Source organism: Mesorhizobium sp. W067, from assembly GCF_054719525.1.
In genome coordinates, this window is sequence record NZ_JBTTII010000001.1 from 4,373,934 (window position 1) to 4,429,105 (window position 55,172).

Below are 55,172 nucleotides of genomic sequence, written 5' to 3' on the forward strand. Positions count from 1 at the left end.
GGCGCTGACTGGACGATCCTGCGTTGCGCTTGGTTTTCGCAGAATTTCAGCGAAGGTTTTCTCGTCGAGTCCTTGCGGCAAGGCGAAGTGGCTTTGCCTGTCGGCCCTGTTGGCGAGCCCTTCGTCGATGTCGACGACATCGCCGATGCTGCCTTCGTTGCGCTGACCGAACCGGGTCATGTCGGCCAGCTCTATGAGTTGACCGGGCCGCGGCTGCTGAGCTTCGCCGACGCGGTCGCCGAGATCGCCAAGGCGACCGGCCGCGACATCCGCTATATCAAGAGCTCGCATGACGAATTCACCGCCGCGACGGCGGCATACGAACTGCCGCCCGAAATCGCCTGGCTTCTCAACGAGCTGTTCACCGAAGTGCTTGACGGCCGCAACGAGACGCTGACCGACGGTGTCCAGCGTGTGCTCGGCCGCGCGCCGAAAGACTTTTCCGCCTACGCAAATGAACCCGCCGCAATCGGCATCTGGAGCAACTGAGATGATCAAGCTTCTTCCCACCCTCACCATCATCGCCGCAATCGGCTCGGGCGTCGTCGGCGGCGTGTTTTTCGCCTTTTCCAATTTCGTCATGGCAGCACTTGCCCGGCTGCCGGTCCCCCAAGGCATCTCGGCGATGAATTCGATCAACATCACGGTAATCACGCCCACCTTCATGACGGCGCTGTTCGGCACCGGCCTGCTCTGTCTGGTGCTTATCGCCGCCGCCATCATGGGCTGGAGCCAGTCCGGCTCGCACTGGTTGCTTGCCGGTGCCGTGATCTATTTGATCGGCAACCCGATCGTGACCATGGTCTTCAATGTGCCGCTCAACGATGCGCTCGCCGCCGTCGACCCGGCCAGCGCCAATGGCGCAGCCGTCTGGGCGAACCATCTGAACCAGTGGGTGATGTGGAACCACGTCCGCACCATCACCGCCATCGTGTCGATGGCCTGCTTCATCTTCGCATTGCTGTGAAAGTCGTCAAGCAAGGTAAGCTGTGTTGAGATTCAGGTCAGGTCGAGTCGAAAATGGTGGCTTCCGAGAACCGGAGCGGAGCGTACTCAAGTACGTGTGCACCGGAAGCGCAGGAAGCCGTCATTTGCAGGCCGGCCTCACCTGAATCTCGACGCAGATTAGGCCTTGCGGTCGGAATGGCCGAGATCCCGGTCCGGATCAATGACGTCGCGCACCAGCTGCTTGAGCTTGGCTGCATCGGGAAAGCCGCCGTCGCGCTTGCGGTCCCAGACCAGCACATCGTTGCAGGAAACGGTGAAGATGCCGCCTGTGCCCGGCACCAGCGTCACTTCGCCAAGATCCGTGCCGAAGGTGGAGAGCAGTTCCTGCGCCATCCAGCCGGCCCGCAACAGCCACTGGCACTGCGTGCAATAGATGATGACCACGCGTGGCCTCTCCGGCACACTCATGTCTGGGTCTCCTGTATACGCACCGTGGTCTTTGCAAATCGATCGTGTATCGGGTCGTCGCCCAGAGCTATGGATATCGCGATCCAGACCGGCCAGATCAGCACCAAAACGAGAGCGGCGGATGCAACCACTATTTCCAGGCTGGAGTAATCCTGCACGCCACCGGGAGCGGTGCCCCAAGCCTGAAAAGCATACCAGCTTCCCGTCAGGACGATCGGTAATGCGCCGAGAAACTTGATAAGTTGCCGCCGAACAGCCTTTCTCGCCGGCAGGCCGACCCTATGTCTGTCGTCCTCATCATGCACAGTGAGCTCCGTGAGCCGCTTGCCGATTGATTGGCCGGACTTCAACTCCATAATGAGGAGATAAGACGCCAGAGCGATCAGCTCGAGGAAACCCAGGTCCAATGCTGCAGGCCTGAAATTTCCTTGCGAATCCAGATCGATCGAGATTGAGGAGGTTTCTCCAGGCTTTGAGCCCGGCGCCGTACCCACGCTCCATATGGCGACCGGCAAACCGAGTACTGATGTTCTACACACCTGCCAGTCATAACGGGCAAGTGTCGGGGCACCGTGAACCGTACCCTCCTGGCATAATTTCCAGTTCAGCCAAAAGCTGCCTTTTACGCCACCGTTGGTCAGCAGAAATAGAGCCCCTACGAGCAAATAGAGAGCGATCAGGATTACAAAGTAGTCGATGAGTGCAGCGAGAAACCGTCGCCATATGCCGGGCCGGCGAGGCCAGGCCACCGCATCGGCAAAACTTGCCTCTTTATAGTCGGTCATCGGCCCCCCTGATAACTGACTAATCTATAGGCAGGCCGCCGTCATACAGCAATATTCGCATCCGACTGTATTGCACGGACCTACGCCGCGCTGAGCTTGGCCATGGTCTCGTCGTCGACCTCGAAATTGGCGTAGACGCTCTGCACGTCGTCATCGTCCTCGAGCGTTGCCACCAGTTTCATCAGCGATTGCGCCCGCTCTTCGTCGACCGGGACATTGTTCTGCGGCTGCCAGATCGGCTTCACCGATTCGGCCTCGCCAAGCGAGGCTTCCAGCGCCTTAGACACTTCGCCCATACTCTCGAACGCACAGTAGATGGTGTGGCCTTCCTCGTCGGACTCGACGTCATCGGCGCCGGCCTCGATCGCCGCGTCCATCACCTTGTCGGCGCTGCCGGCGGAGGCCGGATAGTAAATCTCGCCGGCGCGGTTCCACATGAACGACACCGAGCCGGTTTCACCAAGCGCACCCCCGGCTTTGGTGAAGGCGGCGCGCACGTTGGAGGCCGAGCGGTTGCGGTTGTCGGTCAGCGCCTCGACGATCAGCGCCACGCCGCCTGGCCCATAGCCTTCATAGCGCACCGCTTCGTAATTCTCGGCATCGCCCATCGATGCCTTGTTGATGGCGCGCTGGATGTTGTCCTTCGGCATCGACACCGCCTTGGCGTTCTGAATGGCCAGGCGCAAACGCGGGTTCATCGACGGATCCGGTGTTCCGCTCTTGGCGGCGACGGTGATTTCGCGCGCCAGCTTGGAAAACATTTTCGACCGCACCGCGTCCTGCCGGCCCTTGCGGTGCATGATGTTCTTGAACTGTGAATGGCCGGCCATGGCACCCCTGTCGTCTTCGGCTAGAGCATCCCGAAGCGAGGTGGTCTCACCTCGTCCTCCCGGGTACTCGAATTCAAATTTTCAGAGCCGTCCAAGGTGCAACGCGATGGATGCACGGCGTTCTCTGTCGGAATGGCCGGCTTATAGATAAATCGGCTCAATTCGTCCAGCCGCGCCGGTTCAGCCCTCCAGATCGGACTTCAGCCGGTCGATAATGCTGAGCGCATGGCCGGCATACTGGCTGATCCAGCGGTCGTGGATGTGCTTGATCGGCAGGGCGTTGAGATGGTTCCAGCGCTCTCGCCCTTGGCGCTTTGCCACCACCAGTTCGGCTTCTTCCAGCACCTTGAGATGCAGCATGACGGTGCAGCGATCGATGTCGGGAAACGCCTCGCACAACATGCCGGTCGTCTGCGGCGCATCCTTCAGCCGATCCAGCAATTCGCGACGGCGCGGATGCGCCAACGCCTTGAAAACGTGATCGTCCGCGGTTTGGCTTGACATGTTATGTTTCTATAACATATCGTCGAGCCAATCAAGGAAGGAGCTGTGGATATGTCTCTTGGATTCAGAGTTTCCGGACGCATCGGCAAACCGGTCGCAGAAGTCTTCGACGCAGTCGTCAATCCGGAGAAGCTCAGCGGCTATTTCACCACCATCGGCGGCGCCAGCGGCCCGCTGGAAGCCGGCATCGGTGTCGTCTGGTGGGGAAAAGTGCCGGTCGAGGTCGATGAAGTGGTCAAGGACAGCCGCATCGTGTTGCGCTGGGATGCCACAGATGCCGAGGACAGGCCGGCCTACAAGACACGCATCGAGATGAACTTCGAGCCGCTGGACGATGGCGGCACCCTTGTGACCATTGCTGAATCCGGCTGGCCGGAAGGCGTGGTCGGCCTGCAGAAATCCTACCTCAATTGCGAGGGCTGGTCGCAGATGCTGGCTTGCATGAAGGCCTATGTCGAATACGGCATCAACCTGCGCGACGGCTACTACCGCGGCGAGATGAGGGGCGAGCCGGCCAACGAGACAAACAGATGAACCGCGCAACGGAGCCCGCAATGACCGCGAAAATGACAGGTGGAATCAACATCGCCATGAAAGTCCCGTCACATCAGTACGAGGCGACGATCGCCTTCTATCGCGACGTCGTCGGCTTGAATCCATTCACCGCCAAGACGCCGGCCATCGGCTTCGAGCTTGGCCCAAACCGTCTGTGGATCGACGAGGCGCCGATGCTGAGCCAGGCCGAAGTCTGGCTTGAGCTTTTCACCGACAATTCTGCAGCCATTGCGGATCATCTCGCCAAGGCCGGCGTCGTCCGTTGCGACGCGGTCGAGCCCCTGGGCGAAGGCTTTCGCGGCTTCTGGATCGCCAACCCGGCCAGCATCGTTGACATGGTGCGCGAGCCTGACGCCTGGTGAGCGCAAACCGGACAAGGAAAGGAGCATCGATGGAAATTCACAAAACGCCGACTGCCGAAGCCGGCATGCTGATCAGGCGGCCGGTCGCCGAGGTCTTCGAGGCGATCGTCGACCCGGCCATCACCACGAAATTCTGGTTTACCCACAGTAGCGGCCGGCTGGATAGCCGCAAAGAGGTTCACTGGGAGTGGCGCATGTACGGGGCCTCGGCGATGGTCAATGTCAGCGAGATCGTCGAGAACAAGAAGATCGTCATGCAATGGAGCGATCCGCCGACCACTGTGGTCTGGACATTCACGGAGATGCCCGGCGCCGAAACGCCTGACGGTGCGACCTTTCTTGAGGTCAGCAATTTCGGCTTCGCCGGCACCGCCGACGAGCAGGTCAAGCAGGCGGTCGGCTCGACCGACGGCTTCGCACTGGTTCTTGCCGGCGCAAAGGCATGGCTGGAACAGGGCCTGTCGCTTGGCCTGATCGGCGACCGTTATCCGAAGGGCGTGCCGGGGCGCTAGGATCGCCCCGATCGCCCAGCCTCAATGCCCACCGCTGGATTTCTTCCTTCGCCGCGCCAGCATGTTGAGGCCCTCGACCAGGGCGGAAAAGCCCATCGCGGCGTAGATGTAGCCCTTCGGCACATGATAGCCCATGCCGTCGGCGATCAGCGTCATGCCGATCATCAGCAGGAAGCCCAGCGCCAGCATGACGATGCTCGGGTTCTTGGCGATGAAATTGGCCAGCGGCCCGGCCGCCAGCATCATCACGCTCACCGCCACGATCACGGCGATGTACATGATGGCAATCTCGTCGGTCATGCCGACGGCGGTGATGATCGAATCGATCGAAAAGACGAGATCGAGCAGCAGGATCTGGAAGATGGCGCCGGCAAGCGAGATCTGCAGCGTCTCGCCCATCATCGTATCCTTGTGGTCGTCGGGATCGACGGTGTGGTGGATTTCCTTGGTCGCCTTCCAGACCAGGAACAGGCCGCCGGCGATCAGGATCAGGTCGCGCCAGGAAAAGCCATGGCCGAACGCTGTGAACACCGGCGTCGTCAGCTGCACGATGATGGAGATGGTTGCGAGCAGCACCAGCCGCATGATCAGCGCCGCCGAGATGCCGAGACGCCGGGCGCGGGCGCGCTGCGCTTCCGGCAATTTGTTGGTCAGGATCGAGATGAAGATCAGATTATCGATGCCGAGCACGACCTCGAGCACGATCAGCGTCAGCAACGCGACCCACGCGGTTGGATCGGAAACAAATTGAAAATGCGGCGCCAGGAATTCAACGAGCTGCATGGAGGTCGTCCCCTCTACGATCTAGAGCAGTTTCGTCGCCAGTTAGGTACTATATTCCACCATATCAATGTCACGACCAGAAGGATGGCGCGGTTTCTTCAAGCCGAGGCCCGCGGCGAAACGGCGCGATCTTTTCGGCCAGGCCCGTCCGGTCGGAAATGTCGACGCCGACGCCGCACAATGTCGCCGGTCCGGTGGCCGCCTCGAAGCGGCCTTTCGGAACTTTCGACAGGAAGCGGTTGAGCGGCTCTTCCTTGTCCATGCCGAGCGAGGAATCATAGTCTCCGCACATGCCGGCATCGGACATGTAGCCGGTGCCGCCATTGAGGATCTGGTGGTCGGCCGTCGGCTGGTGCGTATGGGTGCCGATGACGAGGCTGGCGCGGCCGTCGACGAAATGCGCGAAGCACATTTTCTCCGAGGTCGCTTCGGCATGGAAGTCGATGACCACGGCATCGGCCTGCTCGCCCAGCGGACAGGCGGCCAGCTCGCGCTCGCCAGCCTGGAACGGATCGTCGAGCTCGGGATGCATGAACACCCGGCCCATGATGTTGGCGACCAGCACGCGCGCACCGTTTTTGGCGATATAGACGCCGGAGCCGCGCCCCGGCGTTCCCTTGGGGAAGTTGGACGGGCGCAAAAAGCGCTCCTCGCGCGGCGCGAAGACCAGTGCGTCGCGCTGATCCCAGACATGGTTGCCGGTGGTGACGACATCCGCACCGGCGGCGATGGTGTCGCGAAAAATGTCTTCGGTGATGCCGAAGCCGCCGGCGGCGTTCTCGCCATTGACGATGACGAAGTCGAGTTTGAAATCCGAGATCAGGCCGGGCAGTTGTTCCCACACCGCCGTACGTCCCGATTTGCCCACCATGTCGCCGAGGAAGAGAAGTCTCATGCCCACTTCTATCCAGAGGCACGGACGCTAGGCAAGCGCTACCCGGGCGATTGGCGCTAACGCCGGCCGAAAGTACCACGCTGCTGTTGAGGCGGCTTGGCGCTCGCGCCCGCAACGCGAACTGCCGAAGGCATCATCGGTGACGCCGGCGGTGCGGTGCGTCCGCGCAGCCAGAAGAACCACACGTAAAAAACAGTGAACCCACCAGTAGCGGCCAGGAGCAACAGCCCGCCGCGCCAGCCCTTCATCGCCGCGGTATCGAGGATCGATGGATTGGCAGGGTTGTAATACAACTTCACCGCGTCGCCTTTGGACGCCGTGTAGAGGCCGATGTCCTTTCCCTTGCCGGACCACGTCATCGGTGCATCGTTCGCGACATAGGTGACAGCGACGTTGATGCCTTTCGCGGTGAGGCCATTACCCTGGGCTTCGCTGTAGGAACTGACATCCGTCACTGTGGCAACCGTCTGATGCCAGGCGAACTGGTGGTGCAGGGCCGTTCCGGAAATGTGCAATGCCATCGCGAACAGCGTTACCGCGATGAGGACGAACGGCATCAGCAGGAAGCGTGCGAAGACAAACATGATGGCCGCCATCGGCTCGGACTGTGTTGCCGGAATACTATCCGGCACGTCTTGGAAACGCGTTAAGCGGGATCGCGGTCTTTTAAGCGATGTCGAAGCGGCGCAAACCGCTCTCGGTCAGTATTTCCGGGATGATGACGTCGTGCGCCTCATCCGGCACCAGACCCACCTCCTGGCAATCGAAAGCGATGCCGATCAGTCGTGGCGGCTGGCCCTTGTCGATCAGCCTGGCGATGGCGCGGTCGTAATAGCCGGCGCCATACCCGATGCGATGACCGCGGCTGTCGAAGGCCGCGAGCGGCACCAGCATCACCGCGGGATCGAGAACCTCGGCCTCCGCATGCGGACCGACCGTGCCAAAACCCATCTCGACCATCGGCGCGCCGCGCACCAGTTCGCGAAAGACGATGGTGGTCTTGTCGAGGATGGCCGGCAGGCAAAGCCTGGCCCCGTTCTCGCGCAAGGCGAACATCAGCGGCCTGACGTCGACTTCCGATCGCATCGGCCAGAAAGCTGAAACGATCTGACCCGGCTCGATGGCGAGGTGGTCGCGTGCCGTCTCGGCCATTTCAAGCGCGATCTCCACCCGCCACAGCGGATCGAGCGCATCGCGACGGCCGAGTGCCTCGAGGCGCAACTGCTTTTTCAGGTCTTTGGGAGATGTCATGCGCGGACGATAGAAAAGGTCGGATCTGGGTGACGTTTCATGAGCGACGTTTTCTACCACATCATCCGCCAAACTGGGCGGATAGAGGTAAGTGACGATCCACACAACCGGTGGAGAGAGCGATCCCGGGAACCTACAAAGTAGGTGGGCGCCGTATGAGAAAACCCACGGGTCTTCCCAGGGACAGCTCCCTAAGGATCGTTAAGGCCCCGGGGAAAATGTTCTCCTGCCGGGAAGCGCAGACCGCCAAGCCCAATATAGGCGGCTGGTCGGTCAAGCGCTAGTGACATGAGGTAGTGTCTCAGTTTGAAATTTGAAATATGCGAAAGCGCCTATCCGGGTTTGCCCGCATAGGCGGAAACGCCTATATGCTTAGCGGAAAGCATGGAGTGGTTGTGTGGCGATCCGTTGCCTTGTTAAAATTGAAAACGAAGCGTCGATGTGGACCTTCGCGTCAACGCCTGTGATAGGCGACTGGGTGCACATGCCATCCGGCGATAGTCTGGCCATCTACGCGGTAACCGAGATAACACATGTGCCGCAGCCGGCGGACGTGGAGAAGGTGCCGCTGGTGTTTGTCACTCTGGAAAGCACATAGGAGTAGCAATGCCAACCGGACCTAAAGGCCAGAAGCGCCCCGCCGACGTGATCGGCAACGCCGTCCGCGTCATGCGCATTGCCACTGGCGATGAAGACGACACCGTGATCGACGACGGCAAAGACCCCGCTGCGAAGGCGCTGGGCGCCAAGGGCGGGAAGAAGCGCGCCGAGAACATGACGCCAGAGCGGCGCGCTGAAATTGCCAAGAAGGCAGCGGAAAAGCGGTGGGCTAAGACTTAATTTCGAGTTTGCGGGCCGCCTTCACTCTCTTTTCGACTACCCTGATCGGCTCGGCAACCGGAAGGTTTTCCGGCATCGTTGAGCCGTTTTCGCGCATCACCTTCCGCACGTCCTGCGCAATCTTCTTATTGCGGTCTATGACCCGGTATTCGCCTTTGATGCCTTCTTTTTTGATGACGTCAGCGGCCATGTTCATCTGAAATTCGTTTGCCGACAATTCCAGCGGCCCGGCGTAGTCGAAGGGGTTGTCTTCCCGCTTCAAACCTTTTCGCGCCATCACATCGCGTCTCGGCATATCATAGAGGCCCTGATACCGGGCATCGTGAAACAGAGCTTGCTTCGAATTGGGGACGCCAGCTTCCTTCGCCACTCCGCTGACAGTGCGGAACGCGGTCGTCACTTTGTCCCGCAGATTCAGCCGCTTCTCATCCTGGGTCAGTGCGTCTTCTGCTTCCATGCGATGGGTCTGGACAACGAAGTAAGCCTGAGCGGCGGCGATCTCGGCTTTGCTCGGGTCGCCGTTCATGGCGATGAGACGGCACGCGGCGCGACTGAGGAAGTAATCCAAGCCTTCTCGTTTTCCGCCCCCTCCGAGTTCCATCATTTTGCTTGCGCGAGCAATATGATGTGACGGATCAATCGTGTTAGCCGTGAATGAGGAGGCGGCACGCTCAATCACTGGCTCGAACTTATCCCATACAGGGTAACCCAACACTGGATGGATATCCCGGGCCATCCAGTATTCCTGCCCGTTCGAGCCTTCCTGTCTGAGCTTTTCCAGTCGGTCGATGGTGGATCGGTAGGCAGGAAGTTCCTCAATCGCTGTTTCCATGTCGAATCCTCTTGCGCGTGATGCGTCCCATCACATACCATCGTCACATACAGGAGTCGATGGCATGACCGAACGGAAGAAGATTGAAGAGCGCCTTCGCAAAAAAGAGCAGGAGGTCGCGTCTCTCGAAGAGAAGACCAAGGTAGCTCGCGTCTATGTTCAGGCGTTGCGGGACATCCTCAAAATGTTGGCCACCGACGGCGACGACAACAATACCGATGCGGAAACCGTGCTGCGCACCGGAAGCGCTGTCGCAGATGCGCGGCATGTGATCCTAAAGAAGCGAGCCCCTGTCCATATCAACGAGATACTGGAAGCGCTTGGCCGGGAAGCCACGCGGGAGGCGAAGGCATCGCTGACAAGCTCGCTCGCCGCATATGTTCGGCGCGGAGAGATTTTTACACGTCCAGCCCCGAACACGTTTGGATTGGCCGAACTAGGCCACGAAACAATCGAGGAGGAAGCGGCCGAGCCACCGCCGAACTTTGGAAGGCCAACGCCGCCTCGGCCATCACGACCACCGGAACCGGAACCGGACGAAGACATTCCGTTTTAAAGTGAACTTTTGATGCTTGACACTAAGCATAAAAGTTCACATATTAGGCGAATGAACAAGCTGCCTCTCAAAACCCGCGTCCAAATCCTCACCATGCTTTGCGAGGGTTCTTCGATGCGCTCTACCTCCCCCGTTGCCGACGTGTCGATCAACACGGTTTCAAAGCTGCTGGTCGATGCCGGCAAGTTCTGCGCCGATCTGCATGACAGTGAAGTCCGAAACGTGGCTTCCAAGCGCGTCCAGTGCGATGAAATCTGGTCGTTCGTCGGCGCGAAGGCCAAGAACGTTTCGGCCATGAAAGCCCCGGTTGAAGGCGCTGGCGACGTGTGGACGTGGACCGCTCTCGACAGCGACAGCAAGCTTATCATTTCCTGGCTCGTGGGCGGTCGCGATGGCGAATATGCACTGGCATTCATGGATGACGTGAAGGACCGTCTTGCAAACCGCGTCCAGCTTACGACCGACGGTCACCGCGCCTATCTCAATGCGGTCGAGGAAGCATTTGGAGCGGACATCGACTATGCGATGCTGATCAAGCAGTACGGCGAACCGGAAGGCAAGAAGACCTCGCCAGAGCGCCGCTATAGCCCCGCCGTCTGCACCGGCGCAACCAAGACGCGGATTGAAGGCAACCCGGACCCGATGCATGTCAGCACGTCGCATATCGAGCGCGCTAATCTCACCATGCGCATGGCAAACCGCCGCTTCACACGCCTGACCAATGCGTTCTCAAAGAAGTTCGAAAACCATGTCCACATGGTCGCGATTTACACGGTCTGGTACAACTTCATAAAAATGCACAAGACGCTGAAAATGACGCCGGCAATGGCGGCTGGCGTGTCACAAACTCTCTGGTCCATGGAAGATCTTTGCGAGAAGATGGACGCTGTTGCTCCGAAGCCGGGGAAACGTGGTCCTTATAAGAAGCGGGAACAGTGAGTTTCATGAAAGCGGAGTATAAGGGTCATAGGATTGTGGAAGCCGATAAACTCGCGTTCGATCTCTCTACATGGCGTCCGTCCGATCCAACTGATTTTTCGGTCACCATTGATTTCTATGCGGGAGAAGAGGGCAAAGAAGGCTCGGATGCTTTCACTGCCACGGTGTGTTCGCCGACATGGTTTCTTCGGTCCCACAAAGAAGCGGTATTTTCTGGTGAAAGCGTGATTTTCATGCGGACGTTCGATCACCTTCAACTGGAAAAATTTCTCATCGCTCGATGTGCTTCGGCTGAGGGCAATAGCTGGCATGAGATAGCCTTTGAGCTTTCGCGGGTCGGGCTATGGGAATTCGAATACAAGCTCTGAATTTCAAACTGAGACACTACCTGACATGAGCCGATGTTTCCATTTCGATCTCACACGCTTTGGTCGCAGCCGGCTCGCCCTTGCACAGGTCAAGCAGCGTCCTTACGCTCGCGCTGACCAACCGAGGAGCAAGTATGCGTTTCGAAGGCACGGCGGCCTATGTCGCCGACAAGGATCTGATGGTGGCGGTGAACGCCGCGATCGCGCTGGAGCGGCCGTTGCTGGTCAAGGGCGAGCCGGGCACCGGCAAGACCGAGCTTGCCCGCCAGGTGGCATCGGCGCTCGGCCTCGACCTGATCGAATGGCACGTCAAGTCGACCACGCGGGCGCAGCAGGGACTTTATGAGTACGACGCCGTCTCGCGGCTGCGCGACAGCCAGCTTGGGGATGCCAGGTTCAACGACATCAAAAACTACATCAAGCGCGGCAAGCTCTGGGACGCCTTCGCGGCCGCCAAGAAGGTCGTGCTGTTGATCGACGAGATCGACAAGGCCGATATCGAATTCCCCAACGACCTGCTGCAGGAACTCGATCGGATGGAGTTCTTCGTCTACGAAACCGGCGAAACGATCCGCGCCGCTGTGCGCCCCATCGTCATCATCACTTCCAACAACGAGAAGGAACTGCCCGACGCCTTCCTGCGCCGCTGCTTCTTCCACTACATCCGCTTTCCCGATGTCGAGACGCTGCACAAAATCGTCGACGTGCACTATCCCGGCATAAAGCAGAATTTGGTGCGTGCTGCCCTGACCCAGTTCTACGAAATCCGCGACGTGCAGGGGTTGAAGAAGAAGCCGTCGACCTCCGAGGTGCTCGACTGGATCCGCCTGCTGGTCGCCGACGACATCGCACCCGAGGATCTGCGCGCCGACCCCAGGAACGCGCTGCCGAAACTGCACGGCGCGCTGCTGAAGAACGAGCAGGACGTGCATCTGTTTGAGCGCCTTGCTTTCATGGCCAGGCGGCAGGGATAAGGATCGGCGGGCGGGCTGAGCGCTATGAGCGGGCTTCGGCCGATCACTCGGCCGCCGCAAGCCCTGTCTCCTGCGGCGCGACGCGCTTCGGCTCGAAGATGACGAAGCCGATGACCGACAGGGCGAGAACGCCGATCCCGCAATAGAGCATGACCCAGCCGAAACCGTTGACCAAGGCGGCATGCACGATGGCGCCGGATGGGTCGAGGGCTGCGAGCTTCGGCGTCCCCTGCGCAAGGCCCTCCAGATTGCCGGTGGCGACCCTTTCCGCCAGTGCCCGCAATTCATCCGGCTCCAAAGCCGCGCCGAGTGTGGCCCGCAGGTGGGAAACGATACCTTGCGTCAGCAGCAGGCCGAGCACCGCGATGTTGATGGCAAGCGTGATCAGGCGTGCGCTGATATCGATGCCGGACGCCATGCCGGCGCGATCCGGCGATACCGCGCCGGTCGTGGTGTTGGTGGTCGGCGAATTGGTGAGACCGATGCCGATGCCGGCAATCAGCGTGCCCGGCAGCATGGTCAGCCAGGTGGCGCCCTCGAGCCTGGAGCCGATCCACATGGCGATGAACCCGATCCCCAATGTCAAAAGGCCGAGCGGGATGGCAGTCCGCGCTTGATAGCGCGCGCGCAGCCGCTCGGCGATCGGCGGCATCACCATGAAGGGCAGCGTGTAGACGAGCAGCAGCAGGCCGGTCGTCGTGCTGTCATAGCCAAGCACGCCCGAATAATAGATCGGCAGATAGATGATGAATGGCCAGTAGCTGAAATTCATGCCGATGGCGCCCATGATCGCGCCGGAAAACTGGCGGATGCGGAACACGGAGAAATCGAACATCGGATAGGGATTGACCCTCTCGGCGACAAGGAAAGCGATGAACGCAGCCACGGAGGCTGATATCACGCCGATGCGGGCGCTGGTCCCGAGATCCGCACCCTGCGTGATCAGATAGGAGAAGCCGAAGACAGAAGCCGACAGCGTCAGCATGCCGGCCCAGTCGAGTTTCTGGGCATTGTGATCGCGCGATTGCGTGACGCCGGCGCCGATAAAGGCGAGCGCCAGGATCGCCAGCGGCACGTGGATGAGGAACAGCCATTGCCAGTTCGACAGCGCCACGATCAAGCCACCGATGGCGGGCCCGAAACCGAGCCCGATGCCTGAGACGACGCTCCAGGCGACGAAAGCCTTGCCGCGTTCGCGGCCGTCCTGGAACTGATGCGACAGCACGGCGACGCTGCAGGTCAGCATCGCGCCGCCGGCGAGACCTTGCAGGAAGCGGGCGGCGATCAGCAGCGCCGCACTCGGCGCTAGGCCGCACAGCAGCGAGGCGAGGCCGAAGGCGACGGTGGTGATCACCATCACGCTCTTGCGGCCGAAACGGTCGGCCAATGTCCCCGTCGCCATAAGCACCGTCGTGCAGGCGATGGTGTAGGCATTCATGATCCACTGCAAATCCCTAAAATTGGCGGCGAGCACGCTTTCCAGTTTCGGCAGGATCAGCGGCACGCTGGAGATTTCGAGCCCGAACAAGAGCGACGCCAAGCACACGCCGGTGAGCGCGATGGTGTTTCGTTGAATTGGCATATCGATCTCTTTCCATCCGAGCAGGAGGCGCTCTTCAAACCGCGACCAGTTTGACATAGAGGAGACTTGACCATGAAAAAAGACTATGCTCGGCTATATCAGAAATGACAAAACGGAATGATTGGCCCAATGGAGTGCTGCGATGACCAGTCTTGATGTGGACGCCGTACGAACCTTCGTGATGGTGGCCGATCTGCAGAGCTTCACCCAGGCGGCATTGGCGCTGGGCAGCACGCAGGCGACGATCAGCGTCAAGCTGCGCCGTCTCGAGGAGAAGCTCGGCGCGCGATTGATCGAAAGAACGCCGCGCCGCGTCAGCCTGTCGGCACGAGGCGCCGTCTTCCTCCCCGCCGCGCGCGACTTCCTTGCCGCGCACGAGCGCGCCATGGCGGAGTTTGCGTCAGCACCATGCCGGCTTGCGCTCGGCTTTGTCGATCATGCCGCCGGTCCGGCGCTGTCCATTCTGATTGCCCAGCTCCATGCGCACGATCCATCGCTGACGCTCAGTTTGAGGATCGACACCAGCACGGTGCTCAAGGAAGCTTTCGATCACGGCGAGCTCGATGCAGTCATCGTGCACCGCGAAGGCGACAGCCGTCCTGGCCGGACCTTGTCGCGCAACCACTATGGCTGGTTCGCAGCACCTTCCTTCGAGTGGCAGCGCGGAACGCCGTTGCGCCTCGCGCTCTTAAGCACCGTGTGCAACTGTCCGGACCGCGTGCGGGCGGTCGAGGCGCTGGACAAAGCAGGCATCGCCTGGGAGGAGGCCTTCGTCGGCGGCGGCGGCGCGGCCGTCAACATTGCGATATCGGCGGGCTTTGCCGTTTCGGCGCTGGCTCACTGCGTCGCTCCGCCCGGCCTGATCGAGGTTGGCCGCAAACTTGGTCTTCCATCGCTTGACCCTTCCGAAGTGGTGCTGCATTCGCACAATCTGGCGCCGCGCGCGCGCGACGCGCTGCAGATGCTGGCGACCGCATTTCGCGAGTACAGTTCGCCGGTGGTATAGGCGAAGCTGCACCTGATCTGATTCCGCCGGAACGGGTCATGCTTTGGAGGAACCGAAATGACCGAGATCACCGTCCGCCCGCTGGCGCTGGCCGACCATGCCGACTGGCGGCGGCTGTGGACTGCCTACCTCACCTTCTACGAGACCAAGCTGCCGGACGAGGTCTACGACATCACCTGGAAACGACTGTTCACGGAAGGTGAATTCGAACCGAAGGGGTTTATCGCCACGCTTGACGGCAAGGCGGTCGGCCTGACCCATTATCTCTATCACCGCTCCGGCTGGTCGGAGAAAAACAACTGCTACCTGCAGGACCTGTTCGCCGACCCTGATGTGCGCGGCAAGGGCATCGGTGCGGCCCTCATTGAAGCGGTCAAGCAGGAAGCCGGCAAGATCGGCGTCAAGAACGTCTATTGGATGACCCACGAAACCAACGCCACAGCGCGCAAGCTCTACGACCATGTCGCGCGGCGGACAGGGTTTATCGAGTATGATCTGCTATGATGCGAGCGCGATCGAAATAACGCGGAAGGAGCCGAATGATCCGCTATGTCGGAATCCTGGATGGCAGTGACGGCGTTTGGGGAGTGCGGATGCCCGATCTCGCCGGCTGCCACGGGGCCGGCGCAAACCCGGCTGAAGCGATAGCCGATGCCGCGTCGGCTATGCGCGAATGGGCGGAAGCCCGCATCGCAAAGCACTTGCCCATGCCCAACCCACGTACTGTGGCAAATCTTCTGCAATCCGGCGAAATCGACAGTGCCCGTGGCGACTCCGCCGTGACCGTTCGGCATAGATAACGGCCAACCATGTTCCTCCCCTTCTTTCTCGAACTAAAGGCCGCGCGGGTTCCCGTTTCGCTCAGGGAATATCTGTCGCTGCTGGAAGGGCTGGAGGCCGGGCTGGTCGACTATGACGTCCAGGGTTTTTATTACCTCGCCCGCGCCGCGCTTGTGAAGGACGAACGCCATATCGACCGCTTCGACCAGGTGTTTGCGCATGTCTTCAATGGGATCGAGGCGCTCGCCGGACCGGATGCCGTCGATGTCGCCAACATCCCTGAGGAATGGCTGCGCCGGCTCGCCGAAAAGCACCTGACCGAGGAAGAGAAGAAACTGATCGAGGCGCTCGGCGGTTTCGACAAGCTGATGGAGACACTGAAGCAGCGGCTGGAGGAGCAGAAAGGCCGCCACCAGGGCGGCTCGAAATGGATTGGTACCGGCGGCACCTCGCCTTTCGGCGCCTATGGCTACAATCCCGAAGGCGTGCGCATCGGCCAGCATGAAAGCCGCAATCGCCGTGCGGTGAAAGTCTGGGACAAGCGCGAGTTCAAAAATTTCGACGACGCCGTCGAGCTCGGCACCCGCAACATCAAGGTGGCGCTGAAGCGCCTGCGCCGCTGGGTGCGCGAGGGTGCGGAGGAAGAGTTCGACCTGCCCGGCACCATCCATGCCACCGCCGAGCACGGCTATCTCGATGTGCAGACGCGACCCGAACGGCGCAACGCCGTGAAGCTCTTGATGTTCTTCGATGTTGGCGGCTCGATGGACGACCACATCAAAAGCGTCGAGGAGCTGTTTTCGGCCGCCCGCGCCGAATTCCGCCGGCTCGAATATTTTTACTTCCACAACTGCCTTTACGAGGGCGTCTGGAAGGACAACCGGCGCAGGCATGCCGAGGCCATCCCGACCTTCGATCTGCTTCACAAATACGGCCCCGACTACAAGGTGATCGTCGTCGGCGATGCCTCGATGAGCCCTTACGAGATCGCGCATCCCGGCGGTTCGGTCGAGCATTGGAACCCGGAAGCCGGCAGCGTCTGGCTTGGCCGCCTCATCCAGCAATGGCCGAATGCGGTCTGGCTGAACCCCGAAAACCAGAAAAACTGGGGCTTCACCCATTCGATCGCGATGATCCGCGATCTCTTCGGCGGCCGCATGTTCCCGCTGACGATGGGCGGGCTGGAAGCCGCGACCAAGCAGCTTTCACGCAAGCATTGATATGAGAGGAAAACCGATGACCTGCTTTCTTTGCCCGCAATGCGGCGTCCAGTTCGCGGCAACGCAGACCCCTCCAGAAAATTGCCCGATCTGCGAGGACGAGCGGCAATATGTGCGCTGGGAAGGCCAGGCCTGGATCACTGGGGAAGAACTCTCTGCCGGGCATAGGCTTGTGATGAAGGACGATGCCGGCGTTCTCGCTTTCGGCATCGAGCCGCGCTTTGCTATCGGCCAGCGGGCGCTGCTGGCGCAGACGCCGCACGGCAATGTGCTGTGGGATTGCATCTCGATGGTGAGCGACGAGGCGGTAGCCGAAATCAACCGTCGCGGCGGCCTGGCCGCGATCGCCATTTCGCACTGCCACTATTATTCGGTGATGGTCGAGTGGAGCGAGGCGTTTGGCGGCGTGCCGATCTATCTCCATGCCGACGACCGCCAGTGGATTATGCGGCCGCACAACGCCATCGTCAGCTGGGCGGGCGAGACGCTGGCCATAAACCCGTCGCTGACACTCGTGCGTTGCGGTGGCCATTTTGCCGGCGGCCAGGTGCTGCATTGGAAACGCGATGACGGTAACGCCCTGCTGTCCGGCGACATATTGCAGGTGACGCCGACGCGTCGCCATGTCAGCTTCATGTACAGCTATCCGAACTACATTCCGCTCAATGCGCCGGCCGTGCGACGCATCGCGGCGGCACTTGAGCCTTTCGAATTCGACGACATCTACGGCGCGTGGTGGCAGCAGAACATCATCGGCGACGCAAGAACGGCATTTCATGCGTCGATCGCCCGCTATCTTCAGGCGATTGGGTAGGAGCTCGGCTGAAAATGCGAGCAAAACACGTAACAAACGCCTATCTCTAAGCGAATATAGCTTGCAACCAACAACAAGCCGCCAAGGCTGAGGAGATCAAATGGACACCCACACCTACCCTGTCACGCGCACCGACGCCGAATGGCGCGCCCGCCTGACGCACGAGCAATATGCGGTCATGCGCGGCCATGGCACCGAACGGCCCGGAAGCTGCGCGCTGCTCTACGAAAAGCGCGCCGGCACCTTTTCCTGTGTCGGCTGCGACCAGCCGCTGTTCGAATCCAAGCTCAAGTTCGAGAGCGGCACCGGCTGGCCGAGCTTCAATGATCCGGTGCCCGGTTCGGTCGAAAACACCGTCGACCGCAGCTACGGCATGGTCCGCACCGAATGCCACTGCGCCCGCTGCGGCAGCCATCTCGGCCATGTCTTCGAGGACGGCCCGCCGCCGACCGGCCTGCGCTATTGCATCAACGGCGTGGCGCTGAAATTCGAGCCGGCGGCTTAAGCCGCGGCTTGACCACCATCTTCAAAGGGCGGCTTCGGCCGCCCTTTTTCGTGTCAATCTTCTCAGACAACCACCACCAGGATCAGCCAAAGCGTAGCCCCGAGCGTCATCAACGAAGCCTTGGCGCCACTGGATTTTTCCGTGGTTCGCCAGACGGCAAAGGTCAGAAAGATGTTGTAGGGCACGGGCGCGAAATGCACCGCCAGGACGACGGCGAGCGGCAGCTTCAAGCCGAGCAGAATGAGCGCGGCCACCGACGAGGTGATGTTGATCGCCGTGCCGACAAGGACCAGATCGCGCCAGAACAACCGCTCGACCGGCACCGCGCCTTGCCAGCGCGAGCCGAAGAAGGATCCGATGCTTTGCACCAACACCTGATAGCTATCCCTCTCCCAGCACGTCGGTGACGGCGCGCTCGAAGCGCGAGCATTCCGTCACCAGCCAGTCGGCCATGGCCGGCCAGTTGTCCTCGGCATAGCAGTTCACCCGCCACATCGAATTGATGCCGAGGCCCTCGCAGCTCTGCTCCGGCCTGAGCTTCAGCCTGTCTTCGATTGCCGGTCGGAACGGCTTCAGCCGCGACCAGACCCCGGTCGCGCCGAACTTCTCGTTACGGCCGAAAAAGACGCCAACTTGGCTTTGCGCCGGCGCGACATACATGGACAGGACCAGAGCGAAGTCGGGCAGCCCGCGCTGCCAGAACCAGGGTCCGCGCCGCGCCATGGAAGCGCGTTCCTCCGGATGCCGTTCGGCGAACAGCGCCCAGAAGCTGCGTTGGCGGAATTCAGAGGCGCGGCGGGCGCCGAAGTCGAATTCGCTCATGGTCGATGCCCGTTCCAGCATCATTCCTTGGCCCGAGACTGTTTCGAAATTCGCTCCGGCGATATCAGCCGGAGTAGAATTTCCAGACAGGCTTACACCATGCCGAGCGCGGCCTTGTAGAGATCGAGGATGGTTTCCTCTTCCTGGCGCTCGGCCTGGTCCTTCTTGCGCAGCCGGATGATCGACCGCATCGCCTTGGTGTCGAAGCCGGTGCCCTTGGCCTCGGCGAACACTTCCTTGATGTCGTCGGCGATGGTCTTCTTTTCTTCCTCGAGCCGCTCGATGCGCTCGATGAAGGCGCGCAACTGGCCGGCGGCAACAGTCTGGCTGGTATCTGTGATGTCGTCGGCCATGTTTTTTCTCCGCTACTTTTTAAGCACCGCGATTCTGGCGCGGTAAATTGGGAGCGGGTTCGATGCCCGAGCAGGCGCGGCGGGTCAAGCCATTATCGATGCTCCATCAACGGCTGCTGCCAGCCGTCCCCAGTGTGATGGATCCGCGCGTCAGCCAAACGCGATCAACAGATCCTTCGCATCGATCTGATCGCCGGCCTTGACCAGCACTTCGGCCACTGTGCCGTCGCGCTCGGCATGCAGGGCCGTCTCCATCTTCATGGCTTCGATCGACAACAGCACGTCGCCGGCCTTGACCGCTTGGCCGGCGGCAACCGAAAGGGCGGAGACCACGCCCGGCATCGGCGCGCCGACATGCGCCTCGTTGCCGGGCTCGGCCTTGCGCCGAGCCTTGGCCGCCGAGGCGCCATGCGCCCTGTCCGGCACCCTGACGCGGCGCGGCTGGCCGTTGAGCTCGAAGAACACGGTGACCATGCCCTTCTCATCGACGTCGCCGATCGCAAGGCAGCGCACTACAAGCGTCTTGCCTTTTTCGATGTCCAGGAAGATCTCGTCTTCGGACTTCATGCCGTAGAAATAGGTCGGCGTCGGCAGCACACTGACCGGCCCGTAGGTTTCCTGCGCGGCGGCGAAGTCGGTAAACACTTTCGGATACATCAGCCAGGAGGCGAATTCGTACTCCGAGAGCTTGCGCTCCAGCTTCTGCTCGATCTCCTTGCGGCTGGCCTTGAGGTCGGCTGGCTTGAGCAGCGAGCCCGGCCGCTCGGTGATCGGCTTGCTTTCCTTCAGTGCCTTCTTCTGCAGCTTCGCAGGCCAGCCGCCGGGCGACTGGCCGAGATCGCCGCGCAGCATCGAGACGACCGAGTCCGGGAAGGCGATGTCCTTGGCCGGGTTTTCGACGTCGGCAACGGTTAGATCCTGGCTCACCATCATCAGCGCCATGTCGCCGACCACCTTGGACGACGGCGTCACCTTGACGATGTCACCGAACATCAAATTGACGTCGTGATAGGCTTGTGCCACCTCGTGCCAACGCGTTTCCAGCCCCAGCGAACGCGCCTGTTCCTTGAGGTTGGTGAACTGGCCGCCCGGCATTTCGTGCAGATAGACTTCCGAGGCTGGCCCCTTGAGGTCGCTTTCGAAGGCGGCATACTGGTTGCGCACCGCTTCCCAGTAGAAGGAGATTTTGCGGATCCATTGCGGATCGAGGCCGGGATCGCGCTCGGTTCCCTTCAGCGCCTCGACGATCGAGCCCAGGCAAGGCTGCGAGGTGTTGCCGGAGAAGGAATCCATCGCCGCGTCGATGGCGTCGACGCCGCTTTCCACGCCGGCCAGCACCGTCGCCGCCGACAGGCCTGACGTGTCGTGGGTGTGGAAATGGATCGGCAGGTCGGTGGCCTCGCGCAGCGCCTTGAACAGCACGCGGGCGGCAGCCGGCTTCAAAAGCCCGGCCATGTCCTTGACGGCGATGATATGGGCGCCGGCGGCCTGCAATTCCTTCGCCAGCCCGACATAGTATTTAAGGTCGTATTTGGCGCGCGCCGGATCGAGGATGTCGCCGGTGTAGCAGATCGCCGCTTCGACCAGCTTGCCCTCGGCGCCCACCGCGTCCATGGCGACGCGCATATTCTCGACCCAGTTCAGGCAGTCGAATACGCGGAACAGGTCGACGCCGCCGGCCGCCGCATGGCTGACGAAATGTTGCACCACATTGTCGGGATAGTTGGTGTAGCCGACGCCGTTGGCGCCGCGCAGAAGCATCTGCAGCAAAAGGTTGGGGGCGGCTTCGCGCACTTTGCTCAGCCGCTCCCACGGATCCTCGGTCAGGAAGCGCATGGCGACGTCGAAAGTGGCGCCGCCCCAGCATTCCAGCGACAGCAGCCGCGGCAGCGCCCGCGCATATGTGCCGGCGATGCCGGCAATGTCATGCGTGCGCATACGGGTGGCGAGCAGCGACTGGTGGCCGTCGCGCATCGTCGTGTCGGTGACAAGCACCTCTTTTTGCTCACGCATCCAGGCAGCGAATTTCTCCGGCCCCAACGCGTCGAGCTTCTGCTTGCTGCCATCAGGCACGTTGCCGTTGAGATAGGGCACGACAGGCGCTGCCGCATCGGCCTTGGGCATCGGACGGCCGCGGGTTTCGGGATGGCCGTTGACGCTGACGTCGGCCAGATAGTTGAGCAGCTTGGTGGCGCGGTCCTGCCGCTTCACCTGCGCGAACAGCTCCGGCGTCGTGTCGATGAACCTGGTCGTATAGGAATTGTCGGCGAAGCGCGGGTGGTTGATGATTGCCTCGAGGAAGGTGAGGTTGGTCGCCACGCCGCGGATGCGGAACTCGCGCAAGGCCCGGTTCATGCGGGCGATCGCCTCGGCCGGTGTCGGCGCCCAGGCAGTCACCTTCTCCAGCAGCGGATCGTAGAAGCGGGTGATGACCGCGCCCGAATAGGCGGTGCCGCCGTCGAGGCGGATGCCGAAACCGGCGGCTTCGCGATAAGCGGTGATGCGGCCGTAGTCCGGAATGAAACTATGCTCCGGATCCTCGGTCGTGATGCGGCACTGCAGCGCATGACCGTTCAGCCTGATGTCGGCCTGCGCCGGCACGCCCGACTCTTTCGTGCCGATGGCAAAGCCGTCCAGTATGTGGATCTGCGCCTTGACGATGTCGATGCCGGTCACCTGCTCGGTCACGGTGTGCTCGACCTGGATGCGCGGATTGACCTCGATGAAGTAGAACTTGCCGGTGTCGGCGTCCTGCAGGAATTCCACCGTGCCGGCGCCGATATAGCTGGTCTCCCGCGCGATCTTGAGCGCATAGCCGCAAAGCTCCTGGCGCAATACCTCGCTGAGATAGGGCGCCGGCGCCCGTTCGACGACCTTCTGGTTGCGGCGCTGGATCGAGCAGTCGCGCTCGAACAGATGTACAGCGTTGCCATGCGTGTCGCCGAGCACCTGGACTTCGACATGGCGGGCGCGCTCGATCAGCTTTTCGAGATAGACCTCGTCCTTGCCGAAGGCGGCCTTGGCCTCGCGCTTGCCTTCCATCACCTCGCGGGCGAGGTCGGCTTCCGTGCGGATGGCGCGCATGCCGCGCCCGCCCCCGCCCCACGATGCCTTGAGCATCACCGGATAGCCGACTGTCTTGGCGAGCTGCTTGACTGCTTCCATGTCGTCCGGCAGCGGTTCGGTTGCCGGCACCACCGGCACGCCGACCTCGATGGCCAGATTGCGCGCGGCGACCTTGTTGCCGAGCCGGCGCATCGTGTCGGGCTTCGGCCCTATGAAAGTGATGCCGGCCTCGGCGCAGGCATCTGCGAATTCAGGGCTTTCCGACAGGAGGCCATAGCCCGGGTGGATGGCGTCGGCGCCGGACAGTCTGGCGACCCGGATCACTTCCTCGATCGACAGATAGCTTTCGATCGGCCCCATGTCCCTGGCCAGATGCGGCCCGCGCCCGACCTGGTAGCTTTCATCGGCCTTGAACCGATGAAGCGAATATTTGTCCTCCTCGGCCCAGATCGCCACGGTTTTGAGGCCGAGCTCGTTGGCCGCGCGAAAGACGCGGATGGCAATTTCGGACCTGTTGGCGACGAGGATCTTCGTGATGGCCAAGGAAGGAGGCTCCGGACAGGGAGGGATGGGGCGGAGGCATGATTAACGCGAAAATGCTGCAGTGCAACCAAAATCGAGGAGAGACTAAACCGATTTAAATGCGATTCTAGCACCACGGCTCGAAAAGCTGCGTGCGATTGGCGCCGCGAGGTGACGCTAATTGTCGTGCCCGCACAAAGTCGACCCCGGCTAACGGCTTGTCCAGCCACCCTCGCTGCCGCCCTGTCACCAACAAAAATGCCCGGCGCGAGCGCCGGGCATTCCATAGAGCTGCGTTCCGAATTACGACTTCGGGAACCAGGAGATCTTGCCGTCCGGACCCTTCTTCCATTCGTACATGATGTAGCCCGGGAGCTTCGGATCGCCCTTCGCGTCATAGGCGAGATCGCCCAGAACGGTCTTGAACGGGCCCTTCTCGTGCAGCGCCTTGGCCACTTCCACGGGGTCGTTCGACTTGGCCACGGCAGCAGCCTCGGCGATCACCTGCATGGCGGCGTAGGAGTAGAGAGTGTAGGCTTCCGGCTCGAAGCCCTGAGCGCGGAACTTCTCGACCAGTGCCTTGTTCTCGGGGATCAGGCGCGGATCGGGACCGAAGGTGTTGAGCGTGCCGATAACCGCATCGCCGGCGATCGCAGCCAGCTCGTCGGTGACGATGCCGTCGCCCGACATCAGGGTAGCCTTGAGGCCCTGGTCCGCCGACTGGCGGATGATCAGGCCGGCTTCGGTATGCAGGCCGCCCCAATAGATCAGGGTAACACCGGCGTCCTTCATCTTGGCAATCAGCGCCGAGAAGTCCTTGTCGCCGACATTGACGCCTTCGTACATGACTTCGGTCAGGCCGGCTGCGTTCATCGCCTTCTTGGTCTCGTCGGCAAGGCCCTGACCATAGGGGGTCTTGTCGTGGATGACGGCAACCTTGGCGTCCTTGAAGTTGGTCGCGATATAGCCGCCGGCGATGCCGCCCTGCTGGTCATCGCGTCCGCAGGTGCGGAACACGTTCCACAGGCCGCGCTCGGTGAATTTCGGGTTGGTCGCCGCAGGCGTCACTTCGACGATGTTGTTGTCGACGTAGACTTCCTGCGAAACCGGGATCGAGACCCCCGAGTTGAAGTGGCCGATCACGAATTTCACGCCGTCGCCGACGAACTTGTTGCCGACCGAAATGCCCTGCTTCGGATCCGAGACGTCGTCGCCGACTTCGAGCTTGATCTGCTCGCCGTTCATGCCGCCTGCTGCGTTGATGTCGGCAACGGCCGCTTCCGCACCCTTCTGCAGCTGCGCACCGAAGGCCGCATTCGGACCGGTGATCGGACCTGCGACGCCGACGATAACGTCAGCCCATGCATTGCCACCGAACGCGACAAGCGCGGTCAGGGCAACGGCGGACAAAAGTGATTTCTTCATTTAAACGCTCCCATTTACGAGGTGGGCGTGGATGAAACTTTCATGCGATGCCCACCCTTATCGCAGAAAGCGTACTTTGCCGATTTTCAGGCCCTTGTCACGCCGATTCATCCCCGGAACGGCGTTAATGATGAACGTCAACCTTTCGGTTTCCAGCTTAAGATCGAAGCCCGTTCGTAAAGCCAATTATACTGCGTCACCATCTGGTTCGTACGCGTGTATTGATAGCCGACAAATCCCAATATCATGAGCACGATTGTGTCCACGACATAGTATTGCAGCGAAAACATCGTGCCGCCGAACAGGGCATGATGGATGAACCTGATGCCGATGCCGAGGCCCAGCAGATAGGCGAACAGCGCCGGCAGGCTGCGCCATGTCTGGGCGCTGGCCTTGCCGGTCATCCATGCCGCCCAGCCGCCGAGCAGACAGGTGACGAAGAAGAACTGCCAGATGGAAGGTTCCTCGTGAAGAATGCCTTGCATGATGAAGACTCCCTAGCATGATCCCGAAAAGTTGCAGACTTTTCGGACAAAGGTCCTGCGACAAACAAACAAGTTGGAGCGGAATACCGTATGCATACATTCCGCTCCAAAATCAGTGATGGCCGCCTTCGAGATAGGCCGCCCGCACTTCCGGATTGGCGAGCAATTCCTTGCCTGTGCCGCTCATGGTTACGTTGCCGTTGACCATGACATAGCCGCGCGTAGCGAGTTTGAGCGCGCCGAAGGCGTTCTGCTCGACCAGGAACACGGTCAGCCCTTGCGTGCGGTTCAGCTCGCGGATGGCATCGAAGATCTGCTTGACGATCAGCGGCGCCAGACCCAGCGACGGCTCGTCGAGCAGCAGCAGCTTCGGCCGCGCCATCAGCGCACGTCCGATCGACAGCATCTGCTGCTCGCCGCCCGACAGCGTGCCGCCGCGCTGGGCAATGCGCTCCTTGAGGCGCGGGAACAACGCGAACACCTTCTCAGCATCTTCGTCATAGTGCTTGAGATTGTCGAGACCGGCGCCCATCTGCAGGTTTTCCATCACCGTCATGCGCGGGAAAATGCGCCTGCCTTCCGGCGACTGCGCAATGCGCATGCGGGCGATCTCGTGCGTCGGCATCTGGGTGATGTCGGTGCCGGCGAAAGTGATTGAGCCGGCACGAGCGCGCGGCGCACCGAAGATGGTCATCATCAGCGTCGACTTGCCGGCGCCGTTGGCGCCGATCAGCGCGACGATCTCGCCCTGGTTGACGTGGACATCGACGCCGTTCAGCGCCTTGATGTTGCCGTAGTAGGTCTCGACGCCCTTGATGTCGAGCAGCGTTGTCTCGGCCATCACTTACGCCCTCCGCGCGGCTTGCCTGTCGGGGATTTGGTGGCCGCCGGCTTGGACTTGGCCGTTAGACGCTCGGACGGTGCTCTTGGCGCGGAGTTGGCTCTTGTATCGTATTGGGTGGCCTTTGAAGCTCCCTTCGACACCGTGACCCGCTCGCCCTGGCTGTGGCCGATCGTGTCGCTTACCGGGCCGGCGAGATAGGAAGACGATGTGCCTGGTCCGTGAGCCGAATCCGGCCCGATGTCCAGCTGCTCGATGACGTCTTCATCGCCAACCTCGGTCAGCACCGTCTCGACCTCCTCGTCGTCGACGCCGAGATAGGCGGCGATGACGCGCGGGTCGGTACGCACCGATTGCGGGCTGCCGTCGGAAATCTTGCGGCCATATTCAAGCACCACGACATGGTCGGAAATCTGCATGACCACCGACATGTCATGTTCGATCAGCAGGATCGAGGTACTGCTCTTGATGTCCATCAGCAGCGAATTCAGCGCAGCCGACTCCTTCGGATTGAGACCGGCCGCAGGCTCGTCGAGGCACAGAAGTTCGGGCCCTGTGCACATGGCGCGCGCAATCTCGAGGCGCCGCTGCGCGCCATAGGGCAGGTCGCCGGCCGGATCGTCGGCGCGATCGACAAGATCGGCCTTCTCCAGCCAGTGCTTGGCAAGCTCCACCGATTCAGCCGAGGCCCTGCGGTAGCCGCCGATCCCGAACAGGCCCAGGATCGTATAGCCGGATGCCTTCATCAGCTTGTTGTGCTGGGCAACCAGCAGATTCTCCAGCAGCGTCATGCCCGAGAACAGGCGGATGTTCTGGAAGGTGCGCGCCACCTTGGCGCGCGCCGGGATCTCATGATTGGGCAGCCGTTCGAGCAGGAAGCTCGAGCCGTCGGCCCGGTTGAGCGTAATCATGCCTTCCGACGGCTTGTAGAAGCCGGTGATGCAATTGAAGACGGTGGTCTTGCCGGCGCCATTGGGTCCGATCAGAGCGGTGATCTCGCCGCGCTTGGCCTGGAACGACAGGTCGCCGATGGCGATCAGGCCGCCGAACTTCATCGAAAGATGCTCGACCTGGAGGATGGCGTCTTTCATACCCGGATTGGTCTTCTGAATGGAGGTCGCGCTCATCAGCCGTGCCCTTCCTTGGTGAAGGAGGAGGAGACCGCTTTTCGTTCACTGAGGAAGGCCGTCGGTTCACGGCTGCCGACAAAGCCGCGCGGCTTCCACAGCATGACGATGACCATCGCCATGCCGAACAAAAGCATGCGGTAAAGCTCCGGGGTGAAATCTTTTCCGAAGACACTTTTCAGGAAATCGAGTTCGCGCAGCGCCTCGGTGCCGCCGATCATCACCAGCGCGGCGACCGCGATGCCGACCAGCGAGCCCATGCCGCCGAGCACCACGATGGCCAGGATGATCGCCGATTCGAGGAAGACGAAGGATTCAGGGCTGACGAAGCCTTGCCGTGCGGCGAAGAAGGCGCCGGCAAAACCGCCGAACATGGCGCCGGTGGCAAAGGCGGTGAGCTTGGTGGTGGTGGTGTTGATGCCAAGCGAGCGGCAGGCAATCTCGTCCTCGCGCAGCGCCTCCCAGGCGCGGCCGACAGGCATGCGCCTGAGCCTGATGGTGACGAAGGCGGTCAGCAGCGCCAGGCCGAGAATGAGATAGTAGAGGAAGATCTTGTAGTAGGCGCTTGACTGGGCGATGTGCAGCATCTTGCCGATGTAGTTCGGGTCCGTCGAATTGAACGTCATCAGGCCGAAGAAGGTGACCTTCGGGATGCCGGAGATGCCGGCCGACCCGTTGGTGACTTCACGCCAGTTGATCAGCACCAGGCGGATGATCTCGCCGAAGGCCAGCGTCACGATCGCCAGGTAATCGCCACGAAGCCTGAGCACCGGAAAGCCGAGCATAACGCCCCAGAAGGCGGCCATGGCGCCGGCGGCGGGCAGCAGGATCCAGAACGACAGGCCGTATTGCGAACCGAGCAACGCATAGGCATAGGCGCCGACCGCGTAAAAGGCGACGTAGCCGAGATCGAGCAGGCCGGCGAGGCCGACGACGATGTTCAGCCCCCAGGCCAGCATCACATAGATCAGGATCTGGATGCCGAAATTGTCGACCCACTTCAACGAGCCCTGCAGGCCGCCGGTTATCGACCACGCGTAGATCGACAGCACCACGACGACGAGGATCGGGTATAGCACCAGCGCCGCAATGCCGAGCTTGGTGAAATTGGCGTGGATGAAGGAGCGGAAATAGAAGATCACGCAAGCGAGCGCGTAAATGACGGCCAATGCGCGCAGGAACTGAAGGTAGCCGGCCAGATCGGGCCCCACCAACGCCGGCAGGGCGCTGCCGAACGCAACTAGGACAACCGCCAACACGACGGCGACGATGAAGGCCGGAAGCAGGAAGAAGCGCGACGCGACGCTCGCCGGCAACAGGCCGGTGGCGACATTGGTGATCTTCTGATTGGCCATGAACGGCTGGCCATAGGCAGTGTAGAAGAAGCGGCCAAGCATGGTCAGCACGACCACGGTGATGAGCAGCAACCAGCGCTGCACCAGGATCAGCTGGTTGCTGATGTTCTGGTCGGTCTTCAGGCCGATGAAGAGAATGAACAACCCCAGCGAGATGGCGCCGGCATAGAACGCTTCGCGCAATGCACGCTGCACGGGGGAGGCGACGGTGTCGCGCTCCGAGGATACGGAAACCGCCATTGTCTCAGACCTTTTCGACTTCTGGCCGGCCCAAAATGCCGGAAGGCAGGAAGATCAGCACGATCGCCAGGATCGAGAACGCCGCGACGTCCTTGTAGTCGATCGAGAAATACGCCGACCACATGCTCTCGATGAAGCCGATCAAAAGCCCGCCAAGCACCGCGCCCGGCAGAGACCCGATGCCGCCGAGAACGGCCGCAGTGAAGGCCTTGACCCCCGGCACAAAGCCGTCGGAAAAGGCGATGACGCCGTAATACATCAGGAATAACGTGCCCGCGACGGCCGCAAGCGCTGCACCCATGATGAAGGTGATCGAGATCGTACGGTCGACATCGACGCCGAGCAGCGCCGCCATCTTGCGGTCCTGCTCGCACGCCCTTTGCGCCCGGCCGAGGGAAGTCCTGTTGACCAGGTACCAGAACAGCGCCAGCAGCAGGGCGGTGACGACGACGATGATGATCTGCTTCAGCGACACGCTGATGCCGTTGATGTTGTAGACTTGGCTGACCATCGGCGGGATCGGCTTGTTGCGCGGGCCTTGCGTCACCTGGATGAAGTTCGACAGCGCGATCGACATGCCGATGGCCGTGATCAGCGGCGCCAGCCGGAACGAACCGCGCAGCGGCCGGTAGGCCACCTTCTCGATCGTCCAGTTGTAGAGGCTGGTGAGCAGCATCGCCACGATCATCATGATCAGCAGCGCCAGGACGACCGGCACTGAATAGAACAAGGAGCCGAGGATGAGGAAGACGACGAGGGCGGCGAATGCCCCGACCATGAAAATGTCGCCGTGGGCGAAGTTGATCATGCCGATGATGCCGTAGACCATCGTGTAGCCGATTGCGATCAGCCCATAGATCGATCCCAGCGTCAGCCCATTGATAAGCTGCTGGACAAAGTACTGCATGTGTACATGGCTCCCCTGGAATGTCGCCCATGCAGACGCATTCCTTTTCGTATTTCCCCTAGTCGTAAAGTTTCGAGCCCGGATTGCAACGTGATTTTTCAAACGTTGAGCGTGTTTTGCCGGCACGCCTTCCGATTGCCCGTTTTTTTGCTCCCGACCCCTGGACTATCGCGGACCCTATCATTGGCATAACGCAATGTCTTTGACGATTCAGCCGGACCAGCGACCTCATTTCGAAGAAATCCCGGTCAAAATTAGGTGATGAGACGAATCTTTGCGTTGTTGGCGGGCTTCGTTTTTTAGCCACATTCCGTACTGACCAGCTGCAACATGGGTTACTTCCGACTATGGCGGTGGATGCCTCGCCCAACGCGCTAACCTTTCGCTGACTGGTTTCGCCAAGAGGTCCCGCCCTGGGCCCAAGTCCTGGTCTCGGTGGATGATCGGCAGCCTACCGTATCACTTAACCACAAAACCGTGCGCGAACGGATCGCGGTCGTCGATGAAGATGGTGTTCAGGCCGGTCATCCGCGCCCAGCCGCCGATCGAGGGAATGATGGCCGGCTTGCCGGCAACAGTGACGTCCTTCTCGACCTTGCCCTTGAACAGCGAGCCGATGATCGATTCGTGGACAAAACTGTCGCCGGCCTTGAGCTTGCCCTTGGCATGGAGCTGCGCCATGCGCGCCGAGGTGCCGGTGCCGCAAGGTGAGCGGTCGATCGCCTTGTCGCCATAGAAGACGGCGTTGCGTGCGTCGGCCCCCTCCACTGTCGGCTCGCCCGTCCACAGCATGTGGGACAGCCGGTTGATGCCGGGGTTTTCCGGATGCACGAACGAGTACTTCTCGTTGAGCCGCTGCCGCACCACGGGGCTCCAGGCGATGAAATCGCTGGCGGAATAATCAGCCATGTCGCGAAAATTCGCCTGCGGCTCGACGATTGCGTAGAAATTGCCGCCATAGGCGACATCGACAGTGATCTCGCCAAGCTGCGGGCAGTCGACCGTCAGTCCCTCGGCATAAAGGAAGGACGGCACATTCGTGATGCGCACCTCCTCGACATAGTCGCCGACTTGTTTGTATTCGGCGATAACCAGCCCGGCCGGTGTGTCGAGCCGGAGCACGCCGGGTGTCTTCGGCTTGATCAGCCCATGTTCGATGGCCATCGTCACCGTGCCGATCGTGCCGTGGCCGCACATCGGCAGGCAGCCCGACGTCTCGATGAACAGGATGGCTATGTCGCAATCCTCGCGCGTCGGCGGATAGAGGATCGAGCCCGACATGACGTCGTGGCCGCGTGGCTCGAACATCAGCCCGGTGCGGATCCAGTCATACTCCGCCAGGAAATGCGCCCGCCGCTCCATCATCGTCGACCCCTCGAGCAAGGGACCGCCGCCGGCCACCAGCCGCACCGGATTGCCGCAGGTATGGCCGTCGATGCAAAAGAAGGATTTTCTGGCCATGATTTCCTCGAACTCAAAACCGTTGCGGGCTGAAGGGGGCAAGATCGATCCGCGAAGTCTGCCCGAGAACAAGATCGCGGATCAAGCGGCCGGTGGCCGCCGCCTGGGTCAGGCCGAGATGGCCATGGCCGAAGGCGTAGACAACGTTGGGCGCGGTTCGCGCCGTGCCGATCGCCGGGAGCGAATCCGGCAGCGACGGGCGATAGCCCATCCATTCGCGGCCACCTGACGCGTCCAGCCCCGGAAGGAACTGTCTGGCTTTTTCCAGCATGGCCTTCGAGCGCGCAAAATTCGGCGGCCGGTCGAGACCGCCCAACTCGACGGCGCCGCCGACGCGCAAGCCCGTGTCGAGTGGCGTGATGACGAAGCCATGGCCGGAAAAGATCAGCATTCGCTGCACGTCGAAAGCGGTCTTCGGCAGTGTGGTGTTGTAGCCGCGCTCGGTTTCGAGCGGGATGGTGTCGCCAAGCGCCTTCGCCAGCAGATGCGACCATGCCCCGGCGGCCACGACAAGATGTCTTGCCTGCCTGGTCGTGCCGTCGGTCAGCGTCAGCGTCGCGCCATCAGGGTTGGCGGCGACGCGCTCTATGCGCGCCTTTTCGAAACGCGCGCCCAGCCTTTCGGCATAGGCCCACACCGCCTTGCCGAGCAGTTTCGGATCGGCGACGGTCTTCCAGCCCGGCACGAAGGTGCCCTTGATGAAGCGCGGCGACAGTCCCGGCTGCAGCCGCGCCAGTTCGTCGCCTTCGACATGGCGAAAGTCGATGCCGAAGCGCTGGCGCGCCGCCCAGCCCGGGAGGCCGGCCTGAAACTCGGCCTCGCTTTCATAAAGTTCCAGCGAACCGTCTTCGCGCAGCATCGGCCGCGTGCCGGAACGGTCGAGCAGTCCCATCCATTCGGCCTCGGCGAGCTTCATCATGTCTGCCTGAGCAGCAAGGCTCGCCTCATATTTTGCCGGTGCGCCGGCGCGCCAGAAGCGCAACAGCCAAGGCAACAGCTTCGGCAGATAGGCTGGCGGGATGCTGAGTGGCCCGAGCGGATCGGCAAGCCATTTCGGCAAGTGCCGCATCATGCCCTTATGCGCCAGCGGCAGCACGTCGGAGAAGGCGAAGGCGGCGGCATTGCCGGAACTTGTCTCCTCGCAGATGCCGGTGCGGTCGAAGACCGTGACGCTGCGCCCGGCCTCGGCCAGCATGGCCGCCGCGCAGATGCCGACAATGCCGCCACCGACAATGGCGATATCTACCCTCTCTCCCCGTTCACGGGGAGAAGGGGCCCGAAGGGCGGATGAGGAGGGGCGGCCCTCCTCTGTGTCCCTGGAATTTCCTTGCACGTCGGCGCTGCCCCTCATCCGGCTGCCGCCATCTTCTCCCCGTGAATGGGGAGAAGAAAGCCTTCAGAACTGCGGCAGCTTCGGCCGTACCGCCAGCGCGTCCTTGACGATCTTCTCGACCGCTTTGCGGCGCTCGCCCGACAGCGGCTGGCGCGGCATGCGCACGCGGTCATTTGTGTCGATCGCGAGCACTTCGGCAAGCTTGATGTTTTGGACCAGATAGGTCGAGACATCGAGATCGAGCAGCGGCCGGAACCAGCGGTAGATCGAAAGCGCCTCCTCGCGGCGGCCCTGCTTCATCAGCTGGTAGATGGCGACGGTCTCGCGCGGGAAGGCGACGACCAGACCCGCCACCCAGCCGATGGCGCCCACCGACAGCGCCTCGAAGGCGAGATTGTCGACGCCGGTGAACAGATCGTAGCGGTCGCCGAAGCGGTTGATGATCTCTGTCGAGCGGCGGATGTCGTCGGAGGACTCCTTGATGGCGACGAAGCGCTTGTCGGCGGCCAGTTCCTCCATCTGGTCGACGGTGACGTCGACGCGGTAGGCGAGGCGGTTGGAGTAGATCATCACCGGCAGGTCGCCGGCCTGAGCGACGGCGCGCAAGGCGGCGACCGTCTCTTCCGGGTTGGTGTGATAGATCGGGCTCGGCACCACCATCAGCCCGTTGGCGCCTTCCTTTGCGGCGCGCCTGGCGATGCTTGCGGCTTCACGGGTGCCCGCCTCGTTGACCGTCAGCAGCACCGGCTTGTTGCCTGCAACTTTCTGCGCCGTCTTCAGCACCTCGATCTTCTCGTCATGCGACAGCATCGGCCCTTCGCCGAGCGAACCGCAGACGATGATACCGTCGCAGCCTGCCTCCATCTGCAACGCAAAGCAGCGCTCCATTTCGGCATGGTCGAGGCGGTCGTCTTCGGTGAATTTGGTCGTGACGGCGGGGAAAACTCCGGTCCACATGATCGTCTCTCCATCTGATATATCAGCCGTATATCTGTTGGAAAACCGGCTGTCAATGAGGAATCCGTTGTGATATATGGAAGATATATCAGGAGCCCACCTTTGATATCCAGTGAGACAGCATACCCCGAGCCGGCCGCCGCCAAGGCCTACCATGTACTCGAGCATATGATCGTGACGCTGGAACTGGCGCCGGCGAGCTTCGTGACGGAAGGCGCGCTGATCGAAAAGCTGGCGCTCGGTCGTACGCCGGTCCGCGAAGCAATCCAGCGCCTCGCTTGGGAAGGACTGCTCGACGTCAGGCCACGCGCCGGAATCGCAATTGCCCCGCTTCATCCCGGCGACTGGCTGCGCGTGCTGGATGCCAGGCGCGGCGTCGAGGTGGTGCTGGCGCGCTCGGCCGCCCGCTTCGTCACCCGTGAGGCCGCCGACCTGTTTCATGAGGCAGCCCTTGCCATGCAGAAGGCCGTCATCTCGGGCAATGTGCTGGCCTTCATCCAGGCCGACAAGGCGCTCGACGAGGCCTTGGCGATGGCCGCCGACAACCCTTTTGCGGCCCGTCTGGCCGCGCCCCTGCAGACCCACAGCCGCCGCTTCTGGTTTCGCTACAAGGCCGACACAGGGCTGGCCGAATCGGCCGAACACCACGTCGCGCTAATCCGCTCGATCCTGGCCGGTGACGAAGAGGCTGCCGCCAAGGACGCCAAACGCCTTATGGCACTGCTGCGCGGCCATGCCGAAGTGGCCGCCACACGCTGAACTCCGTCTCTGCTCCAGACTTCCGACCGGTCTTTATCAGGTGCCCGGCAAGACTGCGGCCATGGTCGCCCCGTCCCAGCCTTCGCCAGCCGTGATGATGCAGCTTTGGCCGTGTGTGTCGGTGGCCAGGATGGTCCAGGTGCCCTGGTCGGAGACGAATATCTCAAGCACCACATTTGGGTTCACCAGGCCACGAGCGGCTTGGTTTTCGTGGAACTTCTCGCCGAGCGCCTTGACCAGGTCGGTCCGCGCCGCGCATTGATCCGCTTTAGCCTGGGCGATGCCGGACATCGCGAACACCGCAAAGAACATCGCCGCCACAAGACGTCGTGTCATCTGACACCTCCTTGCGCCAGACGAGAACCCCGGCTGCTACCGGCGCTATTTTGATGGCCTGCACCACGGCAGGAATGCAATTTAAGGCAGATGACCGGCTCTTGGTTCCATCGCTTGAACGTGATGGCCAATGTCGGTTTCGTACAAAGAAAGGCCCGGAACGTTGAACCCAGGCCTTCTTGCCGATCTTCGAAATCGTCCGGTCAGTTCATCGTCGGGATGACGAACTCGGCACCGTCCTTGATGCCTGAGGGCCAGCGCGAGGTCACCGTCTTGGTCTTGGTGTAGAAGCGGAACGCGTCCGGACCATGCTGGTTGAGGTCGCCGAAGGACGACGCCTTCCAGCCGCCGAACGTGTAGTAAGCGATCGGAACCGGGATCGGCACGTTGATGCCGACCATGCCGACCTGGACGCGCGAAGCAAAATCACGAGCAGCATCCCCGTCACGGGTGAAGATGGCCACGCCATTGCCCATCTCATGATCGTTGGCGAGCTTGATGGCGCTCTCATAGGTCGGCGCACGCACCACCGACAGCACCGGACCAAAGATCTCTTCCTTGTAGATGCGCATGTCAGCGGTCACATTGTCGAACAGGCAGCCGCCCATATAGTAGCCATCCTCGTAGCCCTGCATGGAGAAGCCGCGGCCATCGACGACCAGCTTGGCGCCTTCCTTGACGCCGGTGTCGACATAACCCTTGACGCGTTCCAATGCCTGCGCCGTCACCAGCGGGCCGAAATCGGCGGACGAATCCGTCGACGGGCCGACCTTGAGGCTTTCGACACGCGGGATCAGCTTTTCCATCAGCCGGTTGGCGGTGTCGTTGCCGACGGGAACGGCAACCGAGATCGCCATGCAGCGCTCGCCGGCCGAGCCGTAGCCGGCGCCGATCAGCGCATCGACCGTCTGGTCCATGTCGGCGTCGGGCATGATGATCATGTGGTTCTTGGCGCCGCCAAAGCACTGCACGCGTTTTCCCGCCGCCGTGCCGCGCGAATAGATGTAATGCGCGATCGGCGTCGAGCCGACAAAGCCGATAGCCTTGATATCAGGATCGTCGAGGATGGCGTCGACGACGTCCTTGTCGCCATTGACGACGTTGAGGACGCCAGCCGGCAGGCCAGCCTCGAGGAACAGTTCGGCGATGCGCATCGGCACGCCAGGGTCACGCTCGGAAGGCTTCAGGATAAAGGCGTTGCCGCAGGCCAGCGCCGGGGCAATCTTCCACAGCGGGATCATGGCCGGGAAATTGAACGGGGTGATGCCGGCAACGACGCCAAGCGGCTGGCGCATCGAATAGACATCGATGCCGGGGCCGGCGCCGTCGGTGAACTCGCCCTTCATCATGTGCGGCGCACCGATGCAGACTTCGACCACTTCGAGGCCGCGCTGGATGTCGCCCTTGGCGTCGGCAATGGTCTTGCCGTGCTCGCGCGCCAGGAGATCGGCCAGTTCGTCATAGTCGCGGGCAACCAGTTCCAGAAACTTCATCAGCACGCGCACACGCCGCTGCGGGTTGGTCGCAGCCCATTTGATCTGTGCTTCCTTGGCATTCAGGACAGCCGCACGCAGTTCCGCCGGCGAAGCCAGCGCCACCGTGCCGCGCACCGAGCCATCCATGGGCTGCATGACGTCCTGCTTGCGCCCGCTGGTCCCGGCGACATGCTTGCCGCCGATGAAATGACCGTATTCGATCATGGTTTCTCTCCCTGAGTTTGTGATGAAGCATTCAACGCCTTTGCAGGCGCGAAGGCAACGCGAGGGGAAACGCAACCGTTGTGCAAGAAATAGACAACGAAGGACGAGTGTGCATTAATTGCCGCAAATTACAGATTGCTGAAAGGCCCGAAGGTTGCGCTCCGTCACACCCCCCTCTGTCCTGCCGGACATCTCCCCCGCAAGGGGGGAGATCAGATGTGGCCGCCGCCTTCGCAAATCTTCAACGCAGCAAAAGAGACGCAGGTGGCGGAGCTGCCAATCTCCCTCCTTGCGGGGGAGATGGCCGGCAGGCCAGAGGGGGGTGGGCGGGAACGCCGCGTTCGCCGCTAGCCCGGACCACCCCAATGAACTGGGATGACGTCCGCATCTTCCTCGCCGTGGCCCGCGCCGGGCAGATCCTTGGCGCCGCCAAGCGGCTGGAACTCAATCACGCCACCGTCTCGCGCCGCATCGCAGCGCTTGAGGATGCGTTACGGACAAAACTGTTTCGCCGGCTTACCACCGGCAGCGAGCTGACGCCGGCCGGCCAGCGCTTTCTCGACATTGCCGAGCGCATGGAAGCCGACATGATCGCCGCGCGCTCCGCCGTGTCGGGCGAAGGCGACGATATCTCAGGCACGGTGCGCATCGGCGCGCCCGACGGGTTTGGCGTTGCATTCCTCGCCACGCGTCTTGGCGCGCTGACCGCGCTGCACCGCGAACTCACCATCCAGCTGGTGCCGGTGCCGCGTTCCTTCTCGCTGTCGCGGCGCGAGGCCGACATCGCCATCACCGTCGAGCGGCCGAGCGAAGGCAGGCTGGTGGCGGGAAAGCTGGTCGACTACACCCTCGGCCTGTTTGCCTCGCGGGACTATGCGCAGGCGCACGGCTTACCCGAGACCGCTGCCGAACTCGGCCAGCATACGCTGATCGGCTATGTCCCAGACCTGATCGTCAGCCCGTCGCTCGACTATGCGGCGGAGTTCAGCCCGGACTGGCGCACCAGCTTCGCCATCTCCTCAGCGCTGGGCCAGGCCGAAGCGGTGCGGTCGGGCGCCGGCATCGGCATCTTGCACACCTTTGTCGCCCGCTCGATGCCGGAGCTGATCCCCGTCAACATCGTGACGCCGATCCGCCGCGCCTACTGGCTGGTCTATCATGAATCGGTCCGGCCGCTGCGCCGCGTGCAGATCGTCGCCAACTTCATCACCAAGGCGGTCGAGAGAGAGCGCGGGCTGTTTGTCTGATGGCCGCGCCGCCTTGCCTTCGCCACAAAATCGGCCAGTGTGGCAACAAGCGCGATGTCGCCTATCATTAAGGATTGGCTGCGCCGGGTGGGACACTTTTTTGCAAAGCTGGTGCGGATCAAAATGCGAGCGGTGCTCGCCATCTTGCCGCTTGTCGCGCTTTCCGCCTGCGCCAATCCATGGACCGAAGTTCCGGAAGCCGAACTGCCCAAGCCGGTCCGTATCGCAATGGCCCGCCCGTCGCCTTTCGTCTTCGGCAATTATTGCGGTCCCGGCACCCGCACCGGCGACCTCTCGGCTCGCCCTGTCAATCGCCTCGACAGCGCCTGCCAAATCCATGACGCCTGCTACATCGCGCGCCATAATCATTGCGACTGCGACGGCGCGCTCGTCGCCTCGGCAAAGGTGATCCGTGATGACAAGACAGCGCCGAAAAAGATGCGCGGCGAGGCCGAGCTTTTGATCGCCACTTTCGCGCTTCCCGTCTGCAAGGTGTTTCCGCAAGGCTTCCTGCCGCCGCGCGATCCGGCTGAACTGAAGACGATGAACGGTGCGACCGGATGAACCGCGCCATCTGCCTGGCCTTGGCCGGGCTGGGGCTGGCGGCCCTTGCCGGTTGCGCCGCCCCGATCCGGCACAGCTGCGATTTCTTTCCCGATGCGAAGGATTGCGGCCGGCCGTCGCTATCGGCCGACACGCCGGGACCGCAGACTGCAGCAGCAGCGTTTTTCGGCGATGCCGGCGCCCGCGACTATGAAAGGCAGTTTCTGGCGCTGCTCGCCCACAACCAGATCGGCGCCATCGACAGGGCGAACGGCACCGGTCCGTTCGGCCATGACCGCCACGCCATCGCCAACCGCGATTTCCAGGCCACCTACCGGACGCTGGAACGGCTGGCGAAACCGGTCACCGCCGAACAGATGCCGGCAGAGGGCAAGCCCGGCGAAGGCCATTTCGACGGTCGTTGGCGCGTGTCGCGGCAGACGCTCTATGTCGACGCCGCCGCGCGGCCCTCCGCGCCAAAGACGTTCAGCTTTTCCGGCCTGCAGGCGCGCTCGGTCGAGGTCGTGCTGCACCAGTCGGGCCAGCAGCCAGTCGACATATCAGGCGCCTGCGACGGCGCGCTGGCGATTCGCGCTGGCGGTGGCTCGCGCAGCGTGGCGAGCGGCGCCGCCTTCCGGCTCCGCCTGTCGGCCGGGCAAACCGCCAGCCTGTTCCCCAGCAATGGCCTGAACCGCTGCAGTCTCAAGCTCAGCTCCAGCCTGGCGCCGACAGGCGCCCCGCTCACCATCCTGCGCGAAGAGGTTGCCTATCCGGCGATAGCCGCGCTCGACAGCCGCTACGAGCGTTGTCCAGTGCCCGGTCCATCCGGCCTGGATGAACTCGCCCGCGTCTTCTATGCCGGCCGCTGGCTGTCGCAGACCTGTTCGCTGCCACTCGGGTCACCGCGCCTGTTACGCAAGTCGCGCGACGGCTTCAACGCCAAGGTCGAAGCGCTGCTCGGCGCGCCTTTACCCGACAGCGCCTTCGACAAGGCCGACCCCGAACTGCCGCTCGATTTCTCGCGCGCGCCGAAACTCAAGCTGGTCTATCTGTCGTCGCTGGAGTTCAAGGCCGATTTTTCCGGCCGCGTCATCGAGCGGCTGATCCGCCATCACGCAGCCCTCGGCACCAAAGTGCGCATCATGGTCACAGACGTGCTGGAGCGCGACAAGGACGATGCCCTGCTGCACCGGCTGGCGGCCGATTATCCCAATGTCGAGTTGCAGGAATATCGTTGGCGGGCCGACCACGGCGCGCCGGTCGACGAGCAACTGTCACAGCTGCACAAGACCCATCACGTCAAGATGCTGGCGACACTTGCCGAGGATCCAGCCCGCTCGCGCGTCATCATCGGCGGCCGCAACATTCATGACGGCTTCCTGTTCCACAAGCCGAGCGACCTGTCGCGCTATCCGAACCTCGAGCAATACGGCAAGACCGACGGCCTCTCCCTCAACTACTATTCGAACTGGAGCGATTTCGACATCGAGTTTGCCGACCCGGCCACGGTCGAGACGCTGGCCGCGCATCTCTCGACATTGTGGCTGCGCGACGCCGACACCAACATCGCAAGACCCTTCTCCATTCCGGTGCGCTCCGACAGCCGGCGCCTGCCGGGCACGGTGCGCCATTTCATTTCCGTGCCCTACGAGGACAACCATGCGCTCGAGACCTATTTCGTCGAGCTGATCGACACTGTCCGGCACCATATCGAGATCGTCAATCCCTACCTTAATCTGACGCCGAAGCTCAGCCTGGCCATCGAGCGGGCGCTGGCGCGCGGCGTCAGGATCGACATTGTCGGCCGCATCGACCTCAAGGGCGATATTGGCGGCAAGCTGCTGACCGCGCTCAACAAGCTGTTCGTCGAGAAATATGGCGACCGCATCAACATCCGCGAATTCAAGGCGCCCGATGTCGTGCTGCACTCCAAGATCATGATGATCGACGAAAGGCTGGTGACGATCTCGTCGGTCAATCTCAACAACCGCAGTTTCTTCCACGATCTGGAGAACGGCATGACGGTGCTCGACCCTGCCTTCTACGCCAGGATGCAGCCGGTCTATGACGACTATGTCGCCCATTCGAACCCGGTATCGACCAAGGTGACGATACCGTGGGCCTACCGATGGCTGTTCTCGAAGGGTTGGGTGAAGGAGGCGTTTTGAGGGGCTGGCGAGGCTGAAGGAATGCCGTTCTGTAGCGATCCTTTACACCCCTCTGTCCGGTAGGACAGAGGGGTGCTGGCCGCCAGCTTTAAAAAGCACCCCTACCTCAAATACCGCTCCGGCCCCAGCTCCCGCACATCGATATCAGGCACCTTGCTGGAGATGATGTCGGACAGCACCTTGGCCGAGCCGCAGGCCATGGTCCAGCCAAGCGTGCCGTGCCCGGTGTTGAGATAGAGGTTGGAGAACTCGGTGCGGCCGACCAGCGGCGGCCCGTCCGGCGTCATCGGCCGCAGCCCGCACCAGAAGGACGCCGCCTTGAGGTCGCCGCCATCCGGGAACAGATCGCCGACCGAATGTTCGAGGGTGCGCCGGCGCGATTCATGCAGCCTGAGATCGAAGCCGGAAATCTCCGCCGTGCCGCCGACGCGGATGCGGTCGCCGAGCCTGGTGATCGCCACCTTGTAGGTTTCGTCCATTACCGTCGACACCGGGGCGGCGGCCGCGTCCTTGATCGGAACGGTGATCGAATAGCCCTTGACCGGATAGACCGGGATCGGGCGCCTGAGCAGGCGCATGAAGCGCGCCGAATAGCTGCCCAGCGCCAGCACATAAGCGTCGGCCGCGCGCGAGCGCTGGTCGGTGCCGACGCTGACGATGCGATTGCGGTTCTTGGAGAAGCGCCGGATCTGCGTACCGTACTCGAACGTGACGCCGCGCGCCACGCAGAGCTCGGCCAGCCGATCGGTGAACATCTTGCAGTCGCCAGTTTCGTCGCCGGGCAATCTCAGCCCGCCGACAAACTTTTCCCGCACGCCGGCCAGCGCAGGTTCGGCGCCAATGCAGCCTTCGGGATCGAGCAACTCGTAGGGAACGCCATATTTCTTCAGCACCTCTACATCGCCGCCGGTGCCGTCGAGCTGCTTTTGCGTGCGAAACAGCTGCAGCGTGCCCTTGGTCCGCTCATCATAAGCGATGCCGGTCGCCTCGCGCAGCGCCTTCAGCGTGTCGCGGCTGTATTCGGCGAGCGGCACCATGCGCGCCTTGTTGATGGCATAGCGATCCGCGGTGCAATTGCGCAGCATCTTGATGAGCCATGTCCACATATACGGATCGAAGGCCGGCCGCACCACCAGCGGGCCGTGCTTCATCAACAGCCACTTGATTGCCTTCAGCGGAATGCCGGGGCCGGCCCAGGGCGAAGCATAGCCCGGCGAGATCTCGCCGGCATTGGCGAAGCTGGTTTCCAGCGCCGGCCCTTTCTGGCGGTCGAACACCGTCACCTCGTGGCCGGCCTCAGCGAGATAATAGGCAGTGGTGACCCCGATAACGCCGCCGCCCAACACGAAGATCTTCATCGCATCACTCTCCACGACGACTTCCGTCAGAGGGCCGCCGCCTCCTGTCTGCCGGATTCTGCGGCGTCCGCCAAGGGGCGGCGTGTCGCGGCTCTATTCGTTGATATAGCGGCGGTGGAAGCGGGGGCCGAGACTGGTCAGGATTTCATAACCGATCGTGCCGGCATGACCGGCGGCGTCATCGACGCTCTGCGAGGGGCCTAGCAGTTCGACAAGGTCACCCTCGCGCAGCCGGCCGGCCGGCAGGGCCGAGATGTCAAGTATGATCGAATCCATCGACACCCGCCCGACAAAGGGCAGTCGCACGCCGTCGAGCCAGGCAGCCGAAGCCGCGCGCCGGTGCCAGCCATCGGCATAGCCGAGCGAGATCGTGGCCGCGCGCAAGGGACCGCTGGCCAGAAACGCATGTCCGTAGCCGACGCCCGCGCCCTTATCGATGCCGCGTGTCTGGATGATCTTTGCCTCGAGCCGCACCACCGGCAGCATCGGGTTCGCCTCATCAGGCGTCGGATTGATGCCGTAGAGCGCAGCGCCCGGACGCGCGAGGTCGTACTGATAGCGCGGCCCAAGAAAGATGCCGGAGGAATTGTCCAGCGACGCCGGCGCCTTGGGCAGCACTTTGCGCAGCCGTTCGAACTCCCTGAGTTGCGCGTCATTGGCCGCATTGGTCGGTTCGTCGGCACGGGCCAGATGGCTCATGACGAGGACGACATCGACGCCGGCGAAAGCATCGGCCGTAAGCGCCTCGACCTCTGCCGGCGCCATGCCCAGCCGCGACATGCCGCTGTCGACCTGGATGGCGGCCTTGAGCTTGCGGCCGGCCTTTTGGCCTGCCTCGCTCCACGCCTTCAGTTGCCCGGTGCTGTTGATGACGGGAACAAGGTCGGCGGCCACCGCTTCAGGTTCCGAGCCCGGCGGCAGGCCATTCAGCACATGGATTTCCAGCTTCGGTCCGAGTGCGTCGCGCAGCGCGACACCCTCGGTGAGATGCGCGACAAAGAAGCTGTCGCAGCCTTCGGCAACCAGTGCCGCCGCCACTTGCCGCGCGCCGAGCCCGTAGCCGTCGGCCTTGACGACGCCGGCGCAGCGCACGCCGCCGAGCTTCGCGTTCAGCCGCCGGTAATTCTCTCGGATAGCGCCGAGATCGATGGTGAGAATGGCGCCGGCCGCCGCTTCGCTGATCGTATCTTTGGCTTTATGCATTGCAGACCCGCTGAAGTCGGCGCTGCCCCTCATTGTCCTGCCGGATATTTCTCCCCGGCCCTATACGGGGAGTTGAGGAGCGGTCCGCGTAAAGCGGACGAAAAGCCAACTGCTTGGCTTTTCGAGTGACGAAAGCCGGCAGGCAGGTGAGGGGCAGCCCAGACGCTGCGCTAAGAGGCCATTGCCCGGCGTCGTTCATATGGGTCTCGTGGCTGCGGGTGTCCCGATCAATAAAGCACGAATCAGGTGCCGTGCGAACCGTCACATCCAGCTAGGCAAGATGACGGAACGCCGCCACCACATCCTCATAGACCTTCCGTTTGAACGGCACGATCAGATCGGGCAGGTCCTGCATCGGCCGCCATGCCCATTCATCGAATTCGGCGGTGTGGCCGCCCGGCGGCGGATTGATCTGGATCTCGCTGGTCCCGCCGTGAAAGCGGTAGGCGAACCATTTCTGCGTCTGGCCGCGATAACGCCCCTTGAGGGCTATGCCGACCAGATCGGGCGGCAGGTCGTAGTTGATCCAGTGCGGCGCCTCGTCGAGCAGCGTGACCGAGCGCATGCCGGTCTCTTCATAGAGCTCGCGCCCGGCCGCCTGCAGCGGCTCCTCGCCCTCGTCGATGCCGCCTTGCGGCATCTGCCAGAGCTGCGTGGTCCCGGCAAATTCGCTGTCCGGTTCGGCGATGCGGTGCCCGACCCAGACCAGCCCGTCGCCATTGAGGATCATCAGTCCTACGCAAGGGCGGTAAGGCAGCGTCTCGGGGTCGACAGGTTTCTTCGTCATGATCAGCCTTTTTCCGGGTCGATGGCCACCGCCGAGATCGGCACGATCTCGATGCCGCGCTTTTTTGCTTCGACCACCCAGGACGCCACGGTATCGACGGTGAGGTCGAAGGCCGAGCCGATGCCGACGGCGGAGCCTTTGGCACGCGCGGTCGCTTCCAGCGCGTCGAGCTTTTTCAGGATGGCGCCGCGGTCCTGCACGGCGTCGATTGCCGTATCGCCGGCGACGAACGGCACACCGTCCTTCAAGGCGAGATCGGACGCCAGGCTCCGCGCGGACGAGCCGTCATCGACATAGGCAAGGCCGCGCTTGCCAAGCTCGGCCATGAACGGCCCCATCGCTGTCGCGTCGGCCGAAAAGCGCGCCCCCATATAGTTCATGACGCCGGTATAGTTGGTGGTCCGCGACAGCGCCCAGCGCAGATTCTTCAGATTCTCGTCCGGGCTTGCCGCCACTGTCAGCGTGTTGCGGCCGGGATTGACGTTGGGATAGTCGAACGGTTCGAGCGGCACCTGCATGACCACCTCATGCCCGCTCTGCCGTGCCGCCTGCATCCACCGGCCGATGCTGTTGCCTTGCGGCGCAAAGGCCAAAGTCACTTCAGCCGGCAGCTTGGCGATCGCCGCCTGCGTGCCGGTCTGCGACACCGCAAGCCCGCCGATGACGATTGCCACGCGAGCGCCGCGCGAACCCGACCACGGCCGCGCATAGACATCGAACGGCCGCCGGCCGTCAGCGGCGCGAACCGGGAGTGGGCCGGTGTCGCTGGCCTCGATCAGCGCCCTGTCGGGGATATGCGCGATCTTCAGGTTCTGGCCGATCGTCGACGGGTCGTGGATGACAATGGCTGCATTGGGCGGGCCGTCACCCTCCTGGGTTTGCACATGGATGATCTGCGGACCGCTGGCCTTGGGCGTTTCCGCCTTCGGCGCTGCCGCCGTCGCTTGAGCAGTGGGTGCTGCGGGCGCGGGCTCGGCCGCCGCCGTCACCTTCGGCGTCGAGACCGCGATTGCTTCCGTTTTGCGGAACGGCTTCTCGCGCAGCGCGATCGCGCCGGAGATGCCGACCGCGGCCAGCACGACCAGCGTCGCCGCGACGGCGCCAGCGCTGATCCCGCGCGACGCAGCACGCGGTCGGACGGTCTGTCCGAGCGGGCGTTCGATGTCCTTGCCGACGTCAGCCAAGCCGCATCCCCGGGCGCGTGATCAGCGAAATCTTTTCGCCATGCGCAGATCCAAAACTGACGGCGCGTCCCCTGCGCCTTTTGAGGCGCAGCGCCCAGCTGCCCCCGAATCAAACTGCCGGAACCTCACGGTCCCGGCAGCATTGCATCGCTTCGATTGGGCAGCCAGAGCTACCAGTCGATTTTATTGGTTAAGCACTGCCTTCTCCGGATTCGGCGGGAATGCCGGGTCGGTCTTCTGGCCGCGCAGCAGCTGTTCGGCATAGATCAGCTGCAGATCGTCCTTTGGATCCGGCGGCACATAGGCAGCCGAGCCCGAACCGGTATCGCTCTCGTCGGCGCCCTTGATGTGGCCCTTGAGGTCAGATTCACCGCGCGTCAGGTCCCTGCCCTGCAGTTCGGGCGGCAGCGGCTGGTCGACCTTGATGTCGGGCGTGATGCCCTTGCCCTGGATCGACTTGCCGGACGGCGTGTAATAGAGCGCCGTCGTCAGGCGCAGCGCGCCGTTCTCGCCAAGCGGGATGATGGTCTGCACCGAGCCCTTGCCGAAGGACTGCGTGCCGACCACTGTGGCGCGGCGGAGGTCCTGCAGCGCGCCGGCGACGATCTCGGAGGCGCTGGCCGAACCGCCATTGACGAGCACGATCAGCGGCTTGGCGCCGATGTCGTCGCCTGCCTTGGCGTCGAAGCGTGTGACGTCCTTCGGGTCGCGGCCGCGGGTCGAGACGATCTCGCCACGGTCGAGGAAGGCGTCGGACACGCTCACCGCCTGGTCGAGCAGGCCGCCCGGGTTGAGCCTGAGATCGAGCACATAGCCCTTGAGCTTGTCGTTCGGCACCTGCTTCTTGATGGTGTCGATGGCGCTCTCGAGGTCGTCATAGGTCTTTTCGGTGAAGGAGGTGATCTTCATGTAGCCGATGTCGTTCTCGACCCGGAACTTGACCGCCTTGACCTTGATGATGTCGCGCACCACCGTCAACTCGATCGGCTTGTCGGCGCCCTGGCGCAGGATGGTCAGCTTGATCGGCGTGTTGACCAGGCCGCGCATCTTTTCGACCGCATCGTTAAGCGTCAGGCCGCGAACCTCTTGGCCGTCGATCTTGGCGATATAGTCGCCGGCCAGCACGCCTGCCTTGGCAGCCGGGGTGTCGTCGATCGGCGTGATCACCTTAACCAAGTCGTTCTCCATGGTGACCTCGATGCCGAGGCCGCCGAACTCACCCTTGGTCTGCACGCGCATGTCCTGCGCCTGCTCGGCATTCATGTAGGAGGAGTGCGGGTCGAGCGAGGTGAGCATGCCGTTGATGGCGTTTTCGACCAGCGACTTGTCGTCCGGCGGCGTCACATACTGCGCCCGCACGCGCTCGAAGATGTCGCCGAAGATCGCCAGTTGCTTGTAGGTCTCGGAGCCTGCAGCGTTCGCCGTCGAGCCGGGCGCGCCATAGACCAGGCTCATCGCTGACGCGCCCATCAGCGCACCGGCAATAAGAAGCGACAGTTTCCGCATCATTTCACGTCCTTCCAGAGAAGCGGTCCGCCCACCATGGGGTCGGATCGACGGGTTTTCCATCCTTGCGGAACTCGACATAGAGTTCCGGCGTGGCATTTCCATTCTTCGAGGCCGAGGTGCTTGCCACCCGGGCCTCTCCCATCGCGCCGACCGGCTCTCCTGCGAGCACCGACTGGCCAGACGCGACGCTGATTCTGCTCATCCCCGCCAGAACGACATGATAGCCGTCTCCCGCATTGAGGATCAAGAGTTGACCATAGGAGCGAAAAGGCCCCGCATAAAGCACATTTCCGTCCGCCGGTGCCGTGACGATGGCTCCCGATTGTGTCGCAACCATGTCGCCAAGCATCACCGCGCCGTTACCGTCATCGGCCCCGAAACGCAGCTTGATCTTGCCGGTGACCGGCAGCGAGACCTGTCCCTGAAGTGCCGAAAACGGCGCGGCGGCGGTGAGGCGGTTGCCTTCCGGCACGGGCAGCGAAGCCAGTTCCGTCGACGCGGTTGTGCCTGCATCGGCGTTATCGGCGTCGGGCTTATCGCTGTCGGCCGCTTTCTGCTCGCCTGCCTTGACGGCATCCGCCGCCTTGCGGCTCTTGTCGGCCTCAAGCGAAGCGATCAGCTCTTTCAGGCTGCCGGCCTTGGCCGCAAGCGCCTGGGACCGCTGCTTTTCAGCGGCCATCGCCGTCCAGGTGTCCGCCTCGAGCTTCTGCTTGGCTTCGAGCAGCATGGAGAGGCGTTTCTTTTCCGCCGTCTGCTCGCCGACCGCCGCCGTCAGCCGCGTCCGCTCGGCCTCGATCGAGCCCGTCACCCGGGTCTGTTCCCTGAGGTCGGCCAGCAATTTGTCGGTCTGCTGGCGCAGTTCGGGCACCACTGCGCCGAGCAGGATGGCGCTGCGCACCGACGACAGTGCGTCTTCCGGCTTGACCAGGATCGCCGGCGGCGGATTGAGCCCCATGCGCTGCAGCGCCCCCAGCACCTCGGCCAGCACGTCGCGCCGCGCCGCCAGCGAGACACGGATCTTCTGTTCCTCGCCCTTCAGTCCTTCGAGCCTGGCGCCGATATCCTCGATGTCCTGGCCGAGCTTCTGCTCGGTCATCGCCGACTGGATAAGCGCCGCGGTGATCGAGGCATGGTCCTTCTTGACCGAAGCAATGTCGGCGGCGAGCTTGGCCAGCCGTTCGGACGACAGCGTGATCTCGGCCGACACCTTCTCATATTCGGCACGGCTCAGATCGGGGTCGGGCGCCACGTCCAGCGTATTTTCGGCCCGCGCAAGCCCGAGCGACAGCAAAACCACCGCTGCAGCGATGCCGCAGCGCGCGTGCCGAAAGCCCGTTCGTGATTTCCCGTTGTCAGCCATTGAAGCCCGACTCTATGCGTGGCTTCGTTAACGAACCATCAACCATGATCGAACCGAAGCCTAGCACAAAACAGCCGCGCATTGGGGCGGAAATCCGGACGATTGATCCTCGACCCACTGATTTACGAACGGTGGTAGGGATGTCCCGAAAGAATCGTTGCCGCCCGATAGAGCTGCTCGCCCAGCATGACGCGCACCAGTTGGTGCGGCCAGGTCGCCGCGCCGAACGAGACTATCAGCTCAGCCTGATCGCGAATCGACTGGTCGTGCCCGTCGGCGCCGCCAATGGCGATGACCAACGCCTTGCGTCCGCCATCGCGCAGCTGGCCGATACGGCTGGCGAAATCGTCTGAGGACAGGTTTTTGCCGCGTTCGTCGAGCAGGAACAGCGCCGTGCCCGGCTGCAGCTGTGCCTGCAGCTTCTGGCCTTCCTCGCGGCGGCGCTCATTGGCGTTCTGGGCTCGTCCCTCGGCGATCTCGGCGACACCAGAGAATTCGAACCCGATCGCCGGGCCGCTCTTGGCGAAACGCTCGAAATAGCGGTCGGCGAGTTCTCTCTCGGGGCCGGCCTTCATCCGGCCCACGGCATGAACTGCTATCTTCATCCCTGCCTCGGCGAGCTTTCAATCCATGTCGCACCCGGATGGTTACGACATGAGACGGAGCTCAGTGCAAGGTCTCTTCCTCAAGGTCCGGCGCCTGCCACATCTTTTCAAGATTGTAGAATTCGCGGACTTCTGGGCGGAAGACATGGACGATGATGTCGCCTGAATCGATCAGGACCCAGTCGGCGCCGGACAGCCCCTCGACGCGCGCCGTGCCGAGACCGGCATCCTTGAGCGCCTTGAGGAGGTGGTCGGCGACAGCCGAGACATGACGGTGCGACCGGCCCGACGCGATGACCATATAGTCGCCGAGGCTCGATTTCCGCTGAATGTCGATTGAGACAATATTTTCGGCCTTGGAGTCTTCCAGACTGGCAAGGACTGTCTTGATGGCACGGGACACGGCGTCATCTACGCTGATCCTGGCCGGCGAAGGCATGATGTCAGCCTTCTTCCGCAATGCTGTTCTCAGTGTATTTCCTTTCGCAGCAAGAACAACCAAATCACCCACGAAATCAGGTGACACCCTATAGATAGGCAGAGTTCCCTTGCAGTTTCAAGACGGGAGGCCCTGCCACCGCGAACGCAGTGCAAGACTTCCGGTTCCGGAGCCTTGAGAAAAATCGGAACCCATGGCCGCGGCAGGGGTTATCGACACACCCCCCAAACGGATTTTCCTGATGCCAATCGACCCCCAGAACACGCTGCTCACCGTGCAGGCTGGCCTTGCGCAACTCAGCACACTGATCGTTTCCTATTCCTTCTCCGCCATCGGCGCCATCATCCTGCTGGTCGTCGGCTATCTCGTCGCCGGGCTCGCAGAACGATCGATCTCAGCCGGCCTCGGCCATATCCATGGTTTCGACGCGACGCTGCGCCATTTCTTCTCGAAGATCGTGCGCTACGCCATCCTGATCCTGGTGGTCATCATGGTGCTCGGCCAGTTCGGCGTTCAGACGGCCTCGATCATCGCCGCCATCGGCGCCATCGGGCTGGCAATCGGCCTGGCGCTGCAAGGCACGCTGCAGAACATCGCCGCAGGCATCATGCTTCTGGCGCTCAGGCCATTCCGCATCGGCGAATATGTCGAGGTCGGCGCCATTTCCGGCACCGTCGAGGAAATCGGCCTGTTCGCCACCAAGCTCCGCACGACAGACGGCGTCTATGTGCTGGCGCCCAATTCGACGCTATGGAACCAGCCGGTGCGCAATTTTACCCGCAACGGCGTGCGCCGCGGCGATATCACGCTGAGCATCGGCTCCTGGAACGACATCGACTTGGCGCAGAAAACCATGCTGGGCGTTGCCGGCAGCGAGCGCCGCGTCAAGCGAGAGCCGGCGCCGATCGCCTTCGTTGCCACCGTGGGCGATGCCAGCGTCGCCATCACCTTGCGCTATTGGACCACGGCGGCGGATTTCTTCGCCACCCAGATCGATCTCACCAAACGCGTCAAGCAGGCCTTCGACGCCGAAGCCATTTCGGTTCCCGCACCTCCGCCGGAGGCCCGACAGGAAACTGCCGCCACCAGGCAGTAGGAGCTGTGAAACCGTTCAGCGCTGATCTTCCGGGGCGTAGGCGAGCTCCACCGGCAATGGCGCCTGCGCCGACATCGGCGCGAAACTGCCGGTCGCCGTGGCGGGAACGGCCTGCGTCGTCGCCACTCGCCACAGCACGAACAGGCAGAACACGGTGGCGATGATGATCGCCACATAGATGAAGGCCTGCGTTCCATAGACGGCCGACAGGGCCGTCACGATACCTGGCACGATGAAACCCGACAGCGACCAGGCAAACAGCAGCGAACTCGACAGCGCCACCATGTCGTCCTTGCCGGCGCGATCGGCGGCGTGTGCGCTGGCCAGCGAATAGATCGATTCCGAAGCGCCGTCCCAGATCACATAGATCACCACCAGCACCGCCAGAGCGCCACCGTCAAAGCCGATAGCCAGAATACCGGCAACGATGGCCAGTGCCGCAGCGCCGGCCAGCACGTAACGGCGATCGGTACGATCCGAAATCCAGCCGAGCGGGATCTGCAGGATCAGCGTGCCGACGGGCATCGCCGACAAAAGCAGCGCCACATCGGCCTGGCTGTAGCCCTTGGCCGTGGCATGGATCGGTGCGAACCCGGCGATCGCCATCGACAGGCCGCCGACGGCCAGCATGCCGGCCACGCCGACCGGCGAGATCCGCCAGGCGCGGCCAAGCGCCACGGACGCTGCGCGAGGTGGCGGCGGTTGAGCCAACCGCGTCATGCCGACCGGCAGGATCGACACCGCGGTGAAGGCAATGCCGATCAGCGGCGCCTGCGCCGTCGCGATGTCGACCGCCGCCAGCAGGGCATAGCCGACGCCAAGTCCGGCGACATAGGCGACGTAAAACACCGCCATCACCCGGCCGCGAATGGCGTTTGCGACGGCATCGTTGAGCCAGCTCTGGGCGACGATGAACAGGCCGCATATTGCAAAACCGTAAAGCGCGCGTGCCGCGATCCACAGCAGCGGGTAGGTGCCGGCGCCAATGGCAGCATTCGACAGCGCTATCAGCGCCGACAGCACCATGAAGGCGCGGGCGTGCCCGACGCGGCGCACCAGCGGCCCGGTCAGGATACAGCCGGCAAGCCCGCCGGCCGACAGGCCGGTGATGATCAGCCCGGCCCAGGTCGGATCGAAGCGCTCGACGCCAAGCCGGACCGGGATATAGGCGAACATCAACCCGTTGCCGACCGCGATCAGCGCCATCGACACGATTACGCTGGCAATGGCGATCACGGGCGCCGGCGGGGCGCCATGATTGGGGTCGATGTCGGTCTGGTTCACTGAAGTGGCCATATCCAGCGCAGCATCGCCCAGCCGATCGCGAAAGGCCGCCGTAAAAGCGACATCGGCGATCTGGTCTTACGGAGTTACCCCTTGGCTTGCTGGCGAATAGCACTCGATGACAGCGATGAGCGTGGGCCGTGGATGAAGGTCCAGGCCGGCGCCTTCATGCGGGCGAGCCGGGGCGCGTCACCCTCGTCGACGCGGGCATAGTCGAAGGTCTTGGCCACGACCGAGGACAGGAAGGACAGCGTCGCGCCCGGGCGGTCGATGACGGCGATCGGGAAGGTCATGACGATCTGGCGCCAGCGCTGCCAACGGTGGAAATCGCGGAGTGAGTCGGCGCCCATGATCCAGACGAAGTCGACGCCGGGATTGCGTGCCTTGACCAGCGCCAGCGTGTCGGCGGTGAAGCGAATATGATGCGCCGCCTCGAAGGCGGTGACCTTGATCTTCGGGTTCTTGGCGATCTGCTCCGACTGGAGCAGCCGGTCGCTCAGCGGCGCCAGTTCCCTGGTGCTCTTCAGCGGATTGCCAGGCGTCACTATCCACCATAGCTGGTCGAGCGCCAGCCGCCTGAGCGCGATTTCCGCCACCAGCGCATGACCGGCATGCGGCGGATTGAACGAGCCGCCGAACAGACCGACGGCAAGGCCTTTCTCGGCATGCGGCATGCGGAGGTAGTGCGAGGAAAGAGGCGCCCCACCCTCCCCCTTGTGGGGAGGGTCGATCCGCGAAGCGGAGCGGGGTGGGGGTATTGCAGAATTCAGCGTCGTACCCCCACCCGGCTCGCTGCGCTCGCCACCCTCCCCACAAGGGGGAGGGTAAGGCCAGCGCTCAAGGCCTCACCTGTCCCGACCCGCGCACGCGGTATTTGAACGAGGTCAGCTGCTCGACACCAACCGGTCCGCGCGCGTGCATCTTGCCGGTGGCGATGCCGATCTCGGCGCCCATGCCGAATTCGCCGCCATCGGCGAACTGCGTCGAGGCATTGTGCAAAAGAATCGCCGAGTCGATCTCGCTGAAGAAGCGCTGCACAGCCTTTGCATCCTCGGCGATGATCGCCTCTGTGTGGTGTGAGGAGAACGTCTCGATATGGTCGATGGCGCCGGCAATCCCGTCGACCAGTTTTACCGCGATGATGGCGTCGAGATATTCGGTCACCCAGTCGGCATCGGTCGCCGGCTTGGCGTCGAAGAACAGCTTCATCACTTCCTGATCGGCATGGATCTCGCAGCCGGCGGCGCGTAGCGCGTCGAGGATCGGCACCAGATGCGTGGAGGCCACCATGCGGTCGACCAGCAAAGTCTCTGCAGCGCCACAGACACCGGTGCGCCGCATCTTGGCGTTGACGGCGATCCTGACCGCCATGTCAAGATCGGCCGAGCGGTCGATGTAGAGATGGCAGATGCCTTCAAGATGGGCAAAGACCGGCACCCGCGCCTCGCTCTGGACGCGCCCGACCAGGCTCTTGCCGCCCCGCGGAATGATGACGTCGAGATTGCCGGAAAGCCCTTTCAGCATCTCACCGACGGCGGCGCGATCGGTGGTCGGCACCAGCTGGATGGCATCCTCAGGCAAACCAGCGGCCTTCAGGCCCTCGACCAGGCAGGCATGGATGGCGGCGGATGAATTGAGCGAGTCCGAGCCGCCGCGCAGGATCACCGGATTGCCGGCCTTGAGGCAGAGTGCGCCGGCATCCGCCGTCACATTCGGCCGGCTTTCATAAATGACGCCGACAACGCCGAGCGGCGTGCGCACGCGCTCGATCTGCAGGCCGTTGGGGCGATCCCAGGCCGCGATCACATCGCCGACCGGGTCCCTGAGCTCGGCGATTTCACGGATGCCATCCGCCATGGCACGGGTGCGCGCCGGATCGAGCTTCAGCCGGTCCATGAACGAGCCGGACAATCCCGATTCGTGGCCATTCGAGACATCGATGGCGTTGGCGTCGAGAATGTCCTGCTCACGCGAAATGATCGCGTCGGCCATGGCGACGAGTGCGGCATTCTTGGCGTTGGTCGTGGCGATAGCCAGCGGTCGGGCGGCGGCGCGCGCATTGCGGCCTATCCGTGCCATCAAACTGGCTACATCTTCGCCTTGGTGTTTGTTCAACATCTGACCGCTCCGGTGAAGCCTGGTGGATTTACACGCGGCCGGCCTTCGCGGCAATGGCCGCAAATTCGGGAGAGCAGAATGAAGAGCGCCGCAGTCTTGTTTGCTTTGGCCACGATGCTGGCGCCCACCGGCCTTCGCGCAGCCGATTACTGCGATGACAAGATCGAACTCGGCGAGAGCCCCGATGGCCTGGCCATGACCATGGTAGGTTCGATGATGTCCCTCGTACTCGCTGAGCGCTATTGCGGCGCGCTACCGACGCCGTTTTCCCAAATCTACGTCGTAGTTGAGGAGGGACATGGATGTGGGCCGCGTGTGAGGCTTGAAGCAGAATTCAAGAAAAAGATGGAGGAGGAAAAAGCGACAGACGCAATGATGGCCGACTCAGTCATGCACGACCTCATCGCAGACGGGACGGACCTCCCCCAAGCCGAAATGGATAAACGTGCCAAGGCTATCATTGAAGGACAGTTGGGAGGTTGCAGCAAGCTTCTGAAAATTCAACGGGACGTTCAGGAGAGGTACCGCAACCCGCCCAAATGGCCGCGTGAACCTGACAAGTAGCGCGCCGTCAATCGCAGGGCCGCGCCTCACTCGGCCGCGCCGCTCACTACCAGATCGTCGCGGTGAATCATCGCCGATCGCGCCTCGTAGCCGAGCACGGTTTCGATCTCGGCGGTCTTCAGGCCTGCGATCCTTACGGCATCGGCGGCATCATAGGCAACCAGCCCGCGCGCGATCTCGCGCCCTTCGGGCGACAGGATCGCCACCGTGTCGCCGCGCGAGAAATTGCCGCTGACCAGCCTGACGCCCGCCGGCAGCAGCGATTTGCCGGACAGCAGCGCACCGATGGCGCCGGCGTCGACGGTGAGCCGCCCGGCCGGTTCGAGCTGGCCGGCGATCCAGGTCTTGTAGCCTTTCACCGGATTGGCGCTCGGCCTGAAGAAGGTGGCGCGCTCGCCACGCTCGATCGCCATCAGTGGCGACAGCCTGGTGCCCGAGGTGATGATCATGGCGGTGCCGGCGGCGGTGGCGATCTTGCCGGCATCGAGCTTGGTGCGCATGCCGCCGCGCGACAGTTCGGATGCGGCCGCCCCGGCCATAGCCTCGATATCGGGCGTGATGCGGTCGACCACCGGAATGAATTTTGCATCGGGATCGCGCGCCGGCGGCGCCGTATAGAGCCCGTCAATGTCGGAGAGCAGCACAAGCAGGTCGGCGCCCATCATCGTCGCCACCCGGGCCGCCAGCCGGTCATTGTCGCCATAGCGGATTTCGGAGGTCGCTACCGTGTCGTTCTCATTGATGACCGGCACCGCCTTCATCTTGAGCAGCGTCGAGATCGTCGCGCGGGCATTCAGATAGCGTCGGCGCTCCTCGGTGTCGCCGAGCGTCAGCAGGATCTGGCCCGATTTCAGCGCACCCTTGCCCAGCGCATCCGACCATGCGCCGGCGAGCGCAATTTGCCCGACGGCGGCCGCCGCCTGGCTCTCCTCGAGCTTCAGCGCCCGTTTTCCGAGACCGAGAATGGTGCGGCCGAGCGCAATGGCGCCGGACGACACGACCAGGATCTCGGCGCCGCCATTGGCCAGCACCGCAATATCCTCGGCAAGCGAAGCCAGCCAGTCGCGCTTCAGGCCGCTGGTGCGGTCGACCAGCAAGGCCGAACCGATCTTGACCGTGATGCGCCGGTATTTTGTCAGCGACCGCGCCGTCATCGTTATCGGTCCCAGCGGGTCTCGACGGGAGCGGCAGCCCTGTCGCGCGCTTCGCCGACAACTGCCATCAGCGCGCGCAGCACCGCTTCGACGCCCTCGCCGGTGGCCGCCGACAGCAGCATCGGCGCGCGGCCGGCAGCGCGTTTGAGGGACGCAACCTTCTTCTTGCGCTCATCGGCGTCAAGGATATCCACCTGGCTGAGCGCGACGATCTCGACCTTCTCGATCAGCCCATTGCCATAGGCGTCGAGCTCGGCGCGCACGGTCTTGTAGGCCTTTCCAGGATTTTCCTCCTGCGCCGAGACCAGGTGCAGAAGTACACGCGTGCGCTCGACATGGCCGAGGAAGCGGTCGCCGATGCCGACACCCTCATGCGCGCCCTCGATGAGGCCCGGAATGTCGGCGATGACGAATTCGCGCGCATCGATGCGGGCAACGCCGAGGCCGGGATGCAGCGTGGTGAAGGGGTAGTCTGCGATCTTCGGCTTGGCCGCGGTGACGGTTGCCAAAAAAGTCGACTTGCCTGCATTGGGCAGCCCGACCAGGCCGGCGTCG

The 55,172-nt window shown here is 62.6% G+C and carries 59 protein-coding genes, 1 other RNA gene and 1 pseudogene (2 of these 61 cut by a window edge); 22 read left to right on the plus strand and 39 right to left on the minus strand.

Annotated elements, in window-relative coordinates; genetic code table 11:
- Positions 1-489 carry the 3' portion of an NAD(P)H-binding protein gene (locus tag ACYG97_RS21340; RefSeq protein ID WP_023733002.1) on the plus strand. It extends 336 nt beyond the left edge of the window, so 489 of the gene's 825 nt are visible here — the last part of the coding sequence; the start codon falls outside the window, past its left edge; its stop codon occupies positions 487-489.
- Between the two features lies 1 nt (position 490).
- On the plus strand, positions 491-967 hold the full coding sequence (locus ACYG97_RS21345) for an anthrone oxygenase family protein (protein WP_023733001.1): 477 nt from the start codon (positions 491-493) through the stop codon (positions 965-967).
- Positions 968-1,125: 158 nt separating this feature from the next.
- On the opposite strand, the gene ACYG97_RS21350 is transcribed toward ACYG97_RS21345, so the two are convergent.
- The 4 genes from ACYG97_RS21350 to ACYG97_RS21365 form a co-directional block, all read right to left on the minus strand.
- A complete protein-coding gene (locus ACYG97_RS21350) occupies positions 1,126-1,416 on the minus strand; it encodes an Rdx family protein (RefSeq protein WP_023733000.1) in 291 nt (96 codons plus the stop codon).
- Entirely contained in the window at positions 1,413-2,201 is a 789-nt protein-coding gene (locus ACYG97_RS21355; RefSeq protein ID WP_023732999.1) for an RDD family protein, read from the minus strand. Before ACYG97_RS21355 ends, ACYG97_RS21350 begins: the two co-directional genes overlap by 4 nt.
- An 80-nt stretch (positions 2,202-2,281) precedes the next feature.
- Entirely contained in the window at positions 2,282-3,031 is a 750-nt protein-coding gene (locus tag ACYG97_RS21360) for a YebC/PmpR family DNA-binding transcriptional regulator (protein WP_023668740.1), read from the minus strand.
- Positions 3,032-3,211: 180 nt separating this feature from the next.
- Positions 3,212-3,535, minus strand: coding sequence for an ArsR/SmtB family transcription factor (locus ACYG97_RS21365; RefSeq protein WP_023668739.1), 324 nt, complete (start codon positions 3,533-3,535; stop codon positions 3,212-3,214).
- Positions 3,536-3,586: 51 nt separating this feature from the next.
- Here ACYG97_RS21365 and ACYG97_RS21370 point away from each other — a divergent pair, with 51 nt between their 5' ends.
- Genes ACYG97_RS21370 through ACYG97_RS21380 form a run of 3 tightly spaced genes read left to right on the plus strand, consistent with a single transcriptional unit; the run spans position 3,587 to position 4,964 of the window.
- Complete coding sequence (locus tag ACYG97_RS21370; protein WP_023704905.1) at positions 3,587-4,069, plus strand: SRPBCC domain-containing protein; 483 nt, start codon at positions 3,587-3,589, stop codon at positions 4,067-4,069.
- Between the two features lie 20 nt (positions 4,070-4,089).
- A complete protein-coding gene (locus ACYG97_RS21375) occupies positions 4,090-4,452 on the plus strand; it encodes a VOC family protein (RefSeq protein ID WP_023704906.1) in 363 nt (120 codons plus the stop codon).
- A gap of 29 nt (positions 4,453-4,481) precedes the next feature.
- Positions 4,482-4,964 (plus strand): SRPBCC family protein, encoded by a 483-nt coding sequence (locus ACYG97_RS21380; RefSeq protein ID WP_023704907.1) that lies wholly within the window; start codon positions 4,482-4,484, stop codon positions 4,962-4,964.
- Positions 4,965-4,985: 21 nt separating this feature from the next.
- On the opposite strand, the gene ACYG97_RS21385 is transcribed toward ACYG97_RS21380, so the two are convergent.
- The 5 genes from ACYG97_RS21385 to ssrS all read right to left on the minus strand — a co-directional run bounded on the left by ACYG97_RS21385 (position 4,986) and on the right by ssrS (position 8,141).
- Positions 4,986-5,747: a TerC family protein gene (locus ACYG97_RS21385; protein ID WP_023704908.1), complete on the minus strand. Its 762-nt coding sequence runs from the start codon at positions 5,745-5,747 to the stop codon at positions 4,986-4,988.
- 70 nt (positions 5,748-5,817) lie between these two features.
- Positions 5,818-6,642: a TIGR00282 family metallophosphoesterase gene (locus ACYG97_RS21390; protein ID WP_023726164.1), complete on the minus strand. Its 825-nt coding sequence runs from the start codon at positions 6,640-6,642 to the stop codon at positions 5,818-5,820.
- Positions 6,643-6,698: 56 nt separating this feature from the next.
- Positions 6,699-7,226, minus strand: coding sequence for a DUF3592 domain-containing protein (locus ACYG97_RS21395; protein ID WP_196813862.1), 528 nt, complete (start codon positions 7,224-7,226; stop codon positions 6,699-6,701).
- A gap of 82 nt (positions 7,227-7,308) precedes the next feature.
- Entirely contained in the window at positions 7,309-7,893 is a 585-nt protein-coding gene (locus ACYG97_RS21400) for a 5-formyltetrahydrofolate cyclo-ligase (protein ID WP_023698428.1), read from the minus strand.
- A 92-nt stretch (positions 7,894-7,985) separates the two neighbouring features.
- A non-coding RNA gene (gene ssrS / locus ACYG97_RS21405) (6S RNA) lies at positions 7,986-8,141 on the minus strand.
- Positions 8,142-8,499: 358 nt separating this feature from the next.
- Here ssrS and ACYG97_RS21410 point away from each other — a divergent pair.
- The gene (locus tag ACYG97_RS21410) at positions 8,500-8,733 is read left to right on the plus strand and encodes a hypothetical protein (protein WP_023732997.1); all 234 of its coding nucleotides are present in this window, start codon (positions 8,500-8,502) and stop codon (positions 8,731-8,733) included.
- On the opposite strand, the gene ACYG97_RS21415 is transcribed toward ACYG97_RS21410, so the two are convergent.
- On the minus strand, positions 8,723-9,565 hold the full coding sequence (locus tag ACYG97_RS21415) for a BRO family protein (protein WP_023732996.1): 843 nt from the start codon (positions 9,563-9,565) through the stop codon (positions 8,723-8,725). The genes ACYG97_RS21410 and ACYG97_RS21415 overlap by 11 nt on opposite strands.
- Positions 9,566-9,629: 64 nt before the next feature.
- Between ACYG97_RS21415 and ACYG97_RS21420 the strand changes: the two genes are divergently transcribed.
- The 4 genes from ACYG97_RS21420 (at position 9,630) to ACYG97_RS21435 (ending at position 12,402) form a co-directional block, all read left to right on the plus strand.
- Positions 9,630-10,121 carry a hypothetical protein gene (locus ACYG97_RS21420; protein ID WP_023700258.1) on the plus strand — a complete coding sequence of 164 codons (492 nt, stop codon included), beginning with the start codon at positions 9,630-9,632 and terminating at the stop codon, positions 10,119-10,121.
- 51 nt (positions 10,122-10,172) lie between these two features.
- Entirely contained in the window at positions 10,173-11,060 is an 888-nt protein-coding gene (locus ACYG97_RS21425) for a DDE-type integrase/transposase/recombinase (RefSeq protein ID WP_023732995.1), read from the plus strand.
- A gap of 5 nt (positions 11,061-11,065) precedes the next feature.
- Positions 11,066-11,428, plus strand: coding sequence for an Imm8 family immunity protein (locus tag ACYG97_RS21430; protein ID WP_023700256.1), 363 nt, complete (start codon positions 11,066-11,068; stop codon positions 11,426-11,428).
- A gap of 134 nt (positions 11,429-11,562) precedes the next feature.
- On the plus strand, positions 11,563-12,402 hold the full coding sequence (locus ACYG97_RS21435) for an AAA family ATPase (RefSeq protein WP_023732994.1): 840 nt from the start codon (positions 11,563-11,565) through the stop codon (positions 12,400-12,402).
- 43 nt (positions 12,403-12,445) lie between these two features.
- On the opposite strand, the gene ACYG97_RS21440 is transcribed toward ACYG97_RS21435, so the two are convergent.
- Positions 12,446-13,984, minus strand: a complete 1,539-nt coding sequence (locus ACYG97_RS21440) for an MFS transporter (protein WP_023732993.1) — start codon at positions 13,982-13,984, stop codon at positions 12,446-12,448.
- Positions 13,985-14,126: 142 nt separating this feature from the next.
- On the opposite strand from ACYG97_RS21440, the gene ACYG97_RS21445 reads away from it, so the two are divergent.
- The 6 genes from ACYG97_RS21445 (at position 14,127) to msrB (ending at position 18,309) form a co-directional block, all read left to right on the plus strand.
- Positions 14,127-14,990 carry a LysR family transcriptional regulator gene (locus ACYG97_RS21445; RefSeq protein ID WP_023704914.1) on the plus strand — a complete coding sequence of 288 codons (864 nt, stop codon included), beginning with the start codon at positions 14,127-14,129 and terminating at the stop codon, positions 14,988-14,990.
- A 57-nt stretch (positions 14,991-15,047) separates the two neighbouring features.
- On the plus strand, positions 15,048-15,494 hold the full coding sequence (locus ACYG97_RS21450; RefSeq protein WP_023668728.1) for a GNAT family N-acetyltransferase: 447 nt from the start codon (positions 15,048-15,050) through the stop codon (positions 15,492-15,494).
- A 35-nt stretch (positions 15,495-15,529) separates the two neighbouring features.
- The gene (locus tag ACYG97_RS21455) at positions 15,530-15,790 is read left to right on the plus strand and encodes a type II toxin-antitoxin system HicB family antitoxin (protein ID WP_050485875.1); all 261 of its coding nucleotides are present in this window, start codon (positions 15,530-15,532) and stop codon (positions 15,788-15,790) included.
- A 9-nt stretch (positions 15,791-15,799) separates the two neighbouring features.
- Positions 15,800-16,990 carry a vWA domain-containing protein gene (locus ACYG97_RS21460; RefSeq protein ID WP_023704916.1) on the plus strand — a complete coding sequence of 397 codons (1,191 nt, stop codon included), beginning with the start codon at positions 15,800-15,802 and terminating at the stop codon, positions 16,988-16,990.
- A 16-nt stretch (positions 16,991-17,006) separates the two neighbouring features.
- Complete coding sequence (locus tag ACYG97_RS21465) at positions 17,007-17,804, plus strand: MBL fold metallo-hydrolase (RefSeq protein ID WP_023704917.1); 798 nt, start codon at positions 17,007-17,009, stop codon at positions 17,802-17,804.
- Between the two features lie 100 nt (positions 17,805-17,904).
- Entirely contained in the window at positions 17,905-18,309 is a 405-nt protein-coding gene (msrB, locus tag ACYG97_RS21470; protein WP_023732992.1) for a peptide-methionine (R)-S-oxide reductase MsrB, read from the plus strand.
- A gap of 62 nt (positions 18,310-18,371) precedes the next feature.
- On the opposite strand, the gene ACYG97_RS21475 is transcribed toward msrB, so the two are convergent.
- The 13 genes and pseudogenes from ACYG97_RS21475 to ACYG97_RS21535 form a co-directional block, all read right to left on the minus strand.
- Positions 18,372-18,683 carry a hypothetical protein gene (locus tag ACYG97_RS21475; protein WP_031196451.1) on the minus strand — a complete coding sequence of 104 codons (312 nt, stop codon included), beginning with the start codon at positions 18,681-18,683 and terminating at the stop codon, positions 18,372-18,374.
- Positions 18,684-18,690: 7 nt separating this feature from the next.
- Positions 18,691-19,131, minus strand: coding sequence for a hypothetical protein (locus ACYG97_RS21480; protein ID WP_023732991.1), 441 nt, complete (start codon positions 19,129-19,131; stop codon positions 18,691-18,693).
- Positions 19,132-19,223: 92 nt separating this feature from the next.
- Positions 19,224-19,484, minus strand: coding sequence for a DUF2312 domain-containing protein (locus ACYG97_RS21485; protein ID WP_023668722.1), 261 nt, complete (start codon positions 19,482-19,484; stop codon positions 19,224-19,226).
- Between the two features lie 150 nt (positions 19,485-19,634).
- The gene (gene pyc, locus ACYG97_RS21490; protein WP_023732990.1) at positions 19,635-23,093 is read right to left on the minus strand and encodes a pyruvate carboxylase; all 3,459 of its coding nucleotides are present in this window, start codon (positions 23,091-23,093) and stop codon (positions 19,635-19,637) included.
- Between the two features lie 282 nt (positions 23,094-23,375).
- The gene (locus ACYG97_RS21495; protein WP_023668720.1) at positions 23,376-24,497 is read right to left on the minus strand and encodes a branched-chain amino acid ABC transporter substrate-binding protein; all 1,122 of its coding nucleotides are present in this window, start codon (positions 24,495-24,497) and stop codon (positions 23,376-23,378) included.
- A 137-nt stretch (positions 24,498-24,634) separates the two neighbouring features.
- Positions 24,635-24,982, minus strand: coding sequence for a DUF6867 family protein (locus tag ACYG97_RS21500; RefSeq protein WP_023668719.1), 348 nt, complete (start codon positions 24,980-24,982; stop codon positions 24,635-24,637).
- Positions 24,983-25,094: 112 nt separating this feature from the next.
- Positions 25,095-25,823: an ABC transporter ATP-binding protein gene (locus tag ACYG97_RS21505; protein WP_023668718.1), complete on the minus strand. Its 729-nt coding sequence runs from the start codon at positions 25,821-25,823 to the stop codon at positions 25,095-25,097.
- 20 nt (positions 25,824-25,843) lie between these two features.
- Positions 25,844-26,950 (minus strand): annotated as a pseudogene (locus ACYG97_RS21510) (ABC transporter ATP-binding protein); the annotation flags it as partial.
- Positions 26,950-28,545, minus strand: a complete 1,596-nt coding sequence (gene livM / locus ACYG97_RS21515) for a high-affinity branched-chain amino acid ABC transporter permease LivM (RefSeq protein ID WP_023732989.1) — start codon at positions 28,543-28,545, stop codon at positions 26,950-26,952. The gene livM and the pseudogene ACYG97_RS21510, both read right to left, overlap by 1 nt.
- A 4-nt stretch (positions 28,546-28,549) precedes the next feature.
- Positions 28,550-29,452: a branched-chain amino acid ABC transporter permease gene (locus ACYG97_RS21520; protein ID WP_023668715.1), complete on the minus strand. Its 903-nt coding sequence runs from the start codon at positions 29,450-29,452 to the stop codon at positions 28,550-28,552.
- Positions 29,453-29,911: 459 nt separating this feature from the next.
- On the minus strand, positions 29,912-30,913 hold the full coding sequence (locus ACYG97_RS21525) for a 4-hydroxyproline epimerase (protein WP_023732988.1): 1,002 nt from the start codon (positions 30,911-30,913) through the stop codon (positions 29,912-29,914).
- Between the two features lie 13 nt (positions 30,914-30,926).
- Positions 30,927-32,264: an NAD(P)/FAD-dependent oxidoreductase gene (locus ACYG97_RS21530; RefSeq protein ID WP_031200558.1), complete on the minus strand. Its 1,338-nt coding sequence runs from the start codon at positions 32,262-32,264 to the stop codon at positions 30,927-30,929.
- Positions 32,265-32,309: 45 nt separating this feature from the next.
- Entirely contained in the window at positions 32,310-33,203 is an 894-nt protein-coding gene (locus ACYG97_RS21535; RefSeq protein WP_023704922.1) for a dihydrodipicolinate synthase family protein, read from the minus strand.
- Positions 33,204-33,272: 69 nt separating this feature from the next.
- On the opposite strand from ACYG97_RS21535, the gene ACYG97_RS21540 reads away from it, so the two are divergent.
- Positions 33,273-33,962, plus strand: coding sequence for a GntR family transcriptional regulator (locus tag ACYG97_RS21540; protein WP_373420159.1), 690 nt, complete (start codon positions 33,273-33,275; stop codon positions 33,960-33,962).
- 36 nt (positions 33,963-33,998) lie between these two features.
- Here ACYG97_RS21540 and ACYG97_RS21545 read toward each other — a convergent pair whose 3' ends face one another.
- Both ACYG97_RS21545 and ACYG97_RS21550 read right to left on the minus strand, forming a co-directional pair.
- Positions 33,999-34,298 (minus strand): hypothetical protein, encoded by a 300-nt coding sequence (locus ACYG97_RS21545; protein WP_023688917.1) that lies wholly within the window; start codon positions 34,296-34,298, stop codon positions 33,999-34,001.
- 203 nt (positions 34,299-34,501) lie between these two features.
- A complete protein-coding gene (locus ACYG97_RS21550; RefSeq protein ID WP_023698411.1) occupies positions 34,502-35,998 on the minus strand; it encodes a CoA-acylating methylmalonate-semialdehyde dehydrogenase in 1,497 nt (498 codons plus the stop codon).
- Between the two features lie 365 nt (positions 35,999-36,363).
- On the opposite strand from ACYG97_RS21550, the gene ACYG97_RS21555 reads away from it, so the two are divergent.
- From ACYG97_RS21555 to ACYG97_RS21565, 3 genes are all read left to right on the plus strand, one after another.
- Positions 36,364-37,245, plus strand: coding sequence for a LysR family transcriptional regulator (locus tag ACYG97_RS21555; RefSeq protein ID WP_023668708.1), 882 nt, complete (start codon positions 36,364-36,366; stop codon positions 37,243-37,245).
- A 123-nt stretch (positions 37,246-37,368) separates the two neighbouring features.
- Positions 37,369-37,809 (plus strand): hypothetical protein, encoded by a 441-nt coding sequence (locus ACYG97_RS21560; RefSeq protein WP_023732987.1) that lies wholly within the window; start codon positions 37,369-37,371, stop codon positions 37,807-37,809.
- On the plus strand, positions 37,806-39,956 hold the full coding sequence (locus ACYG97_RS21565; RefSeq protein ID WP_023715961.1) for a phospholipase D-like domain-containing protein: 2,151 nt from the start codon (positions 37,806-37,808) through the stop codon (positions 39,954-39,956). Before ACYG97_RS21560 ends, ACYG97_RS21565 begins: the two co-directional genes overlap by 4 nt.
- Before the next feature lie 101 nt (positions 39,957-40,057).
- Here ACYG97_RS21565 and ACYG97_RS21570 read toward each other — a convergent pair whose 3' ends face one another.
- From ACYG97_RS21570 to rsfS, 8 genes are all read right to left on the minus strand, one after another.
- Positions 40,058-41,314: a D-amino acid dehydrogenase gene (locus tag ACYG97_RS21570; protein ID WP_023688912.1), complete on the minus strand. Its 1,257-nt coding sequence runs from the start codon at positions 41,312-41,314 to the stop codon at positions 40,058-40,060.
- A 93-nt stretch (positions 41,315-41,407) separates the two neighbouring features.
- The gene (gene alr / locus ACYG97_RS21575; protein WP_031198509.1) at positions 41,408-42,517 is read right to left on the minus strand and encodes an alanine racemase; all 1,110 of its coding nucleotides are present in this window, start codon (positions 42,515-42,517) and stop codon (positions 41,408-41,410) included.
- 271 nt (positions 42,518-42,788) lie between these two features.
- Complete coding sequence (locus tag ACYG97_RS21580; protein WP_023684128.1) at positions 42,789-43,304, minus strand: RNA pyrophosphohydrolase; 516 nt, start codon at positions 43,302-43,304, stop codon at positions 42,789-42,791.
- A gap of 2 nt (positions 43,305-43,306) precedes the next feature.
- Positions 43,307-44,488: a divergent polysaccharide deacetylase family protein gene (locus ACYG97_RS21585; protein WP_023684127.1), complete on the minus strand. Its 1,182-nt coding sequence runs from the start codon at positions 44,486-44,488 to the stop codon at positions 43,307-43,309.
- A 183-nt stretch (positions 44,489-44,671) separates the two neighbouring features.
- Entirely contained in the window at positions 44,672-45,997 is a 1,326-nt protein-coding gene (locus tag ACYG97_RS21590; RefSeq protein WP_023684126.1) for a S41 family peptidase, read from the minus strand.
- Position 45,998: 1 nt separating this feature from the next.
- Complete coding sequence (locus tag ACYG97_RS21595; protein ID WP_023732986.1) at positions 45,999-47,357, minus strand: murein hydrolase activator EnvC family protein; 1,359 nt, start codon at positions 47,355-47,357, stop codon at positions 45,999-46,001.
- Positions 47,358-47,479: 122 nt separating this feature from the next.
- Positions 47,480-47,962 (minus strand): 23S rRNA (pseudouridine(1915)-N(3))-methyltransferase RlmH, encoded by a 483-nt coding sequence (rlmH, locus tag ACYG97_RS21600; protein WP_023684125.1) that lies wholly within the window; start codon positions 47,960-47,962, stop codon positions 47,480-47,482.
- Positions 47,963-48,023: 61 nt separating this feature from the next.
- Positions 48,024-48,401 carry a ribosome silencing factor gene (gene rsfS, locus ACYG97_RS21605; protein WP_023668698.1) on the minus strand — a complete coding sequence of 126 codons (378 nt, stop codon included), beginning with the start codon at positions 48,399-48,401 and terminating at the stop codon, positions 48,024-48,026.
- Between the two features lie 241 nt (positions 48,402-48,642).
- On the opposite strand from rsfS, the gene ACYG97_RS21610 reads away from it, so the two are divergent.
- Positions 48,643-49,497, plus strand: coding sequence for a mechanosensitive ion channel family protein (locus ACYG97_RS21610; RefSeq protein WP_352537831.1), 855 nt, complete (start codon positions 48,643-48,645; stop codon positions 49,495-49,497).
- Between the two features lie 15 nt (positions 49,498-49,512).
- On the opposite strand, the gene ACYG97_RS21615 is transcribed toward ACYG97_RS21610, so the two are convergent.
- From ACYG97_RS21615 to ACYG97_RS21625, 3 genes are all read right to left on the minus strand, one after another.
- Positions 49,513-50,793 carry an MFS transporter gene (locus tag ACYG97_RS21615; protein WP_023732984.1) on the minus strand — a complete coding sequence of 427 codons (1,281 nt, stop codon included), beginning with the start codon at positions 50,791-50,793 and terminating at the stop codon, positions 49,513-49,515.
- Between the two features lie 74 nt (positions 50,794-50,867).
- On the minus strand, positions 50,868-51,455 hold the full coding sequence (locus ACYG97_RS21620) for a nicotinate-nucleotide adenylyltransferase (protein ID WP_023715957.1): 588 nt from the start codon (positions 51,453-51,455) through the stop codon (positions 50,868-50,870).
- Between the two features lie 163 nt (positions 51,456-51,618).
- Entirely contained in the window at positions 51,619-52,899 is a 1,281-nt protein-coding gene (locus tag ACYG97_RS21625) for a glutamate-5-semialdehyde dehydrogenase (protein ID WP_023732983.1), read from the minus strand.
- Positions 52,900-52,977: 78 nt separating this feature from the next.
- Between ACYG97_RS21625 and ACYG97_RS21630 the strand changes: the two genes are divergently transcribed.
- On the plus strand, positions 52,978-53,463 hold the full coding sequence (locus tag ACYG97_RS21630; RefSeq protein WP_023668693.1) for a hypothetical protein: 486 nt from the start codon (positions 52,978-52,980) through the stop codon (positions 53,461-53,463).
- Positions 53,464-53,489: 26 nt separating this feature from the next.
- On the opposite strand, the gene proB is transcribed toward ACYG97_RS21630, so the two are convergent.
- Together proB and obgE are read right to left on the minus strand one after the other, a co-directional pair.
- Entirely contained in the window at positions 53,490-54,617 is a 1,128-nt protein-coding gene (gene proB / locus ACYG97_RS21635) for a glutamate 5-kinase (RefSeq protein WP_023668692.1), read from the minus strand.
- Positions 54,618-54,619: 2 nt separating this feature from the next.
- Positions 54,620-55,172, minus strand: the 3' portion of a protein-coding gene (obgE, locus tag ACYG97_RS21640) for a GTPase ObgE (protein WP_023668691.1). The gene runs 479 nt beyond the window's last position; 553 of the gene's 1,032 nt are visible here — the last part of the coding sequence; the start codon falls outside the window, past its right edge; the stop codon is at positions 54,620-54,622.

Coding starts and splice junctions, on each gene's coding strand:
- ACYG97_RS21350 (WP_023733000.1), bottom strand. CDS start 1,416: ATGAGTGTGCCGGAGAGGCCACGCGTGGTCATCATCTATTGCACGCAG.
- ACYG97_RS21410 (WP_023732997.1), top strand. CDS start 8,500: ATGCCAACCGGACCTAAAGGCCAGAAGCGCCCCGCCGACGTGATCGGC.
- ACYG97_RS21385 (WP_023704908.1), bottom strand. CDS start 5,747: ATGCAGCTCGTTGAATTCCTGGCGCCGCATTTTCAATTTGTTTCCGAT.
- ACYG97_RS21530 (WP_031200558.1), bottom strand. CDS start 32,264: ATGAGGGGCAGCGCCGACGTGCAAGGAAATTCCAGGGACACAGAGGAG.
- ACYG97_RS21380 (WP_023704907.1), top strand. CDS start 4,482: ATGGAAATTCACAAAACGCCGACTGCCGAAGCCGGCATGCTGATCAGG.
- ACYG97_RS21455 (WP_050485875.1), top strand. CDS start 15,530: ATGATCCGCTATGTCGGAATCCTGGATGGCAGTGACGGCGTTTGGGGA.
- ACYG97_RS21545 (WP_023688917.1), bottom strand. CDS start 34,298: ATGACACGACGTCTTGTGGCGGCGATGTTCTTTGCGGTGTTCGCGATG.
- livM (WP_023732989.1), bottom strand. CDS start 28,545: ATGGCGGTTTCCGTATCCTCGGAGCGCGACACCGTCGCCTCCCCCGTG.
- ACYG97_RS21360 (WP_023668740.1), bottom strand. CDS start 3,031: ATGGCCGGCCATTCACAGTTCAAGAACATCATGCACCGCAAGGGCCGG.
- ACYG97_RS21480 (WP_023732991.1), bottom strand. CDS start 19,131: ATGAGCGAATTCGACTTCGGCGCCCGCCGCGCCTCTGAATTCCGCCAA.
- ACYG97_RS21535 (WP_023704922.1), bottom strand. CDS start 33,203: ATGTGGACCGGAGTTTTCCCCGCCGTCACGACCAAATTCACCGAAGAC.
- ACYG97_RS21560 (WP_023732987.1), top strand. CDS start 37,369: ATGCGAGCGGTGCTCGCCATCTTGCCGCTTGTCGCGCTTTCCGCCTGC.
- ACYG97_RS21525 (WP_023732988.1), bottom strand. CDS start 30,913: ATGGCCAGAAAATCCTTCTTTTGCATCGACGGCCATACCTGCGGCAAT.
- ACYG97_RS21415 (WP_023732996.1), bottom strand. CDS start 9,565: ATGGAAACAGCGATTGAGGAACTTCCTGCCTACCGATCCACCATCGAC.
- ACYG97_RS21550 (WP_023698411.1), bottom strand. CDS start 35,998: ATGATCGAATACGGTCATTTCATCGGCGGCAAGCATGTCGCCGGGACC.
- ACYG97_RS21555 (WP_023668708.1), top strand. CDS start 36,364: ATGAACTGGGATGACGTCCGCATCTTCCTCGCCGTGGCCCGCGCCGGG.
- ACYG97_RS21610 (WP_352537831.1), top strand. CDS start 48,643: ATGCCAATCGACCCCCAGAACACGCTGCTCACCGTGCAGGCTGGCCTT.
- ACYG97_RS21595 (WP_023732986.1), bottom strand. CDS start 47,357: ATGGCTGACAACGGGAAATCACGAACGGGCTTTCGGCACGCGCGCTGC.
- ACYG97_RS21565 (WP_023715961.1), top strand. CDS start 37,806: ATGAACCGCGCCATCTGCCTGGCCTTGGCCGGGCTGGGGCTGGCGGCC.
- ACYG97_RS21390 (WP_023726164.1), bottom strand. CDS start 6,642: ATGAGACTTCTCTTCCTCGGCGACATGGTGGGCAAATCGGGACGTACG.
- ACYG97_RS21435 (WP_023732994.1), top strand. CDS start 11,563: ATGCGTTTCGAAGGCACGGCGGCCTATGTCGCCGACAAGGATCTGATG.
- ACYG97_RS21495 (WP_023668720.1), bottom strand. CDS start 24,497: ATGAAGAAATCACTTTTGTCCGCCGTTGCCCTGACCGCGCTTGTCGCG.
- ACYG97_RS21465 (WP_023704917.1), top strand. CDS start 17,007: ATGACCTGCTTTCTTTGCCCGCAATGCGGCGTCCAGTTCGCGGCAACG.
- ACYG97_RS21395 (WP_196813862.1), bottom strand. CDS start 7,226: ATGTTTGTCTTCGCACGCTTCCTGCTGATGCCGTTCGTCCTCATCGCG.
- ACYG97_RS21445 (WP_023704914.1), top strand. CDS start 14,127: ATGACCAGTCTTGATGTGGACGCCGTACGAACCTTCGTGATGGTGGCC.
- rlmH (WP_023684125.1), bottom strand. CDS start 47,962: ATGAAGATAGCAGTTCATGCCGTGGGCCGGATGAAGGCCGGCCCCGAG.
- ACYG97_RS21580 (WP_023684128.1), bottom strand. CDS start 43,304: ATGACGAAGAAACCTGTCGACCCCGAGACGCTGCCTTACCGCCCTTGC.
- ACYG97_RS21615 (WP_023732984.1), bottom strand. CDS start 50,793: ATGGCCACTTCAGTGAACCAGACCGACATCGACCCCAATCATGGCGCC.
- ACYG97_RS21570 (WP_023688912.1), bottom strand. CDS start 41,314: ATGAAGATCTTCGTGTTGGGCGGCGGCGTTATCGGGGTCACCACTGCC.
- ACYG97_RS21440 (WP_023732993.1), bottom strand. CDS start 13,984: ATGCCAATTCAACGAAACACCATCGCGCTCACCGGCGTGTGCTTGGCG.
- ACYG97_RS21365 (WP_023668739.1), bottom strand. CDS start 3,535: ATGTCAAGCCAAACCGCGGACGATCACGTTTTCAAGGCGTTGGCGCAT.
- ACYG97_RS21485 (WP_023668722.1), bottom strand. CDS start 19,484: ATGGCCGACGACATCACAGATACCAGCCAGACTGTTGCCGCCGGCCAG.
- ACYG97_RS21430 (WP_023700256.1), top strand. CDS start 11,066: ATGAAAGCGGAGTATAAGGGTCATAGGATTGTGGAAGCCGATAAACTC.
- ACYG97_RS21460 (WP_023704916.1), top strand. CDS start 15,800: ATGTTCCTCCCCTTCTTTCTCGAACTAAAGGCCGCGCGGGTTCCCGTT.
- ACYG97_RS21590 (WP_023684126.1), bottom strand. CDS start 45,997: ATGATGCGGAAACTGTCGCTTCTTATTGCCGGTGCGCTGATGGGCGCG.
- ACYG97_RS21520 (WP_023668715.1), bottom strand. CDS start 29,452: ATGCAGTACTTTGTCCAGCAGCTTATCAATGGGCTGACGCTGGGATCG.
- ACYG97_RS21425 (WP_023732995.1), top strand. CDS start 10,173: ATGAACAAGCTGCCTCTCAAAACCCGCGTCCAAATCCTCACCATGCTT.
- proB (WP_023668692.1), bottom strand. CDS start 54,617: ATGACGGCGCGGTCGCTGACAAAATACCGGCGCATCACGGTCAAGATC.
- ACYG97_RS21505 (WP_023668718.1), bottom strand. CDS start 25,823: ATGGCCGAGACAACGCTGCTCGACATCAAGGGCGTCGAGACCTACTAC.
- ACYG97_RS21450 (WP_023668728.1), top strand. CDS start 15,048: ATGACCGAGATCACCGTCCGCCCGCTGGCGCTGGCCGACCATGCCGAC.
- ACYG97_RS21370 (WP_023704905.1), top strand. CDS start 3,587: ATGTCTCTTGGATTCAGAGTTTCCGGACGCATCGGCAAACCGGTCGCA.
- rsfS (WP_023668698.1), bottom strand. CDS start 48,401: ATGCCTTCGCCGGCCAGGATCAGCGTAGATGACGCCGTGTCCCGTGCC.
- ACYG97_RS21400 (WP_023698428.1), bottom strand. CDS start 7,893: ATGACATCTCCCAAAGACCTGAAAAAGCAGTTGCGCCTCGAGGCACTC.
- ACYG97_RS21355 (WP_023732999.1), bottom strand. CDS start 2,201: ATGACCGACTATAAAGAGGCAAGTTTTGCCGATGCGGTGGCCTGGCCT.
- ACYG97_RS21500 (WP_023668719.1), bottom strand. CDS start 24,982: ATGCAAGGCATTCTTCACGAGGAACCTTCCATCTGGCAGTTCTTCTTC.
- ACYG97_RS21630 (WP_023668693.1), top strand. CDS start 52,978: ATGAAGAGCGCCGCAGTCTTGTTTGCTTTGGCCACGATGCTGGCGCCC.
- ACYG97_RS21625 (WP_023732983.1), bottom strand. CDS start 52,899: ATGTTGAACAAACACCAAGGCGAAGATGTAGCCAGTTTGATGGCACGG.
- ACYG97_RS21345 (WP_023733001.1), top strand. CDS start 491: ATGATCAAGCTTCTTCCCACCCTCACCATCATCGCCGCAATCGGCTCG.
- ACYG97_RS21375 (WP_023704906.1), top strand. CDS start 4,090: ATGACCGCGAAAATGACAGGTGGAATCAACATCGCCATGAAAGTCCCG.
- ACYG97_RS21620 (WP_023715957.1), bottom strand. CDS start 51,455: ATGCCGCATGCCGAGAAAGGCCTTGCCGTCGGTCTGTTCGGCGGCTCG.
- alr (WP_031198509.1), bottom strand. CDS start 42,517: ATGCATAAAGCCAAAGATACGATCAGCGAAGCGGCGGCCGGCGCCATT.
- msrB (WP_023732992.1), top strand. CDS start 17,905: ATGGACACCCACACCTACCCTGTCACGCGCACCGACGCCGAATGGCGC.
- ACYG97_RS21420 (WP_023700258.1), top strand. CDS start 9,630: ATGACCGAACGGAAGAAGATTGAAGAGCGCCTTCGCAAAAAAGAGCAG.